Source organism: Ruegeria sp. AG1 (genome assembly GCF_056541705.1).
Genome location: NZ_JBQFYU010000004.1, coordinates 224364 through 279935, shown reverse-complemented (window position 1 = coordinate 279935; position 55572 = coordinate 224364). Strand labels below are relative to the sequence as shown.

57 protein-coding genes (2 of these 57 running past the window's edge) are annotated in these 55572 nt (G+C 59.4%); 28 read left to right on the top strand and 29 right to left on the bottom strand.

Annotated elements, in window-relative coordinates; translation table 11 throughout:
* The 5 genes from ACR0B5_RS07860 to ACR0B5_RS07840 form a co-directional block, all read left to right on the top strand.
* Positions 1–3 carry the 3' portion of a sodium:solute symporter family protein gene (locus tag ACR0B5_RS07860; RefSeq protein WP_170551306.1) on the top strand. Its footprint begins 1782 nt before the window's first position, so 3 of the gene's 1785 nt are visible here — the last part of the coding sequence; its start codon lies off the left edge, out of view; its stop codon occupies positions 1–3.
* A gap of 102 nt (positions 4–105) precedes the next feature.
* A complete protein-coding gene (locus ACR0B5_RS07855) occupies positions 106–1929 on the top strand; it encodes a DUF294 nucleotidyltransferase-like domain-containing protein (RefSeq protein ID WP_480539712.1) in 1824 nt (607 codons plus the stop codon).
* An 84-nt stretch (positions 1930–2013) separates the two neighbouring features.
* The gene (locus tag ACR0B5_RS07850) at positions 2014–2532 is read left to right on the top strand and encodes a hypothetical protein (protein ID WP_170376630.1); all 519 of its coding nucleotides are present in this window, start codon (positions 2014–2016) and stop codon (positions 2530–2532) included.
* A gap of 2 nt (positions 2533–2534) precedes the next feature.
* Entirely contained in the window at positions 2535–3947 is a 1413-nt protein-coding gene (locus ACR0B5_RS07845) for a 3'-5' exonuclease (protein ID WP_480539710.1), read from the top strand.
* An 89-nt stretch (positions 3948–4036) separates the two neighbouring features.
* Positions 4037–4537 carry a flavin reductase family protein gene (locus ACR0B5_RS07840; RefSeq protein ID WP_480539708.1) on the top strand — a complete coding sequence of 167 codons (501 nt, stop codon included), beginning with the start codon at positions 4037–4039 and terminating at the stop codon, positions 4535–4537.
* Between the two features lie 6 nt (positions 4538–4543).
* Here the strand turns inward: ACR0B5_RS07840 and ACR0B5_RS07835 are convergent, their stop codons facing one another.
* The 3 genes from ACR0B5_RS07835 to ACR0B5_RS07825 are packed head-to-tail and all read right to left on the bottom strand — an operon-like array spanning position 4544 to position 6776.
* On the bottom strand, positions 4544–5023 hold the full coding sequence (locus ACR0B5_RS07835) for a DUF6505 family protein (protein ID WP_480539706.1): 480 nt from the start codon (positions 5021–5023) through the stop codon (positions 4544–4546).
* Positions 5023–5718 (bottom strand): biotin/lipoate--protein ligase family protein, encoded by a 696-nt coding sequence (locus ACR0B5_RS07830; protein ID WP_480539704.1) that lies wholly within the window; start codon positions 5716–5718, stop codon positions 5023–5025. The genes ACR0B5_RS07835 and ACR0B5_RS07830 overlap by 1 nt, the downstream gene beginning before the upstream one ends.
* Positions 5715–6776, bottom strand: coding sequence for an Mrp/NBP35 family ATP-binding protein (locus tag ACR0B5_RS07825; protein WP_480539703.1), 1062 nt, complete (start codon positions 6774–6776; stop codon positions 5715–5717). Before ACR0B5_RS07825 ends, ACR0B5_RS07830 begins: the two co-directional genes overlap by 4 nt.
* 108 nt (positions 6777–6884) lie before the next feature.
* On the opposite strand from ACR0B5_RS07825, the gene ACR0B5_RS07820 reads away from it, so the two are divergent.
* Positions 6885–7613, top strand: coding sequence for a c-type cytochrome (locus ACR0B5_RS07820; protein ID WP_480539701.1), 729 nt, complete (start codon positions 6885–6887; stop codon positions 7611–7613).
* Here ACR0B5_RS07820 and ACR0B5_RS07815 read toward each other — a convergent pair.
* Entirely contained in the window at positions 7607–9562 is a 1956-nt protein-coding gene (locus ACR0B5_RS07815; RefSeq protein WP_480539699.1) for a 4Fe-4S binding protein, read from the bottom strand. The two genes, ACR0B5_RS07820 and ACR0B5_RS07815, sit on opposite strands and share 7 nt — an antisense overlap.
* 262 nt (positions 9563–9824) lie before the next feature.
* Between ACR0B5_RS07815 and ACR0B5_RS07810 the strand changes: the two genes are divergently transcribed.
* From ACR0B5_RS07810 to ACR0B5_RS07765, 10 genes are all read left to right on the top strand, one after another.
* A complete protein-coding gene (locus ACR0B5_RS07810; RefSeq protein ID WP_480539697.1) occupies positions 9825–10379 on the top strand; it encodes a DUF3305 domain-containing protein in 555 nt (184 codons plus the stop codon).
* A complete protein-coding gene (locus ACR0B5_RS07805) occupies positions 10376–10948 on the top strand; it encodes a DUF3306 domain-containing protein (RefSeq protein ID WP_480539695.1) in 573 nt (190 codons plus the stop codon). Before ACR0B5_RS07810 ends, ACR0B5_RS07805 begins: the two co-directional genes overlap by 4 nt.
* A 3-nt stretch (positions 10949–10951) precedes the next feature.
* Positions 10952–11563 (top strand): TorD/DmsD family molecular chaperone, encoded by a 612-nt coding sequence (locus ACR0B5_RS07800; protein WP_170551332.1) that lies wholly within the window; start codon positions 10952–10954, stop codon positions 11561–11563.
* Positions 11564–11621: 58 nt separating this feature from the next.
* A complete protein-coding gene (locus ACR0B5_RS07795; protein ID WP_170376587.1) occupies positions 11622–11810 on the top strand; it encodes a ubiquinol-cytochrome c reductase iron-sulfur subunit N-terminal domain-containing protein in 189 nt (62 codons plus the stop codon).
* A gap of 133 nt (positions 11811–11943) precedes the next feature.
* Positions 11944–14838, top strand: coding sequence for a formate dehydrogenase subunit alpha (locus ACR0B5_RS07790; RefSeq protein WP_480539693.1), 2895 nt, complete (start codon positions 11944–11946; stop codon positions 14836–14838).
* 16 nt (positions 14839–14854) lie between these two features.
* Positions 14855–15451 carry a formate dehydrogenase FDH3 subunit beta gene (fdh3B, locus tag ACR0B5_RS07785; RefSeq protein WP_170376582.1) on the top strand — a complete coding sequence of 199 codons (597 nt, stop codon included), beginning with the start codon at positions 14855–14857 and terminating at the stop codon, positions 15449–15451.
* A 71-nt stretch (positions 15452–15522) separates the two neighbouring features.
* Entirely contained in the window at positions 15523–16728 is a 1206-nt protein-coding gene (locus tag ACR0B5_RS07780; RefSeq protein ID WP_480539690.1) for a formate dehydrogenase subunit gamma, read from the top strand.
* Positions 16729–17991 carry a c-type cytochrome gene (locus tag ACR0B5_RS07775; protein WP_480539688.1) on the top strand — a complete coding sequence of 421 codons (1263 nt, stop codon included), beginning with the start codon at positions 16729–16731 and terminating at the stop codon, positions 17989–17991. It abuts the gene before it with no gap.
* 13 nt (positions 17992–18004) lie between these two features.
* Positions 18005–18130 (top strand): hypothetical protein, encoded by a 126-nt coding sequence (locus tag ACR0B5_RS07770; RefSeq protein ID WP_256439764.1) that lies wholly within the window; start codon positions 18005–18007, stop codon positions 18128–18130.
* Positions 18131–19003: a substrate-binding domain-containing protein gene (locus ACR0B5_RS07765; protein ID WP_480539686.1), complete on the top strand. Its 873-nt coding sequence runs from the start codon at positions 18131–18133 to the stop codon at positions 19001–19003.
* Positions 19004–19042: 39 nt separating this feature from the next.
* Here ACR0B5_RS07765 and ACR0B5_RS07760 read toward each other — a convergent pair whose 3' ends face one another.
* The 10 genes from ACR0B5_RS07760 to ACR0B5_RS07715 form a co-directional block, all read right to left on the bottom strand.
* Positions 19043–19858, bottom strand: a complete 816-nt coding sequence (locus ACR0B5_RS07760; RefSeq protein ID WP_480539684.1) for an ABC transporter substrate-binding protein — start codon at positions 19856–19858, stop codon at positions 19043–19045.
* 20 nt (positions 19859–19878) lie between these two features.
* Positions 19879–20613: an ATP-binding cassette domain-containing protein gene (locus ACR0B5_RS07755; protein ID WP_480539682.1), complete on the bottom strand. Its 735-nt coding sequence runs from the start codon at positions 20611–20613 to the stop codon at positions 19879–19881.
* Positions 20606–21319: an ABC transporter permease gene (locus ACR0B5_RS07750; protein WP_480539680.1), complete on the bottom strand. Its 714-nt coding sequence runs from the start codon at positions 21317–21319 to the stop codon at positions 20606–20608. The genes ACR0B5_RS07755 and ACR0B5_RS07750 overlap by 8 nt, the downstream gene beginning before the upstream one ends.
* A 160-nt stretch (positions 21320–21479) precedes the next feature.
* Positions 21480–22469 (bottom strand): ABC transporter substrate-binding protein, encoded by a 990-nt coding sequence (locus tag ACR0B5_RS07745; protein WP_480539678.1) that lies wholly within the window; start codon positions 22467–22469, stop codon positions 21480–21482.
* A 56-nt stretch (positions 22470–22525) separates the two neighbouring features.
* A complete protein-coding gene (locus tag ACR0B5_RS07740; protein WP_480539676.1) occupies positions 22526–23371 on the bottom strand; it encodes an ABC transporter permease in 846 nt (281 codons plus the stop codon).
* Complete coding sequence (locus ACR0B5_RS07735) at positions 23368–24300, bottom strand: ABC transporter permease (RefSeq protein ID WP_480539675.1); 933 nt, start codon at positions 24298–24300, stop codon at positions 23368–23370. Before ACR0B5_RS07735 ends, ACR0B5_RS07740 begins: the two co-directional genes overlap by 4 nt.
* Entirely contained in the window at positions 24297–24740 is a 444-nt protein-coding gene (locus ACR0B5_RS07730) for an N-acetyltransferase family protein (RefSeq protein WP_480539674.1), read from the bottom strand. The genes ACR0B5_RS07735 and ACR0B5_RS07730 overlap by 4 nt, the downstream gene beginning before the upstream one ends.
* Positions 24730–25527, bottom strand: a complete 798-nt coding sequence (locus ACR0B5_RS07725) for an ABC transporter ATP-binding protein (protein ID WP_170376555.1) — start codon at positions 25525–25527, stop codon at positions 24730–24732. Before ACR0B5_RS07725 ends, ACR0B5_RS07730 begins: the two co-directional genes overlap by 11 nt.
* Before the next feature lie 54 nt (positions 25528–25581).
* Positions 25582–27036, bottom strand: coding sequence for a dihydropyrimidinase (hydA, locus tag ACR0B5_RS07720; RefSeq protein WP_170665305.1), 1455 nt, complete (start codon positions 27034–27036; stop codon positions 25582–25584).
* Between the two features lie 92 nt (positions 27037–27128).
* Positions 27129–28379 (bottom strand): Zn-dependent hydrolase, encoded by a 1251-nt coding sequence (locus tag ACR0B5_RS07715; protein ID WP_480539671.1) that lies wholly within the window; start codon positions 28377–28379, stop codon positions 27129–27131.
* A gap of 170 nt (positions 28380–28549) precedes the next feature.
* On the opposite strand from ACR0B5_RS07715, the gene ACR0B5_RS07710 reads away from it, so the two are divergent.
* Positions 28550–29164 carry a TetR family transcriptional regulator C-terminal domain-containing protein gene (locus ACR0B5_RS07710; protein ID WP_480539669.1) on the top strand — a complete coding sequence of 205 codons (615 nt, stop codon included), beginning with the start codon at positions 28550–28552 and terminating at the stop codon, positions 29162–29164.
* A 3-nt stretch (positions 29165–29167) separates the two neighbouring features.
* Here the strand turns inward: ACR0B5_RS07710 and ACR0B5_RS07705 are convergent, their stop codons facing one another.
* The 5 genes from ACR0B5_RS07705 to ACR0B5_RS07685 all read right to left on the bottom strand — a co-directional run bounded on the left by ACR0B5_RS07705 (position 29168) and on the right by ACR0B5_RS07685 (position 34051).
* Entirely contained in the window at positions 29168–29647 is a 480-nt protein-coding gene (locus ACR0B5_RS07705) for a hypothetical protein (protein WP_419739789.1), read from the bottom strand.
* A 73-nt stretch (positions 29648–29720) separates the two neighbouring features.
* Positions 29721–31025, bottom strand: a complete 1305-nt coding sequence (gene preA / locus ACR0B5_RS07700) for an NAD-dependent dihydropyrimidine dehydrogenase subunit PreA (RefSeq protein WP_480539666.1) — start codon at positions 31023–31025, stop codon at positions 29721–29723.
* 18 nt (positions 31026–31043) lie between these two features.
* Positions 31044–31880: a class I SAM-dependent methyltransferase gene (locus ACR0B5_RS07695; RefSeq protein WP_480539665.1), complete on the bottom strand. Its 837-nt coding sequence runs from the start codon at positions 31878–31880 to the stop codon at positions 31044–31046.
* Positions 31881–31926: 46 nt separating this feature from the next.
* Complete coding sequence (locus tag ACR0B5_RS07690; RefSeq protein ID WP_480539663.1) at positions 31927–33261, bottom strand: NAD(P)-dependent oxidoreductase; 1335 nt, start codon at positions 33259–33261, stop codon at positions 31927–31929.
* Positions 33262–33418: 157 nt separating this feature from the next.
* Complete coding sequence (locus tag ACR0B5_RS07685) at positions 33419–34051, bottom strand: cupin domain-containing protein (RefSeq protein ID WP_480539661.1); 633 nt, start codon at positions 34049–34051, stop codon at positions 33419–33421.
* A gap of 127 nt (positions 34052–34178) precedes the next feature.
* Between ACR0B5_RS07685 and ACR0B5_RS07680 the strand changes: the two genes are divergently transcribed.
* The 3 genes from ACR0B5_RS07680 to ACR0B5_RS07670 all read left to right on the top strand — a co-directional run bounded on the left by ACR0B5_RS07680 (position 34179) and on the right by ACR0B5_RS07670 (position 37272).
* On the top strand, positions 34179–35168 hold the full coding sequence (locus ACR0B5_RS07680; protein ID WP_480539659.1) for a hypothetical protein: 990 nt from the start codon (positions 34179–34181) through the stop codon (positions 35166–35168).
* 96 nt (positions 35169–35264) lie between these two features.
* The gene (locus ACR0B5_RS07675) at positions 35265–36557 is read left to right on the top strand and encodes an O-acetylhomoserine aminocarboxypropyltransferase/cysteine synthase family protein (protein WP_480539657.1); all 1293 of its coding nucleotides are present in this window, start codon (positions 35265–35267) and stop codon (positions 36555–36557) included.
* A 4-nt stretch (positions 36558–36561) separates the two neighbouring features.
* The gene (locus tag ACR0B5_RS07670; protein WP_480539655.1) at positions 36562–37272 is read left to right on the top strand and encodes a GNAT family N-acetyltransferase; all 711 of its coding nucleotides are present in this window, start codon (positions 36562–36564) and stop codon (positions 37270–37272) included.
* A gap of 2 nt (positions 37273–37274) precedes the next feature.
* Here ACR0B5_RS07670 and ACR0B5_RS07665 read toward each other — a convergent pair whose 3' ends face one another.
* Positions 37275–37970, bottom strand: coding sequence for an SIMPL domain-containing protein (locus tag ACR0B5_RS07665; RefSeq protein WP_480539653.1), 696 nt, complete (start codon positions 37968–37970; stop codon positions 37275–37277).
* A gap of 164 nt (positions 37971–38134) precedes the next feature.
* Here ACR0B5_RS07665 and ACR0B5_RS07660 point away from each other — a divergent pair, with 164 nt between their 5' ends.
* Together ACR0B5_RS07660 and ACR0B5_RS07655 are read left to right on the top strand one after the other, a co-directional pair.
* Positions 38135–40024, top strand: a complete 1890-nt coding sequence (locus ACR0B5_RS07660) for a hypothetical protein (RefSeq protein ID WP_480539651.1) — start codon at positions 38135–38137, stop codon at positions 40022–40024.
* A complete protein-coding gene (locus ACR0B5_RS07655; protein WP_480539649.1) occupies positions 40017–40655 on the top strand; it encodes a class I SAM-dependent methyltransferase in 639 nt (212 codons plus the stop codon). Before ACR0B5_RS07660 ends, ACR0B5_RS07655 begins: the two co-directional genes overlap by 8 nt.
* 84 nt (positions 40656–40739) lie before the next feature.
* Here ACR0B5_RS07655 and hppD read toward each other — a convergent pair whose 3' ends face one another.
* Positions 40740–41837 carry a 4-hydroxyphenylpyruvate dioxygenase gene (hppD, locus tag ACR0B5_RS07650; RefSeq protein ID WP_480539647.1) on the bottom strand — a complete coding sequence of 366 codons (1098 nt, stop codon included), beginning with the start codon at positions 41835–41837 and terminating at the stop codon, positions 40740–40742.
* Between the two features lie 147 nt (positions 41838–41984).
* On the opposite strand from hppD, the gene ACR0B5_RS07645 reads away from it, so the two are divergent.
* Positions 41985–42440 carry an Lrp/AsnC family transcriptional regulator gene (locus tag ACR0B5_RS07645; RefSeq protein ID WP_170376867.1) on the top strand — a complete coding sequence of 152 codons (456 nt, stop codon included), beginning with the start codon at positions 41985–41987 and terminating at the stop codon, positions 42438–42440.
* A gap of 19 nt (positions 42441–42459) precedes the next feature.
* Complete coding sequence (locus tag ACR0B5_RS07640) at positions 42460–44340, top strand: monovalent cation:proton antiporter-2 (CPA2) family protein (protein ID WP_480539645.1); 1881 nt, start codon at positions 42460–42462, stop codon at positions 44338–44340.
* 30 nt (positions 44341–44370) lie between these two features.
* Here ACR0B5_RS07640 and cobT read toward each other — a convergent pair whose 3' ends face one another.
* Positions 44371–45381, bottom strand: coding sequence for a nicotinate-nucleotide--dimethylbenzimidazole phosphoribosyltransferase (cobT, locus tag ACR0B5_RS07635; RefSeq protein ID WP_480539643.1), 1011 nt, complete (start codon positions 45379–45381; stop codon positions 44371–44373).
* Between the two features lie 78 nt (positions 45382–45459).
* Between cobT and cobS the strand changes: the two genes are divergently transcribed.
* Entirely contained in the window at positions 45460–46224 is a 765-nt protein-coding gene (cobS, locus tag ACR0B5_RS07630) for an adenosylcobinamide-GDP ribazoletransferase (RefSeq protein ID WP_480539641.1), read from the top strand.
* Here cobS and ACR0B5_RS07625 read toward each other — a convergent pair.
* The 6 genes from ACR0B5_RS07625 to ACR0B5_RS07600 form a co-directional block, all read right to left on the bottom strand.
* Entirely contained in the window at positions 46221–46982 is a 762-nt protein-coding gene (locus ACR0B5_RS07625) for a potassium channel family protein (RefSeq protein WP_170469956.1), read from the bottom strand. The genes cobS and ACR0B5_RS07625 overlap by 4 nt on opposite strands.
* A gap of 118 nt (positions 46983–47100) precedes the next feature.
* The gene (locus ACR0B5_RS07620) at positions 47101–47616 is read right to left on the bottom strand and encodes a CarD family transcriptional regulator (protein WP_170376497.1); all 516 of its coding nucleotides are present in this window, start codon (positions 47614–47616) and stop codon (positions 47101–47103) included.
* A gap of 287 nt (positions 47617–47903) precedes the next feature.
* On the bottom strand, positions 47904–48242 hold the full coding sequence (gene fdxA, locus ACR0B5_RS07615; protein WP_170457949.1) for a ferredoxin FdxA: 339 nt from the start codon (positions 48240–48242) through the stop codon (positions 47904–47906).
* 53 nt (positions 48243–48295) lie between these two features.
* Complete coding sequence (locus tag ACR0B5_RS07610) at positions 48296–48670, bottom strand: RNA-binding S4 domain-containing protein (protein ID WP_480539639.1); 375 nt, start codon at positions 48668–48670, stop codon at positions 48296–48298.
* A 6-nt stretch (positions 48671–48676) separates the two neighbouring features.
* The gene (locus ACR0B5_RS07605; protein WP_480539637.1) at positions 48677–51487 is read right to left on the bottom strand and encodes a helicase-related protein; all 2811 of its coding nucleotides are present in this window, start codon (positions 51485–51487) and stop codon (positions 48677–48679) included.
* 23 nt (positions 51488–51510) lie between these two features.
* Positions 51511–52119 carry a tetratricopeptide repeat protein gene (locus tag ACR0B5_RS07600; RefSeq protein WP_480539635.1) on the bottom strand — a complete coding sequence of 203 codons (609 nt, stop codon included), beginning with the start codon at positions 52117–52119 and terminating at the stop codon, positions 51511–51513.
* A 30-nt stretch (positions 52120–52149) separates the two neighbouring features.
* Here ACR0B5_RS07600 and ACR0B5_RS07595 point away from each other — a divergent pair, with 30 nt between their 5' ends.
* The 3 genes from ACR0B5_RS07595 (at position 52150) to ACR0B5_RS07585 (ending at position 55300) form a co-directional block, all read left to right on the top strand.
* On the top strand, positions 52150–52440 hold the full coding sequence (locus tag ACR0B5_RS07595) for an SCP2 sterol-binding domain-containing protein (RefSeq protein WP_170457946.1): 291 nt from the start codon (positions 52150–52152) through the stop codon (positions 52438–52440).
* On the top strand, positions 52440–53387 hold the full coding sequence (locus tag ACR0B5_RS07590) for an alpha/beta fold hydrolase (protein ID WP_480539633.1): 948 nt from the start codon (positions 52440–52442) through the stop codon (positions 53385–53387). The genes ACR0B5_RS07595 and ACR0B5_RS07590 overlap by 1 nt, the downstream gene beginning before the upstream one ends.
* A 92-nt stretch (positions 53388–53479) precedes the next feature.
* A complete protein-coding gene (locus tag ACR0B5_RS07585) occupies positions 53480–55300 on the top strand; it encodes a M3 family oligoendopeptidase (protein WP_480539631.1) in 1821 nt (606 codons plus the stop codon).
* Here ACR0B5_RS07585 and ACR0B5_RS07580 read toward each other — a convergent pair whose 3' ends face one another.
* On the bottom strand, positions 55301–55572 hold the 3' portion of the coding sequence (locus ACR0B5_RS07580; RefSeq protein WP_475217778.1) for a DMT family transporter. 616 nt of this gene lie beyond the right edge of the window; 272 of the gene's 888 nt are visible here — the last part of the coding sequence; its start codon lies off the right edge, out of view; the stop codon is at positions 55301–55303.

Here is a 55572-nt window from a genome sequence, read left to right as displayed (position 1 = left end):
TGAGCCTGATGCGGCCTGAGGTTCTTGCCAATGGCCGCGTCTTTCGATCCACTACTCCCGTCCGGCACACCACCGGGCGGGATTTTTGTTCCACGGAGTATTTAGATGCCCCTGTCCCATGACCAGATCACCCGGTTTCTGGAATCCGTACATCCCTATGACGCCCTGCCCGCCGACGTGTTGGATGAGGTCGCAAAACAGATCGAGGTCTGGGAGGTTGACGAGGATTACCCACTTTACGATCTGGGCCACAAACTGCCCGGCGTATTCGTGATCTATGAAGGACAGGTTGAAATCACTGATGAGAACGATGAGGTCGTTTCGCATCTGGGTTTGCGCAATTCCTTTGGTGAACGCGGGCTGCTGAAAGACGGGAAAGCCGCGACCAAGGCACGCGCCCATACCCCATCTGTGCTGATCGTACTGCCACCTGAACTGGTGCGAGAGTTGATCGACAACCATGATGTGGTCTCGAAGTTCTTCGATCGCTCACGCGGGGGCCGCAGCGGTCCGCAGAGTTTGGCGACCAGCGCCATTGATGTCCTGATGGCACACAATCCGGCCACCTGCCCGCCTGCGACTCCGGTTCGCGACGCCGCGCGCCTGATGCGCGACAAAGGGATTTCATCGCTATGCGTGACAGAGGCCAACGATCTGGTAGGCATCACCACCTTGCGTGATATCTCGGGCAAGTTTGTGGCGGATGCGATGCCCACGGATACTCCGATCTCACAGATCATGACGCCGAACCCAACCACCCTATCGCCATCGGATATCGGCTCGGATGTGCTACACGTGATGATGGAGCGAGGGATCGGCCACATCCCGATTTGCGAGGGCGGCCGTCTAGTCGGGGTCGTTACGCAGACAGACCTGACCCACTATCAGGCCGTGAACTCGGCAGAGCTTGTTCGCCGAATTGCCCATGCCGACACTGCCGAGGAAATGGCCAAGGTTACGGCAGAAATACCTCAGCTGCTGGTGCAGCTGGTCGCCGGCGGCAACCGGCACGAGATCGTGACCCGCTTGATCACGGATATCGCCGATACGGCCACACGTCGGCTGCTGAGCCTCGCCGAAGCCAAACTGGGGCCCCCGCCGGTGCCATACCTGTGGCTGGCGTGCGGATCGCAAGGACGACAGGAGCAGACAGGTGTGTCCGATCAGGACAACTGCCTGATACTCGACGATGCGGTGACCGAAGATGACATGGCCTATTTCACGCAACTGGCCAAACATGTCTCGGACGGGCTGGATACCTGCGGCTATTTCTACTGCCCTGGTGACATGATGGCGACCAATCCGCGCTGGTGTCAGCCGCTGCATGTCTGGCGCGACTATTTCAAGGGGTGGATTGCCAAACCGAATCCCGAAGCGCAGATGTTGGCCTCGGTCATGTTTGACCTGCGTCCTATCGGCGGTTCGTTCGAGCTGTTCGCCGATCTTCAGGCCGACACGCTGAATGCCGCCAATGCGAATTCGATTTTTGTCGCGCATATGATTTCGAACTCGCTGAAACACACGCCGCCTTTGGGTCTGTTGCGGGGGTTTGCCACCATCCGCTCGGGCGAGCATCGCAATACGCTGGATCTTAAACACAACGGCGTAGTGCCAGTGGTCGATCTGGCGCGGATCTACAGCCTGCAGGGCAAACTGCCTGAGGCCAACACCCGCGCCCGCCTGAAAGCCGCCGAGGCCGCAGGTGTCCTCAGCCCATCCGGTGCGCGTGATTTGCTGGATGCCTATGATCTGATAGCGGAAACCCGGCTGGAACATCAGGTCGCACTGGTCAAATCCGGGGAAAAACCAGACAATTACCTGCCACCTACAAACCTGTCGGACTTTGAGCGCAGCCACCTGAGGGACGCGTTTGTGGTGGTGAAAACCATGCAATCCGCCGTCGGTCACGGCAAAGGAATGCTGGGTTAAAAACGAGAGATCAATATCGCCGTGGGCGACCGAAATTGAATTGAAAAGAATGGGCGAGCTACGCCCAAAGGCTGGAGAAGACCAATGTTCCTGGAATTGATCGGTACGATATTTGCGGGCTTTGCCTTTGCCGGGATCGTGCTGGTGCTGAACAAGCTGACCGGCGGAAGGTTGCCCCGGTGGGCCACGCCGGTCGCTGCGGGGCTGGGCATGATCGGAATGACGATCGCCAGCGAATACTCGTGGTACGACCGCACCCGCGAAACGCTGCCCGACAGTGTAAGCATTATCCAAGAGGTCGAAAGCCGCGCGATTTACCGTCCCTGGACCTATGCCGTGCCTTTCGTCGACAGGTTCGCCGCGATCGACACCGACTCGGTGCGCAAGAACGAACAGGTGCCGGATGAAAGGCTGGTCGAGCTCTATTTCTTTGGTCGCTGGGCACCGGTCTCGAAGGTTCCAGTTGTCGTAAACTGCGCCGAAAACTTGCGGGCCAATCTGGCCGACGGGGCCGAGTTTGGCGACGATGGCCGCGTTCTGAATGCCGACTGGATCAAAGCCGGGACCGGCGATCCGATCATCGAGGCCACCTGCGGAGTCTGATCATGCTGACCAAGTTGAGCCTTCGTCTGAGAATCTTTCTGTTCTTTTGCCTTTTAGCGGCGGGTGGGCTGGTGGTCAGCGCTCTGGCGCTTTGGTTCAGCTACGCCCGAGCGGGCGACCCTGCCCTGTTCGACCCGTTCCTTTTTGCCGGGATCGTGATTGCCTTTGGGCTGTTGGCCCTGACCGCGGGTGTCTGGTTGCTGTTTGACGATAACGTGGCAAAACCGATCGAGCGTCTGTCTGCCGAATTACGCGCGCGCGCCCATGCCGGGGTTAGCAGCAATATGGATGTGCAGACAGCAAAATACCTGGGCGACCTTGCCCCGGCCGCCGCTGGGCTAGCGGATCAGCTATCGCACAAGACGCTCAGCGTGGCCGAGGCTGTCGCATCCGAGACCGCCCAACTGGCCGCCGAAAAGAACAGGCTCACTGCCCTATTGACCGAAATCCCGGTTGCGATGCTGCTCGCCAGCCCGAACCACAAGATCGTCCTCTATGATGCGCAAGCGGCCGAGGTTCTGGCCCAGATCGCACATCCCCGTCTGAATGCCGCGCTTGAGGATTATCTACAGCCTGACGCGCTGTATGCCGCCTATTCGAAACTGGTCAAAACCGGTCAGGACGTCACCTGTACGTTAACCAGCATCGACGGAGCTCAGAGCTATTCCGCGCGCGTTAAACCTTTGGGAGATGCGCCCGGATACATGCTGATTTTCGACGACAGCGCGGCGCAGATCGCCCCGGACGCGTCGCGCCCGCTGGTCTATGATTTCGATCTGTTGAACGTGTCCGCTTCGGGTAGTTTCGAGGCCCAAACGATTGAAGATCTATGCTTTGTGGTATTCGACACCGAAACCACCGGACTGTTGCCGCACAAGGACGAGATCGTTCAGATCGGTGCGGTTCGGGTCGTGAAAGGACGCATTGTCGAAGGCGAGCGGATCGACATGCTGGTCGATCCCGGCATCCCCATCCCAGCTGCCTCGACCAAGGTTCACAAGGTCAGCGACCAGATGGTACAAGGCGCGCCCGACATTGGCGAGGCTGGCCGCATCTTTCATCAATTCGCACGGGACGCCGTGATTGTTGCCCATAATGCGCCATTCGACATGGCGTTCCTGCGCCGTCACGCCAAGCGGATAGGTGTTGAATGGGACCACCCAATTCTGGACACTGTGCTCCTGTCTGCTGTCCTGTTTGGCGCCAGCGAGACGCATACACTGGACGCGCTATGTGACCGTTTGGACGTGGAAATTCCCGAAGCGCTCCGCCACACGGCGCTGGGGGATGCGGTGGCCACGGCTGAGGCGCTTGTGCGGATGCTGCCCATGCTGAAAGCGCGGGATATCACCACATTCGGCGCAATCATCACCGAGACCCGCAAACATGGTCGCTTGTTGGAGGACCTGAACTGACCTAGTTTTTCAACGTGATGAACCAAAGTTACCATGGACAATACGGAACGGTCATGGCACCTGACGATCGGGCAGAGAACAGATGTGCAATGACCGAGAAGACTTTTATCCCGACCCCTGATCAAAGCACCGCGTTTCGTGAAGCGCTGGGGTGTTTCGGGACAGGCGTAACGGTCGTCACAACCCAGACGGCACTTGGGCCGCGCGCGATCACCGTGAACTCCTTCACCTCGGTTTCACTGGACCCTCCGCTGGTCCTGTGGTGTTTGGCCAAGGAATCCAACCGGTTCGGTGCGTTTTCGGACTGCCAGCACTATTCCATCCATGTCATGGCACAAGAGCAGCAGGACCAAAGCCTGCGGTTTGCGCGCGACGGAGAAGACTTCTCTCACACAGACTGGAGCGCAGATGATATGGGCCGGCCACAACTGGCCGATTGCCTCGCGCGGTTTGACTGCCATCTGCATGCCTGCCACGAAGCGGGCGACCACCTGATCATGGTTGGTCATGTGGATCAGGTCATGTACCGCACGGGCCAGGGCTTGATCTTCAAGCGGGGTCAGTTCGGCGGGTTTGTCGACCTGATCTGACGACCCTTAGTCTTCAAGTGAGCCATGAACCGCCAGCGCCTCGAGCTGGGTTTCTTGCGGAGTGATCACGCGGAAGGCTTCATGCACGCCGCTTTCGGTCAATTCACGCGCAACGGTGAGCAGAGTGTTGGCGGCGTGCTCGTCGCATAGCTCGGACATATGGTCTATCTCCGATTGCGCCACGCCCATCGCGGCCTCGACCGATGGTGCACCGTAGAATTTCACGAAATGCTCAGCCAGATATTCGACGATCTGCTCCTTTTCAGCCGGTTCGATCTGGGTGACAGCCACAAAGGTCACACGCCCGAAGGTCTCTAGCCCCAGCCAACCATTGGCGAAGGCCTGACGGGCTTTGCCCTCCAGATCACCCTGCCCCCAGTTCGAAAACTCAAACCCACCCGAGACGCACCATTCCCCCGTGCGCGCGGGCGAGTGGAACACGTTCATGTCGCTTTCGTCGAAATGTATCGCGCGGGCCAGTTTCATCAGGTCGCCTCCAATAGGTTTGTGAGCGGGCGCAGGTGAGTCTCATCCTTGTCGCGGATCAACATGCCGAACCGCTCGTCCGTGCCAAGGAACACGCCCTGCCCCTCAATCGGTTCTCCGACGCCGCGCAGAAGGCCAAGCCATTCGCCGTGTAGCGGTGCGTTGCCGTCTTCGGACCAGCGGTTGAGCCATGTCAGCATATGCCGCGACCAGCTTTCCACCAATTGGGTTGCCGAAACCTCGGCGCAGCCCTCATCATAGAGCGCGGTGACGTCCGGCGTCTGGCCGGGCGCGTCGCTGGTTTGCAGCAGTACCAATTCCCACCCGACGACCAGCCAGTCGGGTATCTGATCGGGATCGCTGGTCGACGCGGCAACATGGAACTGCCCGCATTTTGCACCGTTCACGCAGATCAGGCCATCCCAGCCCAGATGCACCGCTACTTCTGGCGGTGCCAAGGCGCCCAGCGCGTTCTGAAACCCGACAGCGCAGAGCGGCAGCATCGCCATGGCGTCCTGCAAGGCGACCTCGGGCGCGAAAACAATGGCCGCGCGCAGGCGATCGGCCTGAATATTGTACACGACCGAGCCGGAATCGCAGCCCAGCGCCGCCATGGCCTGGGCTTTTTCGAATGGGTCTTCCCCACCATTGGCGGGATGACCTGTCAACAGAGGGGGAAAGACCGGTTCGCTCATGCGTTGCCTTTGGCGATCAGGTCGCGCGCGATCTTGCGGAACGCGTCGGCCTGTGGGCTGTCGGGCTTGCTGACCACGATGGGCGCCCCCCCGTCCGCGGCCATCCGGATATCCAGATGTAGTGGGATTTCACCCAAGAGCGGCACGCCCAGCGCCTCCGCCTCGGAGGCGACACCGCCATGGCCAAAGATATGCTCCTCATGCCCGCAGTTGGAACAGATATGGGTCGACATGTTTTCGATCATACCGAAGATCGGTGTCTTGAGCTGGTTGAACATGTCGATCCCCTTGCGGGCGTCGATTAGCGCCACGTCCTGCGGGGTTGAGACAACGATGGCCCCATCCACCTGGAACTTCTGGCTGAGCGTCAGTTGCACGTCACCAGTACCGGGCGGCAGGTCAACGATAAGCACGTCCAGAGCGCCCCATTGAACCTGGTTCATCATCTGCTGCAGCGCACCCATCAGCATGGGACCGCGCCAAACGACCGCCTGCCCTTCGTTGGTCATCAGACCCATCGACATCATGGTGACGCCGTGATTGCGCAGCGGCAGGATCGTCTTGCCATCCGGGCTGGCCGGGCGTCCAGAGACACCGAGCATCCGGGGTTGCGACGGGCCATAGACATCCGCGTCAAGCAACCCGACACGTCGCCCCTCGGCCGCCAAGGCACAGGCGAGGTTCGCGGATACGGTCGATTTCCCGACACCGCCCTTGCCGGAGGCAACGGCGATAATACGATCGACACCAGACACAGCCTGCGGACCAGTCTGAGAGGGCTTTGGTTTCGGCTTCAGATCCGGCGGAGCCTTGTCGGAATGCGCGGTCATCATGGCCGACACTTTCGAAACCCCTTCCACCATCTGCGCGGCCTGCTCAGCGGCGGCGCGCACAGGCTCCATCCGCTCGGCCTGTTTGGGGTCGATCTCGAGCACGAAGCGCACGGTATCGCCTTCGACATTCAGGGCGCGCACAACGCCCGCGCTGACAATATCCTGACCGGAAACCGGGTCAGTGATCTTTTTCAAGTTCGCAAGAACCGCGTCACGGACACTCATGCCATCGTCCCCATAACCTGCACCATCGCATGGTTGCTTTTCATTGCATGTGTCTCCGTCTCTTTTCGTTCATTTGACGCATTTGCCTTTTGGCGATTAGGCTTGGGCATGCGCTTTTTCCTTTTGTGCCTCAGCCTGACGCTCTCCGCCACCCCTTCCGGGGCGCAAGACGCGATTGGCTTGGCCAGCCCGACCGAAGTTTCGAACTCAGGCCTTTTGCAACATATTCTTCCGCGCTTTTCACTCAAGACCGGGATACGGGTAATCAGCGATGCTGAGGGCGTTATGGCGTTGAATACCGGTGCCGAGGGCGATCCGGTCTTTGCACGTGGCGAGATCGTCTATCACCTGCGCATTCAGAACGATCCGAAACAGGAGCGGTTTCGTGACTGGCTGCTGTCGGATATCGGCAAGCGCACGATCGAAAGCTTTGCTCCGGATCAAGGCCCGCCCTTCAGCGCCAGTTTCGAGGTTGCCAGCGCCGAGGCCTCTGAAGTCATCGACGGCAATACCGCATTGGGTGAGGCGCTTTCGATGACCCATTGCGGCCGCTGCCATGTGATCGGCCCGCAGAACCGCATGAATGGGCTCGGTTCGACCCCCTCTTTCGCCGTTTTGCGCACGTTGCCAGATTGGGATGAGAGGTTTCAGGCCTTCTTCGCCCTGAACCCCCACCCGGCCTTTACACAGATCGAAGGTCTGACGCCCCCCTTCGATCCTTCGCGTCCGTCGCCGATACACCCTGTTGAGATGACGCTGGACGATCTGGACGCCATTCTGGCCTTTGTCTCGGTCATCAGCGCAGCGGATCTCGGCGCGCCGCTGCAGCATCAATGATCCTTCCGTTTTGAGAAATAGTCATCCGTCGTTACAACCTTGGGCCGCGGATTGGACTGGAACGGATTGTCCTGCATGTTGAACTGCGCGCCCACCCGGCAATTGTCGCACATCTGGATCATCCGCGCCTGCTCGGACGAGGCAAACATCGGGTGTATCCCCGACAGCTTCTCCATGACCCGCTCAACCGTAGACTTCACGCCAAACGGGGCACCGCATTCGACACATTCAAAGGGCTCTTCCTCGTTCAGCACCTGCTGAGACAACGCGGCATCGCTCAGGTCCAGTTGGGGAACCAGCGCAATGGCATCCTCGGGGCAGATGTTGCGACACAGACCGCATTGCAGACAAGCGTCCTGCTGGAAGTTAAGCTGAGGTTTATCCGGGTTGTCGATCAGGGCCCCCGATGGGCAGAGCGACACACAGCTTAGGCACAGCGTACACGCATCCGTATCCACCGCGACGGCCCCATAGGGTGCGCCTTGAGGCAAAGCCAGAGGCTCCTCGGCCTTAGGGTTCAGAGCCTGCGCTGCCAACCGGGCGATTTGTCGACGGTTGCCCAACGGCAGAACCGGATCGGTCAGTGCCGCCAGTACCTCTTGCGCATAGAGCAGATCGCTCATCGCATCCGGGTCGGCCTCATCAATCAGTCCAAGCCCCGCGTCCGGCGCGATCGCCTGTGCAAGCTCCAGCTCGCGGTCCAGCGCGTCCCGCTCGGTCGTGGGGGCCAGCAGGATGTCTACCCGCGCAAAGCCGTGGGCCAAAGCGGCCAGCATCTCGGCGTGGCCGAAGCCGGAAATGACACTCAACTCCATCGGGATAACATCGGCGGGAAGTCCACGTCCGAACCGCGCGACAAGACGGATCATCTCGGCCCCGTGGGCGTCATGCACCAGCAGACGCGGCGCGGAGCCTCCAGCCCGGCGATAAGTTCGAGCCAGGACATGCATCCGTGACAGCACCGCCGACACAGGCGGGTCTTCGTAAGTTATTGCGGTCGAGGGGCACAGTGCAGCGCAAGCCCCACAGCCCGCACAGATCATGGGATCTATGGCAACATGCTCTCCGGCGGGCGTGATGGCCCCGGTCGGGCAGATATCGAGGCAATTGGTACAGGCCACCTGCTCGGCCCGCGAATGGGCACACAGAGTTTCCTCAAGCCGTACATAGAGGGGTTTTTCGAACGTCCCAACCAGCTGCGCTGCATCAAACGCCAGTTTGGAGACGGCCAGTGGGTCGCGCGGGTCAGCCCGCAGATAACCCTCTCGCTTGGCCGGAGCTTGAACCAGTGGCGTGTCTCCGGTCACATCAATCAGGATGTCACAGGCCGACTGCGCCCCGTCACGCGGCTCGGTCCAGCCAAATGCGCCACGACCACCGGGCGCGATCTGCTGCAACCCGTCGATCCGCAGGGCAAACCCACCCAATGCGCCCGCGACCGATCGCACCTGCCCCCGCACCACATCAGAGCTGCGGCTGATGGGCGAGGTCTCATCACCCGTGACAACAGTCACCGCCAGCGTGGTCGACAAACGCTCGGCCAGATCAAAGGCGACCTCGGCCGGACCAACGATACAACAGGTCCCCTCGCTGATGACATCAACACTGGGCGAGATGGGCATGGGCACCAACGCCTCGGCCGCCAGGGCCCCCATCTTGGGGGCAGCGTCACCCGATTGGTCAGACCAGCCCGCGCGGTCCCTCAGATCAACAAAGGCGGGTGGCTCAACCTCAAGATCCTCGGCCAGATCGCGGAACACCTCCTGCTCCTGCCCGCAGGCGATCAGCAGTTGGTCATCCCCCTTCATAAACTCCGCAACGACACCCAGCTCTCGCGTGCAAAGGGCGGTGTGTGTTTTACTGCACTCCAGCTCGGTGGCCGCGCCGATACGGTCGGCATCCACCTGCTGCGAGCCTTCGCAGTTACATAGAATAAGTTTGGTGGCCATGTCCCTCCCCCGGACAGCTTCCTGACTTGTTACCTTAGATGGTATCGCTCGGCTGGCAATCCAGTCTTTGTCAAACACCACGGATCGCACATTAAATTCTTTGGGAGCGCCTGTTTTTCCTGACACAAACGCTCGGAATTTCACTTGTTAAACTTTAGTCGTACAAGAGGTTTTTCACGCGATTGAGACTTGGCAGAGCCGCCCTATGTGTACCATAGTAGACCTAGGGTAAGGCAGGGGAGAGCCTTACGGGGAGGAGCCAGTGGCCAAGGCCGCAAGCCGTATTGAAATGCCTGTTGGCGTCATCGTGCGCAAAACACCCGGCGTTACTCGCTGGGCGAAGTGGAACTGGCGCGCGGTTGCCGTGCTGCCCGGCGCTGGCCCTGCTGATTGGGTCGAGCTTCGGCGCGAAGGCGACGCGGTGGAGTATCACGCCGCCACCCTGCCCCTAACCCTCTGGGCCGATGAAACCGAAGCTTACATGGTCAACCTCTCCGATGGTCAGCCTTCCGTTTATCTGGTTCTTCGCAATGATTTGGACGGCAACCGCCCGATGGAAGCGGCGTTGATCACCGCCTCTCCGTTCGAGGGGCAGGATTACGCGGATACTGGCGAGGAGATCGTTGAGAAAATCCCAATGACCGAAGGCCTGATCGCCTGGGTTCGGGATTTCACCTTGGAACACCACCGGGATGAGGTTTTCATCAAGCGCCGCCGTGACAAGAAGCGGACGGACCTTGTGGAGGACGGCAAGGGGGATGCGCGTATTCGGCAAACCTCGGACGTCTACCGCGCACCGAGGAAGGTGCTGCAATGACCCAAGCCCGCGATTTCTGGTCCCGCCGCAAGGCAGCCGTTCAGGCCGAAACCGAGGCCGAAGCGATCGCGGCGGAACAACAAACAATTGCGGCGCAACAGGCCGAGCTGGAAGAAAAGAGCGATGCCGAAATTCTGGCCGAGTTAAACCTGCCCGACCCCGATCAGTTGCAAGCTGGCGATGATGTGTCGGGCTTCATGGCTAAGGCAGTCCCCGACCGCTTGCGCCGCCGCGCCCTGCGTCGGCTTTGGCGGCTTAATCCTGTATTGGCCAATGTGGACGGGCTGGTCGACTATGGTGAAGACTACACCGATGCCGCTTGTGTGATCGAAAACCTCCAAACCGCTTATCAGGTCGGCAAAGGGATGTTGGCGCATATTGAGGCTTTGGCAGCCGAAGAGGATGAGCCTGAAATCGACGCCCCCGAGCCTGTCGAGGAAGAAGAACCCGCCGCGCTCGCCGAACCTGAACCAGCCCCGGAACCGATGGCTCTGGCAGCAGCGGAAGAGCCTGAGGACGAGCCATATACCCCGGCCCCGCGCCGCATGAGATTTGAATTCGAAGGATAACGGATGACCGCAAGCAACGCGCAACACATGGATATCTCGGCCGAGGATCGGCTGCGCGCGGATTTCTACAACTTCCTGGGCCTACTGCTGGCTGGCCCGCCGGATCAATTGCTGTTGGATCAGATGGCTGGTCTAAGCGGCGATGACACTGATCTGGGCCAGGCCATTCAAGCCATGGCACGGGTGGCCAAGGTGACCAAACCCGCCGCAGCAGAACGCGAGTTCAACGCGCTGTTCATCGGATTGGGGCGTGGAGAGCTACTGCCCTATGCCAGCTTTTACCTAACCGGGTTCCTGAACGAAAAACCTCTGGCTCAGTTGCGCAATGACATGGCCGTGCGCGGCATCACGCGTGCCAAGAACGTGTTCGAGCCCGAAGATAACATCGCATCACTGATGGAGATTATGGCTGGCATGATCGTGGGCCGGTTTGGAACCGCTGCCCCGCTCGACGATCAAAAAGCGTTCTGGAACAAACATATCGGCCCTTGGGCCGCACATTTCTATTCGGATTTGGAAGCAGCCGAAGCTTCGGTTCTCTATGCCTCGGTCGGGACGGCCGGTCGGGTGTTCATGGAGATCGAGCGTGAGGCATTCCGAATGACGGCGGCATAACCCGCCACTCACCAGCGCCCAAGGCGGCGCTAGATCGCAAATGGGAGAGGAGACACCCATGAGCAAGACCAAGGAAGAAGGCGCAACCCGCCGCGACTTCCTCAAACTGGCCGGAACCGCAGCGCCCGCTGCTGTCGCCGCAGCCAGCCTGAGCGGTCAAGCCGAAGCAGCCGAGCTGCCGACGGACGAGACCCGCATGCAGGACACCGCGCATACCCGCGCGTATCTGGAAAGCGCGCGCTTCTAAGCCGCCTCGACCCCGCCCGGCCCAGCCGCCGGACGATGTCATCTACCCGACGGACGGTTGCGATTGGCCCTGATGTCGGTTCGCGAAGTACCAAGCCAGCCGTGGCTGACACGGCGCGCAAGGGAGGAAAACAATGCTTAGGAAAAAGACCAACGGGGTTGCGAGACGCCCCCAGCGGACAAGTATCCTGTCCCAGGTCGGCGAGAAAACCGTCGATCGCCGCGCATTCCTGCGTGGCTCGGGCCTGACGATCGGCGGCCTTGCCGCGATCAGCGCCACGGGTGGAACCGTGACGCCTGCCAGTGCCCAGACAGCGGCAAACCAAGCCGTTGAGAATATCAAATCCGTCTGCACTCACTGCTCGGTCGGCTGTACAGTCGTTGCCGAAGTGCAAAATGGTGTCTGGGTCGGGCAAGAACCCGGCTGGGACAGCCCGTTCAACCTGGGTGCGCACTGCGCCAAGGGCGCCGCGGTCCGCGAACACGCCCATGGCGAGCGCCGCCTGAAATATCCGATGAAAAAGGAAGGCGGCGAGTGGAAGCGCATCAGCTGGGACGAGGCGATCAACGAGATCGGCGACGGCATGATGAACATCCGTCAGGAATCCGGGCCGGACAGTGTGTACTGGCTGGGTTCTGCGAAGCACAATAACGAACAAGCCTATCTGTTCCGCAAGTTCGCCGCCTACTGGGGCACGAACAACGTGGACCATCAGGCCCGTATCTGCCACTCGACCACTGTTGCGGGCGTTGCAAATACATGGGGCTACGGCGCCATGACCAACTCGTATAACGACATGCACAACAGCCGGGCCATCTTTATCATCGGTGGCAACCCGGCCGAGGCGCACCCCGTCTCGCTGCTGCATATCCTGCGCGCGAAAGAGCAGAACAACGCGCCTCTGATCGTCTGCGATCCGCGCTTTACGCGCACCGCCGCGCATGCGGATGAATATGTCCGCTTCCGTCCCGGCACCGACGTCGCATTGGTCTGGGGTATTCTGTGGCACATCTTCGACAACGGATGGGAGGACAAAGAGTTCATCCGCACCCGTGTCTGGGGTATGGACCAGATCAAGGAAGAGGTTGCCAAGTGGACCCCGGATGAGGTCGAGCGCGTCACCGGTACACCCGGCTCGCAGCTGCGCCGCGTCGCCCGGACCATGGTGAACAACCGTCCCGGCACCGTTGTCTGGTGCATGGGTGGCACTCAGCACACCAACGGCAACAACAACACCCGCGCCTACTGTGTGCTTCAGCTTGCGCTCGGCAACATGGGCACCACGGGTGGTGGCACCAACATCTTCCGCGGCCATGACAACGTTCAGGGCGCGACAGACCTTGGTGTTCTGTCCCACACCTTGCCCGGCTACTATGGCCTGTCGAAAGGTGCATGGGGTCACTGGGCCCGTGTCTGGGGTGAAGATCCTGAATGGCTGGCCGGTCAGTTCGCCACAATCAAGGACAAGGAAGGCAAGGATAAACCGCTCCAAAACGAGCGCGGCATCCCGGTCTCCCGCTGGATTGACGGTGTTCTGGAAGACCCTGCCAACATGGATCAGGACAACAACGTCCGCGCCATGGTTCTTTGGGGCCACGCGCCCAACTCGCAGACCCGGATGACGGAAATGAAGACGGCGATGGAGAAGCTGGACATGCTGGTCGTGATTGACCCGTATCCCACCGTCTCGGCCGTTCTGCAGGACCGCACTGATGGCGTTTACCTGTTGCCAGCCTGTACCCAGTTCGAAACCCGTGGCTCGGTCACGGCCTCGAACCGCTCGCTGCAGTGGCGCGACAAGGTGGTGGATCCCCTGTTCGAAAGCCTACCGGACGAGGTCATCATGGCCAAGTTCGCCAATAAGTTCGGCTGGGCGGATCGTCTGTTCCGCAACATCGAGATGGACGACCCGGAAACCCCGAATGTTGAAAGCATCACGCGTGAGTTCAACTCGGGCCTCTGGACCATCGGCTATACCGGTCAGTCGCCAGAACGTCTGAAAAGCCACATGGCCAACCAGCACACGTTCGACAGAACCACGCTGCAAGCCATCGGTGGACCAAACGACGGTGAGTACTACGGTCTGCCCTGGCCTTGCTGGGGAACGGCTGAGATGGGTCATACGGGGACGCCAAACCTCTATGACATGTCCAAACCGGTGGCCGAAGGCGGCCTGACCTTCCGCGCCCGTTTCGGGGTGGAACGCGATGGTGACAACCTGCTGGCCGAGGGGGTCTATAGCGTTGGATCGGAAATTCAGGATGGCTATCCCGAATTCACGATGCAGATGCTGATGGATCTTGGCTGGGATGGCGATCTGACGGCTGAGGAACGCGCGGCGATTGACGCTGTTGCGGGGCCAGAAACCAACTGGAAAACCGACCTCAGCGGCGGTATCCAGCGGGTCGCGATCGCTCATGGCTGTGCGCCCTTCGGGAACGCAAAGGCACGCGCGGTCGTCTGGACCTTCCCGGATCCGATCCCACTGCACCGCGAGCCGCTTTACACGAACCGGCGCGATCTGGTGGAGGACTATCCAACCTACGAGGACCGTCAGGCCTATCGTCTGCCCACCCTTTATGCTTCGATCCAAAAGAACGACTTTTCTAAGGATTATCCGATAATCCTCACGTCGGGTCGTCTGGTCGAATATGAAGGCGGCGGCGATGAGACACGGTCCAACCCGTGGCTGGCCGAGCTTCAGCAGGACATGTTCGTCGAGATCAATCCGCGCGATGCCAACAACCTTGGTATTCGGGACGGATCGCAGGTCTGGGTCGAAGGTCCTGAGGGCGGCAAGGTCAAGGTGATGGCGATGCTGACCAACAGGGTCGGTGCCGGCGTGGCCTTCATGCCATTCCACTTTGGCGGCCATTTCCAGGGCGAGGACCTGAGGGAGAAATACCCCAAAGGTGCCGATCCCTATGTGCTGGGTGAAAGTACCAACACCGCCCAGACCTATGGCTATGATTCAGTGACCCAGATGCAGGAGACCAAAGCGACTCTCTGCAAGATCTGGTCAGCGTAAGGAGGAGAAGAAAAAAATGGCAGCAAGAGCAAAATTTCTCTGCGACGCTGAACGCTGTATCGAGTGCAACGCCTGTGTCACCGCGTGTAAGAACGAACACGAGGTGCCATGGGGCATCAACCGCCGCAGGGTGGTAACGATCAATGACGGCAACCCGGGCGAACGCTCGATCTCGGTGGCCTGTATGCATTGTTCTGATGCGCCTTGCATGGCGGTGTGCCCGGTCGACTGCTTCTATCAGAACGAAGAAGGCGTCGTCCTGCACTCCAAGGACCTGTGCATTGGCTGCGGCTATTGCTTCTACGCGTGCCCCTTCGGCGCGCCGCAATATCCGCAGGCGGGCAACTTCGGATCGCGCGGCAAGATGGACAAATGTACCTTCTGCGCCGGCGGCCCCGAAGAAACGCACTCGACCGCAGAGTTCGCCAAATATGGTCGCAACCGGATCGCCGAGGGCAAACTGCCCATCTGCGCCGAGATGTGCTCCACCAAGGCCCTGCTCGCCGGTGACGGCGACGTCGTCTCGGCCATCTACCGCGAGCGTGTCGTCGCACGCGGGTTTGGCTCGGGCGCGTGGGGTTGGGGCACCGCCTACGATCAGAAAGACGGCTAATTCGTCTACATAAGAAACAGGTGACCCGCCAAGGTGGGTCACCTGCATTTGGCATTTTGACCGAGGTTCAGATGTTCCGTCTACTCTTCGCCCTTCTGTTCACCCTTGGGCTGACTCAGTTCGCCCTTGCCCAAAGCACCGCGACCGAGGCCCTTGCCGAGGACGCGCGCGTCTCGACTGGCGGTGCCACGACGCTCGAAGATATTCTGGCGCGACAGCGGGGCGAGAAAGTGGACAACGCCTACCGCTCGGAAAACACCGGTCAGGGAAATGTCGAGGGGCTGCTGGGCCAATTCGGAACAAGCGGCGTTGCCTCGGATAGCGACGTGTATCGGGCTATTCGTTTCGGTTCGGCAGATACAACGGTGTCGTCTCAAGGGCCTGCAGCTGGTGTCCTGATTCAGGATGGCGGCATGTGGTGGTGGAACTTCCGAACGGGTCCACTGCGTGAATACGGCAGCTACATCATTGCTGGAATGGCAGCCGTCATTCTGCTGTTCTTCCTGATCCGCGGGAAAATCCGCATTGATGGCGAAAAGACGGGCCGCACGGTTCTACGCTTCAACAGTTTCGAACGGTTCGGGCACTGGCTGTTTGCCGGATCGTTCCTGATCCTTGGGATCACTGGTCTGCTGACGCTTTATGGCCGCGACTTCCTGATCCCGATCTTCGGCAAGGAAGGCTTCGCGACCATCGCGCAGGGCTGTAAATGGCTGCACAACAACCTCGCTTGGGCCTTCATGCTGGGCTTGATCATCGTCACCGTGAACTGGATCGCCCATAACATTCCCAACAAAACCGACCTGAAATGGCTGGCCGCCGGAGGGGGATTGTTCACCAAAGGCAGCCACCCGCCCGCCAAGAAATTCAACGCGGGCCAGAAAATCATCTTCTGGGCCTGTATCCTGCTGGGTATCTCAATCAGCCTGTCCGGCCTGTCGCTGCTGTTCCCGTTCGAGCTGCCGATGTTCGCCAAGACTTTCTCGATCGCCAATTCCACGGGCATTCCGCAGGCATTTGGCTTAAACCTTCCCGTCCAGATGTCCCCGCAGGAAGAGATGCAATACGCCCAAGTCTGGCACGTCATGGTGGCCTATGTCTTCATCGCCATCATCATCGCCCATATTTACCTCGGCTCGGTGGGCATGGAGGGCGCGTTCGACGCCATGGGCACCGGCGAGGTTGAAGAGCAGTGGGCGCGAGAGCATCACTCGCTCTGGCTGGAAGAGGTGCAGGAAAAAGAGGCGGGCAAAGCAGCGGCCTCTCCCGCTGAATAGATGCGCTGGCTTGCCGTCGCGCTGGCCCTGATCCCCCTGCCCGCATGGTCCGAGTTCTTTACGCTCAAAGGCCATGGCGGGCCAATCATGGGCATCGCAACCGCACCTGACGGGCGGATCGCCACGGCCAGTTTCGACAACTCGGTTGGCCTGTGGTCGGATCAAATGCCCGAATGGTTGGAGGGCCATGAAGCCGCCGTCAACTCCGTGGTTTTCAACGGAACCGCCATCTACTCCGCCGGAGACGACTTCACTCTGCGCCGCTGGCCGGGCGGAGAGGTCGTGGGCAAGCACAAGGGTAAAATCGTGGGCCTTGCAGCCTCAAAAACCCATTTGGCAACAGCCAGTTGGGACGGCACGATAGGGTTGTGGCCGGTGGACGGCTCAGCGCCACAAATGCTGGGCCCGACTGGTGGCGGTGTGAACGCGGTGGTGTTTTCACAGGATGGAACCCGGCTGTTCTCAGCGGGCATGGACGGCAGCTTACGCGAATGGGACGTGGCCAGCGGTCAGGAAACCCGGCGCGTGGTCGAACATGGCTTCGGTATCAATGAGCTAGCGTTGAACGAGCAAGACGGCTGGATCGCCTATGGCGCTGTGGACGGCGGGACCCGTATCCGCGACCTTAGCACGGATGAAGAAAGGGACTTCACGCTGGACCGACGCCCCATTCTGGCGCTGGCCCTCAGCCCCGATCGCAGCCTGCTGGCTGTTGGGGATGGTGAAGGCTACATCATGGTGATCGACACGGTGGACTGGCGTATTGCCCAAGATTTTCGCGCCACGCTGCGGGGGCCGGTCTGGGCGCTGGCGTTCTCGGCTGACGGTCAGAACATCCATGCGGGCGGAATTGATGAGGCCATGTATAGCTGGCCCGTCGCCGCACTGCGGGATCAGGAGCAGATGGCTGCGCCTGAGCCCAGCTTTTTGAAAGACCCCGACCAGATGAGCAACGGCGAACGGCAATTCGCCCGAAAATGCTCGATCTGTCACAGCCTGACACCTGACGGGCAACGCCGTGCAGGTCCGACGCTTTATGAAGTGTTCGGACGGCAAGCCGGAACTCTGCCCGGTTATTTCTACTCGGAAACGCTGCAAGACTCTGATATCATTTGGAATGACGAGACTATAAATGCCCTTTTCGATGAGGGGCCGGATCACTACATTCCAGGATCAAAGATGCCGATGCAGCGGATCACGCAAGAACAGGACCGGGACGACCTGATCGCATTTCTGCGCCGCGCAACGGTTGATCCGAACTGAATCGGAGGAAAAGATGAAAGCCTTTCTTGCCGCCGCAACTGCAATGGTCGTCATCACTGTTGCCGCCCCCTTTGCACTGAACCAAATCGGCTTCAGCGCGGAACAGGCGACCTCTGGCCCTGCTGTGCGCCTCGACTGAATGTCCGAATACCTGACGACGAAAGAGCTGGCCGACCTGTTGCGGATCGGCGAGCGGAAAGCCTATGATCTCGCTTCCTCGGGCGAGGTGCCTTGCGTCCGCGCCATGGGCAAGCTGCTGTTTCCCCGCTCCGAGGTGATTGCATGGCTCAACGCGTCCCGTTCTGGTCCGCAGGTGGCCGAACCGCTCCTGCCCCCAATCGTTGCCGGCAGCCATGACCCACTGCTGGACTGGGCACTGCGGGAGAGCGGATCTGGCCTCGCGACCTACTACGATGGCTCATTCGACGGGCTCAGTCGCCTTGGTAGTCGCAGCGCGCAGGCAGCGGCGCTGCATATCCATGAGGATGGCGGCTTCAACATCAAATCTCTGCGCGATACTTTGGGTGAGGCCCCTGTGGTTCTGATCGAGATTGCGCAGCGACAACGCGGGCTTTTGCTGTCTCCCGAGGCCTCGGACATTGCGGGTTTTGCCGACCTCAGAGGCCGCCGCGTCGTCCTGCGCCAAAACAGCGCCGCCAGCCAACGCTTGTTTGATACCGAACTCACAACCCATGGCCTGACCCGAGACGACTTGACCGCCCTGCCCACCTGCGCCCGAACTGAGGAAGAGCTGGCCATCACTCTGCACGACAACAAGGCCGAGGCCGGTTTTGGTCTGGGCGCATTGGCCAGCCTTTACAACCTGCGCTTCGTCCCGACCCACTCGGAACGGCTGGATCTGGCGATCTGGCGGCGGGCTTATTTCGACGAGCCGATGCAGAAACTATTGCGCTTCATACGCACGGATCAGTTCGGCACCCGTGCCTCTGAATTTGGCGGGTATGACCTGACCGGCTTGGGCCAGGTCCACCACAACGGCGCCAGCGGTTAACACGCCCTCTTTTCAAGAATACGCTCAACGCGGACCAACTTACTGCGCATTTGGGAAAAACACCTGCTGCCCTTCTAGCCTGAAGTCAGCAATCGCCGCCTGCCCGTCCGGCCCAGTCAGCCAATCAATGAACCTCTGCCCGGCATTGGCGCGCGTTTTCGGATGCCGCTCGGGATTCACCAGGATCACACCATATTGGTTGAACAATCGCGGATCGCCCTCGACCAAAATCTCCAGATCGCCTCGGTTGCCAAAGGACAGCCAAGTCGCCCGGTCGGTCAGCGCATAAGCCCCCATGCCGCTGGCGATGTTCAGCGTGGCCCCCATGCCGGAACCGGTCTCGCGATACCATTCACCCGATGCGGTGGTCGGGTCCAAACCGGCATCCGCCCAGTGGCTCATCTCGGCCTTATGCGTTCCACTGTCATCCCCGCGTGAGGCGAATACGGCCTCTGCCGCCTCGATCGCAGACAGCGCGGAGAGGATATCCGCCCCACCTTTGACGCCCGCCGGGTCCGATTTTGGCCCGACCAGAACAAAGTCATTATACATCAGATCCAAACGCTCAACGCCCCAACCATCCGCAACGAACTTCTCTTCCGCAGGTTTGGAGTGGACCAGCAGCACATCCCCGTCGCCATTCAACGCATTGCGAATGGCCTGACCGGTGCCAACGGCCACGACGCGGACATCAATGCCACTTTCCGCCTCAAAGCCCGGCAACAGATAGTCCAGCAACCCCGAATTCTGGGTCGAGGTGGTGGATTGCACCACGATAAATGGCTCTTCTGCTGTGGCTATGCCGGTCATCATCCCAAGCCCAAGCGCCGCTGCGCGCAAAATTGCCCGTCTCATCACATGCTCCAATGTTTTTGTTATGTAACCAATGCACCCGAGAGATAGCGACGTGATGCGTCGCTTTCTGGGGCATCCAGAACCTGTTTGGCCGGTCCGTGTTCCACCACACGCCCGCCCTGCATCATGACTATATCCGCAGCCAACCGTCGCGCCTGTCCGATATCATGTGTCACCATGACGATCCGCACACCACGCGCTGAGGCCCGCAGGATCATGCACTCAATCATCTGTACAGCGCTTGGGTCCAGTGCGCTGGTCGGCTCGTCCAGAAATAGGGTCTCGGGGGTCATGGCTAAGGCCCGTAGGATCGCCAGCCGTTGCGCCTCCCCACCCGACAAAGACCGCGCGGACTGGCGGGCTTTACACTCAAGGCCCCCTTCGGCCAACAGCTCGGCAATCCGAAGTTTGCGCGCGCGACGCGCGAGCCCCTGCCGTTTTAGCGCGAAATCCAGATTGGCGGACACCGATCGGCGCAGAAGAACGGGCTGCTGGAACACCATCGCCTGCCGCGCTGTATGAGAGGCATTCAGCGGAGTGCCATCCTGAACAACCCGCCCCTGATCTGGTGAGATCAACCCATGCAGACACCGCAAGAGCAGGCTTTTGCCCGCCCCGTTCGGACCCAGCAACAGTGTTGGACCAGGTCCGTCCAGCGTCAGATCGGCCACATCCAACAAGACCTGTCCGTTGCGTCGGATGACCAGATCGCGGACCTGCAGGGACTGTGTCATCTCGAAGGTCAGATCACGCATGGCGCAACCCATCTCGTTCGGCGCGGAGGCTGGCAGCGCTGACCATGGCGTTCACAGCCACCGCGATACCGATCAGGATCGCCCCCAGCGCCAGCGCCAAAGCCAGATTCCCTTTCGAGGTCTCGAGCGCAATTGTCGTCGTCATGACCCGCGTTACGTGATTGATGTTGCCGCCAACGATGATCACGGCGCCGACTTCGGCAATGGCACGTCCGAACCCGGCCAGAAGCGCGGTGATCAAAGCCAAGCGCGCATCCCACAACAACACCGGAACCGAGGCCAAACGCGACACTCCAAGTGAACGGAGTTGTTCTGAATATTCCTCAGCCAGCATCTCGACCACTTGCCGGGTCAGCGCGGCGACGATGGGCGTGACCAAAACCACCTGCGCGATGATCATGGCGGTGGGCGTATAGAGCAGTTCCAACACTCCCAAAGGTCCCGAACGGGACAGCATCAGATAAACCAGAAGGCCGACCACCACGGGCGGGAACCCCATCAGAGCATTCATCAGCACGATCAACGCTCGGCGACCGGGAAAGCGCGACACGGCAAGCGCCGCCCCAACGGGCATCCCAATCAGCGCCGAGATCAGCACCGCGAACACGGATACTTTCAGAGACAGGAAGACAATCGCCCATAGCTCTGCATCCCCATTGAGGATGAGAGAGAGGGCGCGATTGAATTCTTCTGCAAATTCTTGCATTTTATCCTTTTTGAACGCTACTAAGTGGATGATTTGCGTTAGTTTACAGGGAAATACTACTATAGATTCACCAAGAGTACATACACGAAACCGACAGTCAGAATAGAAAACGCGGCCCCGTTTTGGAACCGCGTCTTTGCGTCAGAAATGTCTGACTGGTTTAGTTCAGCGCCGCGTCGGTCACCTTATGGGTCCATGCCCCTTCCGGCTTCGCGGTGATGACCGGATCGGACCCACCTGCAAGCAGTGTACTCACCGTCCGCTCAAAATCAGCCGGGTCCAGCGCCCCGTTCGATCCTGCGGTCAGTTTAGCAATCTCGCCCATCATGCGTTTCTGATGCTCTTCGGTCTGCGCCCCGGTGGCGTCATTGTCGAGAACGATCAGAGCGGCCTCATCCGGGTTCTCTTCGGCATACTTCCAGCCCTTCATCGAGGCCCGCACAAAGCGCTGCATTTTCTCAACAAAGGCCTCATCGCTCAGATTTTCTTCCAGCACGTAAAGACCATCTTCCAGCGTCGCAACGCCCTGATCCTCGTACTTGAAGGTCACCAACTCATCCGGATTCACGCCTGCATCAATGACCTGCCAGTATTCATTGTAGGTCATAGTGCTGATGCAATCGGCTTGACGCTGCAGCAAAGGATCAACGTTGAAACCCTGCTTCAGCACTTCAACACCGTTTTCAGCCTTTCCACCTGTGTCGATGCCCAGCTGGCTCATCCAGCTCATAAACGGGAATTCGTTGCCGAAAAACCAAACGCCGAGGGTGCGGTTCTTCAGATCCTCGGGTGAAGAAATCCCTGCGTCTTTCCAGCAGGTCAGCATCATGCCAGAGCTTTTGAAGGGCTGAGCGATATTGACCAGTGGCAAGCCTTTTTCGCGCGCAGCCAATGCGGCCGGCATCCATTCGACGGTCACATCCGCACCGCCACCCGCGATCACCTGAGTGGGCGCGATATCGGGACCGCCCGGCAGGATGGTGACGTCCAGATCTTCTTCCTCGTAGAACCCCTTGTCTTTCGCGACGTAGTAGCCTGCAAACTGCGCCTGCGTGACCCATTTGAGCTGCAACGTCACCTCATCGGCGGCCAGTGATGCACTGGCGGCCAGGCTAAAGGCGGCAACCGCCCCGCTGAGTAGCTTTTTCATCTTCATCTTCTCCTTGTTACGAATTGTGCCCCGTTTTCGGGGTCTGGTTGGTCTTGTTATCTGCGTTGTGAGGGGTGCCAAAAGGTTACCATTTTTTCGAGCCCTGCCACCAAAGCATAGAACACTGTTCCAGCGACTGCCGCCACTGCGATTTCGGCCCAGACGAGGTCGATCGACAGGCTGCCCACCCCCGTTGAGATTCTAAAGCCCATGCCGCGTGTGGGGGAGCCGAAATACTCAGCCACAATCGCGCCGATCAGCGCCAATGTGGTGGCAATCTTGAGGCCATTGAATATGAACGGCATGGCCGCAGGCAGGCGCAGCTTGATCAGCGTTTGCGTGTAGCTGGCCGCATAGGTCCGCATCAGGTCGCGCTGCATCGCGTCCGCCTCACGCAGACCTTGCACTGTATTCACAAGGATCGGGAAGAACACCATCACCACAACTACGGCCGCCTTGGAGTGCCAGTCGAACCCGAACCAGCTGACCAGAATCGGCGCGATTCCGACGATCGGCAGCGCGGCCACGAAGTTGCCAATAGGCAGCAACCCTCGGGTCAGAAAGACGGACCGGTCGATCAGAACGGCCGTGAGAAACGCAGCAGAGGCACCGATTGCAGACCCGGTGAATGCCCCTTTGAACACGGTCTGTTTGAAGTCCTGCCACAGAATATCGGTTGAGTTCACAAAGGTCTGCGCCACCATCGAAGGCGGCGGCAGGATCACAGGCGAGACGCCCAGCCCTTGCACCAGCCCCTCCCACAGGATCAGCAGCGTGACACCAAAGAGCACGGGCACAAAGACGCGCACGCCCTTGGAGTCCCGGTAGATCGACCGTGCCAGCCACGCGTTCAGCCACCAGGCACCAGCCCAGAAGATGAGGGAAAAGATCAACCAGCTCATGCGCTCATCCCCATGCGTTTCAGGGTCACTCGCTGCAGAATATCCAGCAAAGTCACCAGAATACCCGCCAGAATGGCCGCCGCGAACAAGGCCGCCCAAATGGCCAAAGGCGTGCCGAATTGATCGCCGATCAAAATGCGCGCGCCGAGGCCCGAAATTGCTCCGGTCGGCAGCTCGCCCACAATTGTCCCAACCAAGGCCGCCGCGATTCCAACCTTCAGCGAGGTGAACAGGTAGGGCACCGAAGATGGCAGGCGCAGTTTCAGGAACGCCTGCAAACCGGTCGCGTTGTAGGTCTGAAGCAAATCCAGCTGCGAAACGGCCGGCGAGCGCAGCCCTTTAACCATCCCGACCAGCACAGGAAAATAGCATAGGTAAGCCGAGATAATCGCCTTGGGCACCCCACGCCCTTCGATCCCCAACTGAGAACTCAGGACGATGATCATCGGAGCCAGCGCCACGATCGGCACGGTTTGGCTGATGATAGCCCATGGCATCAGGCTCATATCCACAACACGGGAATAGACGATGGCCACGGCCCCCAGGATGCCAACCGCCGTACCCAGCACAAATCCCCAGAGCGTGGATTGCAGCGTGATCCACCCGTGATAGATCAACGAGCGTTTCGACATCGCCCGGCCCCTCATCACCATTTCGCCGGTGGTTTTCCAAAGCTCCTGCCCGACTTGAACGGGCGTCGGCAGGCGCGGCCGGTCCAGCTCATAGCCACCTGCGATATGCGACGGGTTCTGCACCATCAGAACCCAGACCGAGACCTGCTGACGATCCCTCGACGTATCGGGCGTCACGGTTTCCCCTGCCCGTTCCGCCTGATCGAGCGAGACACGAACATTCATTGGTGCAACGGCCAGATACCAAAGGACCGCAATGGCCAACAGCACGGTCAGGACCGATAAGACCTGCTTCATGCGTGCCACTCCATCCGGTAGACCGGCACGGTATCCGGGGGCACGGGCGGCTCTTTGCTTGTTACCTCGAACCCTTCGCGTTGATAGAACCGTTGCGCCGCCGTGTTCGGTGTGTGTGTCGTCAGCCAAAGAAACGCGCGACCCTCTTTGGCCTTGTCGACAAAGCGCTTGCCAATGCCTTGCCCGATCCGTCTGCAATAAAGCGCACCGATCTTCTGCTCATTCGGGTCCACGGACATGTAGCAATCGACCGGGTTGCCGGCGACCCAGATTTCACGATGATCGAACGCCTCTTCAATCAAGGCTGTCAGTTGTTCAACAGGCAGCTCTTCCAGCATCCACTCCGTCTGGAAGGCCCAATCATGGATCACTTGGGCACAGGCAGGCACGTCCTGCAACGTGGCGCGCCTGATCATATCCGAGGCCCCATCAGTCATCATAGGAATGCCCCGCCCGCAGGCCGTCCCGCACCCGGTGTGCAACCTCTATGAACTCAGGCGTGTCGCGGATATCCAAGGGCCGCTCCTTGGGTAGAGGGCTGTCAATCACATCCGTAATCCGCCCGGGCCGAGGGCTCATCACCACGATCTTGGTGCTGAGATACACGGCCTCAGGGATCGAGTGCGTCACGAAGCCAATCGTCTTCTCAGTGCGCGCCCAGAGCGCCAGAAGCTGCTCGTTTAGGTGATCGCGCACGATCTCGTCCAACGCGCCAAACGGCTCATCCATCAGCAGGATATCCGCGTCAAAAGCCAAAGCCCGCGCGATACTGGCCCGCTGCTGCATACCGCCCGACAGCTGCCAAGGGAATTTCCCACCAAATCCAGCAAGATCAACGAGTTCGAGAACTTTGTTCACGCGCTCTTCCTGCTCGGATGCGGAATAGCCCATGATCTCAAGCGGCAGCTTGATGTTCTTGGAGATGGTCCGCCACGGATACAGACCCGCCGCTTGAAACACATACCCATAGGCCCGCTTGCGCCGCGCCTCATCCGGGGTCATGCCGTTGACGGTCAGAGTGCCGCCAGTCGGGGTCTCCAAAGCCGCGATGCAGCGCAGAAAGGTGGTCTTGCCGCAGCCCGAAGGGCCGATAAAGCTGACAAAGTCGCCTTTGTCGATCGTCAGGTTCACATCTTTCAGCGCGTGAACCGGGCCGTCATTCGTCTGGAAGGTGAGATCCAGCTGCCTTGCCTCGATCACAGGCTGGGTCGTAGAGTCAGTGTTCATTCCATAGCCTTGAAAAATTTGATTGCGGGCCGCCCATAGAGCGGCCCGAATGCGTCAGACACCTGTCGCCGGAATACCCGTCCGCTCCACCGGGCGCGGGGCGGTCAGTTCTTTCCAGGTGCTCAGCGCCTTATTCACATGGGTGTTGGCCTCACGCGCCACGAATTTCCCGTGCCCTTCCTGTGTCTGGATCTCACCATCATGCACGGCAACTGCACCGCGGGTCAGTGTGAACCGCGGCAACCCGCGCACTTCTTTACCCTCGAACACGTTGTAGTCGATCGAAGACTGCTGTGTCTCAGCTGAAATCACCTTGGCCTTGTCCGGATCCCACACCACCAGATCAGCATCAGCGCCAACCAAAACTGCACCCTTTTTCGGGTAGCAATTCAATATTTTGGCGATGTTTGTTGAAGTAACGGCTACGAACTCATTCGGCGTCAAACGCCCTGTATTCACCCCATAGGTCCAGAGCATTGGCATCCGATCCTCTAACCCTCCGGTCCCGTTCGGGATCTTGGTGAAATCACCCACTCCATAGCGTTTCTGCTCGGTCGTAAAGGCGCAATGGTCCGTAGCAACCACGCTCAACGTGCCCGATTGCAGACCGTTCCATAGGCTATCCTGATGCTGCTTGTTCCGGAACGGAGGGCTCATGACCCGCCGCGCCGCATGTTCCCAATCGTGGTGGAAATACTCGCTCTCATCCAAGGTCAGGTGCTGGATCAAAGGTTCTCCCCACACCCGCTTGCCTTGCATCTTGGCGCGCCGAATGGCCTCATGTGCTTCTTCGCAGGAGGTGTGCACCACGTACAAAGGCACGCCCGCCATGTCCGCAATCATGATCGCGCGGTTCGTCGCTTCACCTTCGACCTGCGGCGGACGGGAATAGGCGTGTGCCTCAGGGCCGGTATTGCCCTCGGCCAGCAGCTTGGCGCTCAGTTCGGCCACAACGTCACCGTTCTCAGCATGAACCATCGCGGTGCCGCCCAACTCTGCCAGGCGCTTAAACGAGGCAAACAACTCATCGTCGTTCACCATCAAAGCGCCTTTATAGGCCATGAAATGCTTGAAAGTGTTGATGCCGCGCGTCTCGATGACAGTCTTGATGTCATCAAACACCTGTTCACCCCACCAGGTCACCGCCATGTGGAACGAGTAGTCACAATTCGCCCGCGTTGATTTGTTGTCCCAACGCTTGAGCGCGTCCAGCAAGCTCTCGCCCGGATTGGGCAGCGCGAAATCAACCACCATCGTGGTACCACCGGCCAAAGCTGCGCGTGTGCCGCTTTCGAAATCGTCGCTGGAATAGGTCCCCATAAACGGCATCTCGAGATGCGTGTGCGGGTCGATCCCACCGGGCATCACGTAGCACCCAGAGGCGTCCAACTCCTTGTCGCCGCGCAAGTCCGGCCCAATCTCGGTGATCACGCCGCCCTCAACTTTCACGTCCGCCTTATAGGTCAGATCAGCGGTTACGATGGTCCCGTTCTTGATGACAGTACTCATTTCAAACTCCCTGTTGCGGTCTGCGCCGCTTGCTTCACCTGGCTAAAAATATCCCGGGGCAGTCGCCCTTTGGGCGACGGGGGCAGCGCCCCCTATTCCACGATCTCCGCCGTCTCAACGACCGCATGCAGCAAAACATCCGCCCCGGCAACCGCCCAATCCTTGCTGATCTCTTCAGCCTCGTTGTGGCTCAGGCCATCTACGCAAGGGCACATCACCATCGCGGTCGGCGCGACCCGGTTGATCCAGCAGGCATCATGCCCGGCCCCCGAGATGATGTCCGTATGGGAATACCCCAGCCGCTCTGCCGCGTCGCGCACGGCGGCCACACAACCCTCATCGAATTTGACCGGATCGAATCCACCGACCTTTTCGAATTCAATCTGCAGGCCCATTTCGTTCACGATATCCTCAGCCGCCACACGCAGGCGGTTTTCCATATCAGTGATCACATCCAATTCGGGCGAGCGGAAATCGACCGTGAACACCACCTTGCCCGGAATCACATTGCGTGAGTTCGGATACACATCAATATGCCCCGCTGCCCCAACCGCATGCGGCGCATGTGACCACGCAATCTCATCCACTTTTTCAAGAATACGCGCCATCGCCAGACCCGCATTCTTGCGCATCGGCATCGGGGTCGAGCCGGTATGGGCATCCTTGCCGGTCACCGTAATCTGGGTCCAACTTAGCCCCTGACCGTGGGTGACGACGCCGATGTCCTTACTCTCGGCCTCCAGTATCGGCCCTTGTTCGATATGCAGCTCAAAGAAGGCATGCATTTTGCGCGCGCCGACCTCTTCCTCGCCGCGCCAGCCGATACGCTGCAATTCATCGCCGAATTTTTTGCCCTCGGCATCCTCGCGGTCATAGGCCCAATCCTGCGTGTGCATCCCGGCAAACACGCCCGAGGACAGCATCGCGGGGGCATAGCGTGTGCCCTCTTCATTGGTCCAGTTGGTCGCCACGATCGGATGTTTGGTCTTGATGCCCAGATCGTTCAGCGTGCGGATGATCTCCAAACCGCCAAGCACCCCTAGAACCCCGTCGTATTTCCCGCCGGTCGGCTGTGTATCCAGATGCGAGCCAACATAAACCGGCAGCGCCTCCGGGTCCGTGCCCTCTCGCCGCGCGAACATGTTGCCCATCTGATCCAAGCCCATGGAACAGCCTGCGTCCTCACACCAGCTTTGGAACAGCGCGCGCCCTTCGGCGTCTTCATCGGTCAGCGTCTGGCGGTTGTTGCCGCCCGCAACGCCGGGGCCGATCTTGGCCATCTCCATCAGGCTGTCCCACAACCTGTCGCCATTGATCCTGAGATTCTGCGCCGGAGCTGCCATAGTCTTCTTCCCTGTTGCTTGCGATTGGCTCGCTTTTGGTGTCTTGATTTGACCATCTGGTCAAACTCACGCTATCACGGGTTCGACATCAGTCAAGAAATTGCGCGCCATCGCTGGAGTTTTCAGCAAAATCCCCTATGAAATGGCGCGAAAACAGACACGTTGGACACATGCCGAAAGACCGCGCACCCACCAGAATACAAAAGAAAAATCGCGCTGCGATTCTGGAAGCCGCGCTCGAGGTCTTTTCGACCCACGGGTTTCGCGGGGCCACCGTGGATCAGATTGCGTCGGCTGCCGGGCTAAGCAAACCAAACCTACTCTATTACTACCGCAGCAAAGACGCGATTTATGCCGCCCTGCTCGAGCGTCTTCTGGACACGTGGCTGGACCCGATGCGCGCGATCGATCCCGATGGCGACCCCTTGTCCGAGCTGTTGGGATATATCCATCGCAAGCTGGAAATGAGCCGCGATTACCCGCGTGAAAGCCGTCTGTTTGCCAATGAAATCATTCGCGGCGCTCCGCATATCTATGACGTGCTGTCCACCGATCTGAAAGCGCTGGTCGATGAAACCTCGGCCCTGATCCGCCGCTGGATGGCCGAGGGGCATATCGCCGAAGTGAACCCCTATCACCTGATCTTCTCGATCTGGTCTTTGACCCAGCACTACGCGGATTTCGACGTCCAGATCCGCGCCGTTCTGGGTGAGGATGACGCCGATCCCTACCCCGACGCGAAAATCTATCTTGATCAGGTGTTCACGCGCCTTCTGACGCTGTAACCGTTATTTCGCGGGCTTTAACGCCAGAATTCGACGCAAAAGCACGATCACCATGGCGATCAGGATGGTAAGGTCGCCCATGGTTTTGACGGTGTTGATCTTGGGCACCTTTCCGGCATCCTTGACGATCGCGGTGTACATTTTCGGCTGCTGCACCCCAGCCATGTGATCCTTGGCCGAGGCCTTCACGAAGGCGTCAAAATTCTGCAGCGCCTTGACCTTTTTGGCCACCTGCCCAAGGAACCGTTGGTCCAGCTGACGCTCTTCCTTCAACTTCGCCATCATCTCTTCGAGAGAGCGTTTCAGCTTTTCAAGGCTGTCCACGTCACGTTTGATCTGCTTCTGATGCTGAAGAAAATACTTGGCGGCCATCGCGTCACGTTGCTTGGCCTTGGACAGGGCAACGTTCTTTTTGGACGTGTCACGGTCAAGCTTGGTGACCTTGTTGCCGCCCTTGTTCCGGCCCGGTGGTGCCGCTGGCATGACATTCTCCTTTGATCCTGTCTGTCAGCGGCAGTGTAGAACCGAACCGGTGTTTTAGGGATGAGTGTTTCCCTTACTCCGCAGCTTTCGCCATCGGATTGTTCGGATGCGAGGTCCAGTTGGCATAGTCCGGCTGCACGGTCTTGCCTGTACGCGGATCAACCTCACCTGCTGCCATCGGCTCCATCGTGATGCAACCTTCGATCGGACAGACATCGACGCAGAGGTTACAGGCAACACATTCATCATCCATCACCTCGAATACACGGTCATCAGACATTGAGATCGCCTGATGGCTGGTATCCTCACAAGCCGCATAGCACCGGCCGCATTTGATGCACTGGTCCTGATCAATCTTGGCCTTGGCAACATAGTTCAGGTTCAGATACTGCCAGTCGGTGACATTCGGCACCGCCCGACCAATGACCTGATCGACGCTGGTATAGCCTTTCTCGTCCATCCATTCGGACAGACCCGCCGTCAGTTCATCAATGATCTTGAAGCCGTAGGTCATCGCAGCGGTACACACTTGCACATTGCCGCAGCCAAGCGAGATAAATTCGGCCGCGTCACGCCAAGTGGTCACGCCCCCAATGCCGGAGATGGGCATACCATGCGTGGCCTCGGCCCGCGCGATTTCAGACACCATCGACAGGGCAATCGGCTTGACCGCCGGGCCACAATAGCCGCCATGGCTGCCTTTGCCATCAATCGAGGGCTCGGGGCTGAACGTATCCAGATTGACGCTGGTGATCGAGTTGATCGTGTTGATCAAGGACACCGCATCTGCACCACCATTCCGCGCCGCCGCCGCAGGTTTGCGGATATCGGTGATATTGGGCGTCAGCTTCACGATGACCGGGCGGTCATAGTATTTCTTGCACCAACGGGTCACCATCTCGATATATTCCGGCACCTGCCCCACGGCAGATCCCATGCCCCGCTCACTCATGCCATGCGGACAGCCGAAGTTCAGTTCGATCCCATCGGCGCCTGTCTCGGCGACGCGCGGCAGGATGGCTTTCCACGCGTCCTCCTCGCAGGGCACCATGATCGAGGCGATCAGCGCGCGATCCGGATAGTCCGCCTTGACCCGCGCCATTTCCTCAAGGTTCACCTCTAGCGGGCGGTCGGTGATCAACTCGATGTTGTTGAGACCCAGCAGCCGCCGATCAGCACCATAGATCGCGCCATAGCGCGGCCCGTTCACATTCACGACAGGAGGGCCCTCGGCCCCCAGTGTTTTCCACACAACACCACCCCATCCGGCCTCGAACGCGCGGCGGACGTTGTATTCCTTGTCCGTCGGCGGCGCAGAGGCCAGCCAATAGGGGTTGGGGCTGGAAATGCCCAGAAAGTTTGTCGTCAGATCGGCCATGGCTTCTCCCTTCCCGGCTCAGCCGGTTTTTTTGAATATCATTTCAGTCGGGCGAATGCGCCCGGCCTTTAGGTTCGTTACGTAGTTTTGGAACTTCTCGGGTGCCGTCTCGCCCATCATCAGGTGGATGCCCAACGCAGGCGGGCCGCTTTCGGCCATGCGTGCAAAGGCTTCCTCGAAGAACGCAAGTGCGAACTCGGTACGGTCCGTCTCAGTCTTCAGTTCCAGGCCCGCAGCACTTGCGGCATCGTGGTAGACATTGGGCGCGTGGACGAAGGACGTCTCGGCCACGGTGGACCATGGCAGAGGAAACGCAAGCGGCTCAGACGCCTCACCGCCCATCACGTCGAACAAGGCAAAAGTACCGCCCGTCGCCAAGGCCCGAGAGACCTCGGCGAACAATCCCGCTTTGTCTTCGATGTTCATGCCAACATGGAACATCACGGCCAAATCGAACCCAGCATCGGGAACCGGCATATCGAGGGCGCTGCCGACCAGAAACTCCGACTTGTCGGAATGTCCGACAAGATCGCTGAGCGTCTTGGCCGTTTCGACAAACTCAGGCGTCAGGTCGACCCCAGTGACCGTCGAGTCATACCGATCCACGATATAGCGCGATGTCCCGCCGATACCGCAGCCAACATCCAGCACACGCGTTGCGTGGGTCGGCGAGAGCTGCGCGAACAAGTTGTCGGTCGCCTTCACACCACCCGTATGAAACTCGTCCCCGGTCTTGAGGTCGGCAACGGTGGCTGCATCCGGGTCAATACCACTGGCCTCAAGCGCCGCACGGACGCGTTCGGTCAGGGCACCGGTTGTGTAGTGTTGGGCAACAGCTTGTTCGATCTGGGACATGACGATACCTCAGCAGCAATAAAAATGGGGTGAATACCCCATCTTATCACGAAACGAGCGTTGCGTGGATGTCCATCGCAGCGTCCCGGCCCTCGGCCACGGCCGTCACGGTCAGATCCTCGCCACCTGCGGCGCAGTCGCCACCCGCCCAGACACCGTCCAGAGAGGTTCGCCCTGCCCCGGTGACAGCGATCTTGTTACCGTCCAGCGCCAGACCTTCGGGCGCGCCTTCAAGCGTTTGACCGATGGCCTTGAGGACCTGATCAGCCGGAAGCCGGATCATCTCGCCCGTCCCTTCTAGCCTGCCGTCCCGAGTGGTGGTGTATTCCAGTTCGATATCGACCGCCGATCCATTGCCGTAAACGGCAACCGGCTGCACATTCGTCAGAATCCGCACCCCGTGCGAGGCGGCGAGGTCCTGTTCATACCGGCTAGCACCCATCGCATCGCGCCCTCGGCGATAGGCAATCGTAACATGCTCAGCGCCCAGCAGTTTTGACTTCACGGCAGCATCCACCGCCGTCATACCTCCACCGATCACGACCACATTCCGCCCGACCGGCAAGTGAGCCAGATCTTCGGCCTGACGCACATCCGAAATGAAATCCACAGCAGCCCGCACACCGTCCTTTTCGGTGCCTTGCGCACGCAGCGCATTTACACCCGCCAGACCGATCGACAGGAACACGGCATCATAGTTCTCGACCAACCCGTCCAGCGAAATCGTATCGCCCAGAACCGAGCCCGTCTCGATTGCAATGCCACCAATCTTCAGAAGCCAATCCACTTCGGCCTGAGCGAAGTCATTGGTCGATTTGTAGGCAGCGATCCCGTATTCGTTCAGACCGCCGGGTTTCGGCTTGCACTCGTGAATCACCACGTCATGCCCCAACATCGCCAGCCGATGCGCACAGGCAAGACCAGCAGGCCCTGCCCCAATCACGGCAACCGTTTTGCCGGTAGGCGCAGCGCGTTCGAAGGGGTGATCGCCCGCTACCATAACGGCGTCAGTCGAATAGCGCTGCAAGCGACCGATCTCGACCGGTTTGCCTTCGGCGGCTTCGCGAACGCAAGCTTCCTCGCACAAAGTCTCGGTCGGACAAACGCGGGCGCACATGCCACCCAGAATGTTTTGCTCGAGAATCGTGCGACCGGCTGCTTGCGGCTGACCGGCCTGGATCTGGCGAATGAACAACGGAATATCGATATCCGTCGGACAGGCCGTCACACACGGCGCGTCATAGCAAAAATAACAACGATCTGCCGCCACGGCGGCCTCATGCGGGGCCAAAGGCGGATGCAAATCGGTGAAATTCGAGGTCAGCTCATCGCTGGAAAGCCGCCCTGGGACAATCCCGGGTGCCATCTGGCCCTGTGCCATCACTCTACTCCCTGTAGATATGTTTGTTGTGAGGCTCAGCTTGCCACAATCTGATTTTTTATCAATTGGTAAATTTTATCATTCGGTCAAAAAATGAAAAAACCGGGCTTTTGACCCGGATTTCCGTGATTTTGCCCAAAATTGATGCGGGTTCAGGTCAGATCATGCCCGTCAAATGCCCGGATTTCATCCAAACCCGCGCACCATCCGGCCCCGCAACGGCCTTTGACTGCGATCCGGGCGGCAGGCGTAACCAGTCCCACGCGGCGAATGATTCACCGCCTTCATCAAAGTTGCCGGTGATGACAAACACCTCAAGCCCACCTTCTGCGCTCAGATCAATAGACTCTCCGGCGGCCCATTGCACGATGCGCACATCCTCATGCTCATCCTTGAACAGGCGCAGATCGCCCTGACCGTTGATCGAGCGTTTGACCTCCGTCCGGTCGGAGGGATCGAATTGATGCAGCTTGACCAGAATGGTGGCCCCGTCGGCCGCCGAAGGGGTATGGGACGAGGTCGGAGGGTTGCGAACATAGCTGCCCACCGGAAAATTCCCGGTTTCGTCCTGAAAAACGCCATCCAGAACCAGAAACTCTTCCCCACCATCATGGGTATGAGCCGCGAAGGCACTGCCAGGGGCAAATCGGACGATCGTGGTGGCGCGGGCGACTTCCTCACCGATCCGGTCCAGCATCTTGCGCTCGACCCCTGCCGCAGGCGATTGTACCCACTCGGTCTGAGCAAAATGCACCGCAGCGCGTTTGGTGAAATCCGCGTTGATCCTCATGGCGGCCTCCTGCTTTGAGTTTCCTGCATGAGATGGGATGGAGAACGCGAAAATCAATCCAACAGTTTTGACGCCCCCTGCGGCTTGCTGTAATCCCAAGGAAAACGGGCGACAGGAACAGGCACGAATGGCTTCGCAGAAATTCAACATCGTCGTCATCGGACAAAACAACCGCCTGCAATATGAGGCCCTTCTGTTCGCCGCCTCGCTGCGCCACTGTTCCCCCGGTTTTGACGGCAAGCTGTATGTCGCCACCCCAAACCCTGGCCCCCGTTGGAGCCAGAACCCAAGCCTCCAGAACGAGGATGTGCGCAAAGCGCTATCTCAGCTGGACGCCGAGGTCCTGCCCTTCGACAACCATGTCTTCGGCGAGAGCTATCCGCATGGCAACAAGATCGAGGCCCTGCAGGCCCTGCCCGAAGGGGAACCCTTTGTCTTCTTCGACAGCGATACGCTGATCACCGGCGATCTGACCTCGGTCCCGTTTGATTTCGACCGTCCGGGTGCCTCGCTCAAAGTCGACGGGACTTGGCCGAAACCCACCCTCTATGGGCCTGGGTTCGAGGGGATCTGGAGCGCCCTCTATCGCCGCTTTGGTCTGGATTTCGACAGCTCGATTGATGACAGCCAGCCCAAGGAACACTGGAAACGGTTTCTGTATTTCAACGCAGGCTATTTCTTCTACAACTGCCCGCGCCAATTCGGTGAGCGATTTCTGGACTATGCGAAAACCATCCGCGACGAGGAGATTCCCGAACTCACCGGCCAGAACCTTGATCCCTGGCTGGATCAGGCCGCCTTGCCGCTGGTGATCCACTCTTTCGGCGGCGGGCGCGATGCCTTGCCGGACGGGCTTCTCGATGGATCGGTCAGTTGTCATTACCGGCTCTTCCCTCTGCTCTACGCCCGTGAGAGTGACCGCGTGATCGAAGTGCTCGAGACGGTCTCGGCCCCCAACAAAGTCAAGAAAGTCCTCAAGGCCTATGACCCGATGAAGAGGCTGATTTTCCAAGGCAAAGGCAACAAAATCCGCGAGATGTTCGATCAGAACGCCCTGCCCGGGCGCGAACAGGCCATCCGCAAGGCGATCAAGGCCACAGGTCTCTGGCTACGCTGACAGGATCGCTCATAGGATCAACCAGAGGATCGTTGTGCAAGGGCCTGCAATAGCCTACAGATTCGCCAACGCACATTCCAACAGGAGATTTTCACGATGTCTGACGGCCCCACCTACGGTTTCGACACTCTGCAGATACACGCGGGCGCACGCCCCGATCCCGCAACCGGCGCGCGCCAGACTCCGATCTATCAATCGACGGCTTATGTCTTTCGCGATGCGGACCACGCGGCGGCTTTGTTTAACCTGCAGGAAGTGGGCTTTATCTATTCGCGCCTGACCAACCCGACCGTCGCGGTTCTGCAAGAACGTGTCGCGACGCTTGAGGGTGGCGTTGGCGCCGTGTGCTGTTCCTCGGGGCATGCGGCGCAGATCATGGCACTGTTCCCGCTGATGGGACCGGGTTGCAACGTGGTGGCCTCGACCCGTCTGTATGGCGGCACGGTCACGCAGTTCAGCCAGACGATCAAGCGCTTCGGCTGGTCGGCCAAGTTTGTCGACACCGATGATCTGGAAGCCGTAAAAGCCGCCATCGACGAAAACACCCGCGCGGTATTCTGTGAATCCATCGCCAACCCCGGCGGCTATGTCACCGATATCCGCTCTTTGGCCGATGTCGCGGACAGCGCAGGCATTCCGCTGATCGTCGACAACACCTCGGCCACGCCCTACCTGTGCCGCCCGATTGAACACGGCGCGACTCTGGTTGTGCATTCGACCACCAAATACCTGACCGGCAATGGCACCGTCACCGGTGGCTGCATCGTGGATTCGGGCAAGTTCGACTGGTCGGCGAATGACAAATTCCCTTCACTCAGCCAGCCCGAGCAGGCCTATCACGGGTTGAAGTTCCATGAGACCTTTGGCCCGCTGGCCTTCACCTTCCACGGCATTGCCATCGGCCTGCGCGATCTGGGCATGACCATGAACCCGCAAGCGGCACATTATACGCTGATGGGGATCGAGACGCTGTCGCTGCGGATGGAGCGCCATGTCGAAAACGCCCAGAAGATCGCCGCCTGGCTCGAGGCGGATGACCGGGTCGACTACGTGACCTATGCGGGCCTGCCTTCGTCGCCCTATCACGACCGGGTCAAGGCGCAGTATCCGCGTGGTGCCGGTGCGCTATTCACCTTTGCGGTCAAGGGTGGCTATGACGCATGCATCAAACTGGTGAACGCATTGGAGATCTTCAGCCACGTTGCCAACCTCGGCGACGCGCGCTCGCTAATCATCCATTCGGCCTCGACCACGCACCGTCAGTTGACCCCCGAACAGCAAGAGGCCGCAGGCGCGGGCCCCAACGTTGTGCGTGTGTCGATCGGGATCGAGGATGCCAACGACCTGATCGCCGATCTGGATCAAGCTCTGGCAAAAGCCAGCGCGTAAAGCCATGAGCGGGCACGACACCAACGCACTTGGTCAACCAATCGGAAGGCCGGTCACGGGCGAATTCCCGCGCCCGACGCCGCCTTATACCCCGATGGAGGGCCAGTATTGCTCGGTCGTGCCGCTTGATGTGAACAGGCATGCGCCCGGATTGTTCCGGGCGTTTGCCAATGATGCCGATCACCGCAATTGGACCTACTTGCCCTATGGGCCGTTCGGCTCTGAGCAGGAGTTTGAAACTTGGGCTCGCGCGAACTGCATGGACGCCGACCCGATGTTTCACACGGTTCTGGATGCAAACGATGTACCCGTTGGCATGGCGTCATACCTCAGGATCGAACCGGCTGCAGGCGTGATCGAGGTCGGGCACATCCACTTCTCGCCCCTGCTTCAGCGCAAGCCGCAATCGACCGAGGTCATGTATCTGATGATGCGCCGTGTGTTCGATGAGCTGGGCTATCGCCGTTATGAATGGAAATGCGACGCGCTGAATGCCCCCTCTGGCAGTGCGGCCCAAAGGTTGGGCTTCACCTATGAGGGCACGTTCCGCCAAGCGACCCACTACAAGGGCCGCAATCGCGATACGGCCTGGTATTCGATCCTCGACAGCGAATGGCCACGTATTCGAGATGCGTTTGAGGACTGGTTGTCCCCGGAAAATTTTGACCAAACGGGCCAGCAACGAAAGCCGCTGATGGCCCGCACGAGTGCGTGATCCTATTCTGAAATCTCGAACTCCATCGAGACACTGACGGAAACCGAGATCTCGCCGCCAGCCACAGGTACTCCGCCTGTATCGGCCATGGCCATCGTTCGCATCTCAGCCATCGGGCGCACACCGCCCCCACGCTCCGAGATCGTCTGAACCGGCCCCAATGTGACATTGGCGGCTTGGGCAAGTTGCTCAGCCTTTGCGGTTGCTTCGCTCACGGCTTTTGCACGGGCCTGAACCTCAATCGGTTCAGGGTCTTGCAAGCCAAAGCTCAACCCGCTGAAATCGTTGGCCCCGTCCTGAATGACCGCATCCATGACCTCACCCAGTTGCGTCAGATCGCGCACCCGCACGAACACCCGGTTCGAGGCGACAAATCCGGTGATCTCAGGTGGCTCTCCGTTTTGCTGATTCCGATTCGACCAGATGGGCGACAAAGACAGGTCACGGGTTTGCAAATCCCGCTCTTCAATGCCCATTTCACCCAACCGCGCAAGCACCTGCGCCACAGCGTCCGAGGTGGCTTTCATGGCTTCTGAGGCCTCGGGGTTTTGATGTGTCACACCCAGGGTGATCGTCGCCATATCGGGGGCAACCTGAACGGTTCCGGTGGCATCCACGTTGATGCGACGTTCTTCCGCATGTGCCAGCCCGGCGGTGGTTGCGGCCATCATCGCGGCCAGAAAAGCGAATGTCTTCAAGGTGATCCCTCCAACTTACTTTGTCTCAACATGGGTCCGAGGGGCCTACACGCACAAGGGGAAGTCCCGGCTTTTTCTTTCCCTCGGCGGGTTCCTGCTTTAGGATCACCCTGCGAATACAAAGGTATTTGCGTTGATATGGTTAACTGTGGTTCCTCCGGATTATGAAACCCGCTTTTGCGCTGACCTTTTCTGCGACCGGAATTTCCCTTCAACACCATTCGGATGGTGAATGGTACGATATTGGCGAAGTGCCTTTGTCGGCCCCGGATCTGAGTGACCAGATCAAAGCCCTGCACGACAAAGCGTTTGCACTGGAAAACGACCTGAGCTGCAAACTGGTGCTGCCCGCAGATCAGGTGCGGTATCTTGCCCTGCCCACGGAAGGCCAAAGCGATGATCAGATCGCGTCCGAGGTTCAAGCCGCAGTCGCCGAGGCAACGCCGTATGAATTGGTCGACCTGTCCTATGACAGCGCAACCGAGGGGCCGACCACCTTTGTTGCCGCCGTCGCACGCGAGACGCTGGATGAAGCGCAGGCGTTTGCGGCGCAGCACGGGTTCCTGCCAGTCACCTATAGTGCAGCCACGACTGAGGCCGAATTTCCGCGCGAGCCTGTATTTGACGTGACCAGCGAGCCGCAGGTCGCTGCGCCTTCGCCCGAGCCCGAGCTAGAAAGACCACCGGTTCACGCCATAGCGGATGACGCGGCGCCCACGGCGTTCCGCTCTCCTGAGCCTGCTCCGCCTGCAATCGCGTTACCTCCCACATCGAACAAAACGCAGCGTTGGGCGATTCCTGCGATTGCCGCGCTGCTATGTGTTGGGGTTGGTGTTTGGGGGTGGTCTCTGATCGGGGCAGACCCAGACAACGACACGTCTACCGAAAACGATACGGCCGAACTGTCTGCACCGCAGACTCATGACACTTCACCGCCTGAGACGGATCCAGAGCCTGAAACCGAAATCGCGGCGGCACCGGCAGCGGAAGAAACGCCAGAACCTGAAGCCCAGCCAGAACCTGAAGCCCAGCCAGAATTGTCCCCGACAGATGCGGCCATTCTCGAAGCGCTGAAAGTCGCGCCGACGCCTGTAGAACAGATTGCACAGGACCCCGAAGCACAAAGCGACATCGAAGAGGTCGCGGGCGCCCTAGTGGAGGCCCCCGAAGCGCCTATTACCCCGGCATTGATTTCCGAGGATGACCTCTACCTCGCATCCATTCACAACCCGGATCTGTCCAGCGACGCGATTGCCCTGCCCGATCAAGGCAGCTTCGACACGGATGCCGCCTTTGAACGCATCCCCGGCCCCGCAATCGCAGGCGCACAATACGAGTTGGACGAACGCGGCTTGGTCGTACCGAACCCAGAAGGCGCGCTGTCGCCCGAGGGGATCGTGGTCTATTTGGGTCGCCCATCCAAGGTCCCGCCTGAAGTACCGGTACGGTTCGAAGAAGAACCCGTGGTCGATGAGGTCAATCAAAGGCTGGCCGAACTCCGCCCCCGACCCCGCCCCGGCAATCTGGTCGAGAATTTCGAACGCACGCAATTGGGCGGGCGCAGTCTTGAAGAGCTTGCGGTCGTACGGCCCAAGTTGCGGCCCGAAAGCCTTCAGGTGCAACCCGAGATCGACGATACACCCACTGCTTTGGCCGTGGTCCGCGTTCCGCGACCCAAACCGCGGCCCGCTCGAGCCGTGGCCTCGGCCAGCGCGAGCGGATCAAATCTGGGATCAACCGCCGCAGTCGCGTCCAGCAATGACGAGGCCGGGTCCTTCCAGCCGAAATCCGTGGCCCCCAAAATCCCGACAACGGCCTCGGTCGCACGGCAGGCCACAATCGACAATGCTCTGAACCTGCGCAAGCTGAACCTGATCGGCGTCTATGGCACACCCGCAAATCGCCGTGCCCTCGTCCGGCTTCCGAGTGGTCGGTACAAAAAGCTCAAGATCGGAGACCGGATCGACGGCGGAAAGGTCATCGCCATCAGCGACAGTGAGTTGCGGTATCAAAAGAAGGGTCGCAACCTGACTTTGAAAATGCCGCGTGGTTGAAGACGACCTGCATTTTCAGACTGTAATAGCTGGGTACGAGCACGCCGCCCACCGGTTGATCCCGGCCTATGACGGCCTTTCTCCTACCGAAGTCCTGCGCCCCGTTTTGGATTACTTGCCGGATACCAGGGCGAGCGTTCTGGATGTGGGCGCTGGCACGGGAACAGTGGCGTATTGGCTGGCCAAACGAGGTTGCAGAGTTACGGCGATCGAGCCAGTCGATGCCTTTCGAAACCACGCGATGCGCGGTGACGGCGCGCAATCCGTTCGATGGCTTGATGCGTGTCTGCCCAGACTAAGCGCTCTGCCAGACAACGCCGCGTTCGACTCCATTCTGGTCATCGGCGTCCTGCACCACCTGCCGCCGCGCGATCAACACATGGCTATCCGCGTACTGTCTAAACGGCTGCGGCCGCAAGGGCGGATGATTTTGTCGCTTAGACATGGCCCTTGTCCGCCGGACCGACCCGGTTTTGTGATTTCGGACGACGCCATTGTTGATCAAGCGGTAAGTTCGGGCCTGCAGGTGTACCACAGGTCCCGAACCTCATCGATACAACCGGCCAACCAGCGCGCCGGTGTGATCTGGACGTGGCTGGTCTTTGGCGCAGCTTCTAGCGTTTCAGTTTAAACCTGCGACACGAATACACTGCCACGCTTTCAGCGTTCTCGGGACATTCGTGCCACCTGGCGCTTCAGGTAAAACCGAAACGCTTTAGGCCGCCGAAATCTCTCCGCTTTCGATCTGTTCGCGCTCAATGGATTCGAACAGAGCCTGGAAATTACCCTCACCGAATCCGTCATCCCCTTTGCGCTGGATGAACTCGAAAAAGATCGGGCCGATCACGGTTTTTGAGAAGATCTGCAGAAGAATCCGTGTCTCTCCCCCATCCACAACGCCTTCACCATCGATAAGAATGCCGTGCTTCATCATCCGATCAAGCGGCTCGTCATGGTCCGTCACGCGGTCTGTCGACATGTCATAGTAGGATTGGTTCGGACCCGGCATGAACTTCAACCCGTTCTCGGCAATGGCGTCGGTCGAGGCATAGATGTCCTCACTGCCCACCGCGATATGCTGAATGCCCTCGCCCTTGTACTTTTTCAGGTAAGAGACGATCTGACCCGTTTCGCCCCGATCCTCGTTGATCGGGATGCGGATGCGGCCACAGGGCGATGTCAGCGCGCGGCTATAAAGGCCGGTAAACTTGCCCTGAATGTCAAAGAACCGGATTTCACGGAAGTTGAACAGGTCGCCATAAAACTTGAACCACTTGTCCATATTGCCCCGGTAGACATTGTGGGTGAGGTGATCGAGATAGTAGAACCCCTCGCCGCGCGGTTTCGATTCTTTGATCCACGCGAATTCCTCATTGTAGGGCGAGGTATCGTAATACTGGTCAATGAAGTAGATCAGCGATCCGCCAATCCCCTTGATGGCCGGGACATTCATCGTCTTGTCCGCACCGTCATACGGCTCTGCCCCTTTTGAGACGGCATGTTCGTAGGCTTTCTGCGCGTCCACAACGCGCCAGCCCATCGACGGTGCGCAAGGCCCGTGTTCCGCGACGAACTTGTCGGCAAAGCTTTCGGGGTCCGCGTTCAGGATATAGGTGACATCGCCCTGCTGCCACAGCTCGACCAGAGGTTTGGATTTGTGGCGGGCCACCAGATCGAAGCCCATTTTGGAGAACAGATCACGCAGCTCCTGCGGTTCGGGATGAGCGAACTCGACAAACTCAAACCCGTCGGTACCTGCGGGGTTTTCGGGACTGATGACAGATTTCGGGGCGTTGTGCGGGAAAGGACCCATGGCGCGTCTCCTTCGAAAACAGGAATTTCTTTGCTGATTCCAAAATACGCCTTAAGCAATGCTGTTTCCGCGCATTGTTTTCATGTAAACTATTGAAGTGTGCGCAAACTGCGCATGAATGGCCTAAAATTTGAGATCTTACCGCATATGCTTGATGCAACCGATACACGCCTACTCTCAGCGCTTCAAAAGGACGCGCATCTGACCGCGCATCAATTGGGTGAGTTGCTGAACCTATCCCCCAGCCAGGCAGGTCGCCGCCGTCAACGCCTTGAGGCTGAGGGCTATATCACCGGCTACGCGGCCCGGCTGGATCCGTTGAAACTCGGCTTGCAGGTTCAGGGCTTCGTTCAGGTTCATCTGGGCACCCACGGCCCCGATCAATCCGCCAGCTTTGCCCGGATGGTTAACACCCAACCCGAGATCACAAGCGCCTGGACGATGACAGGCGAGGCAGACTACCTACTTCACGTCTATTGTGACGATCTTTCTGCGCTCAACAGCTTGCTTCACGAGGTGATCCTGCCGCATCCTGCAGTGGCACGGGTACAAAGTCAGATCGTGATGGACCAACTCAAACGCGACGCACCCCTGCCAACCTGAGCGGGCAATGAGGACATAGATGGACGATTTCCTATACCAGGCTTCTATTTATCTGGCTGCCGCCGTGATTGCCGTGCCGTTGTCAGCGCGGTTGGGCCTTGGCTCGGTTCTCGGATACTTGGCGGCTGGCCTGATCATCGGCCCTGTCCTCGGCCTTGTCGGCGCCGAGACTGAAGACCTGCAACATGTCGCCGAGTTCGGCGTGGTCATGATGCTGTTCCTCATCGGTCTCGAGCTGGAGCCGCGCGCCCTGTGGGATATGCGAGACAAGCTGTTGGGTCTTGGTGGGCTTCAGGTTCTGTTGTCCACCGCCGTTATTGCCGGTGTCGCGATGTACGCAAACCACCCGTGGTCCGTCGCTCTGGCGGTCGGGTTAACTCTGTGTTTGTCCTCGACCGCGATCGTGCTGCAAACCCTGTCTGAAAAGGGCTTGATGCAAACGAACGGAGGCCGCGCGACGTTCTCAGTTCTGCTGACGCAGGACATTGCCGTCATCCCGATTCTGGCCCTACTGCCGCTGCTCGCGCTGCCTGCCATGCCGCATATCGAGGCAGACGGCTCCATCGACCGCGGCGCGGAGCATCTGCATGAAGCCGGGCATCATAGCCTGTCTCTGGTCGAAGGACTGCCGGGCTGGGCCGTGACTCTGGTCACCATCGGCGCAATTGCCTTTGTCATTCTGGCGGGCGTCTACCTGACCCGGCCGCTGTTTCGGTTCATTCACGCAACCCGCCTGCGCGAGATGTACACCGCGCTGGCGCTGATGATCGTGGTCGGGATTTCATTCCTGATGACACTGGTGGGCCTGTCACCTGCTCTGGGCGCGTTTCTGGCGGGTGTGGTTTTGGCCAGCTCGGAATTCCGCCATGAAATGGAAAGCGACCTTGAGCCATTCAAGGGCCTGTTCCTTGGGCTGTTCTTCATTACGGTCGGAGCCGGGATCAACGTCGGCTATTTCTTCAACGACCCATTCGACTTGATCGGTCTGGCCCTGCTGGTCATCCTCGTTAAAGGCGTCATCCTCTATCTCGTGGGCAAGGCCTTCAAACTGAAGGGCCGAGATCACTGGCTGTTCACCCTTGGACTGGCCCAGGCGGGTGAGTTCGGCTTTGTCCTTCTGGCGTTTTCGACGCAGCAGAATGTAATCCCGCCGGACCTGTCGCAAAAGATGCTGATGATCATTGCGCTGACCATGTTGATCACCCCGCTTCTGTTCATCATCTACGACCTTCTGTCCCGCAAGATGGCTGACACTAGCGCCGCGCCTGAACCCGATGAAATCGACGAAAAAGGCCCCGTGATCATCGCTGGGATCGGTCGGTTTGGTCAGATCGTCAACCGGCTGGTTCGCGCCAGCGGCTTCAAGACCGTTGTTCTGGACCACGATATCGAGACGATCCAACTTATGCGTCGTTTTGGCGTCAAAGGCTTTCTAGGCGATCCGACCCGCCCGGAACTGCTGCGCGCTGCGGGGCTTGAGAAAGCCTCGGTGCTTGTCGCTGCGATGGATGATCGAAAGACGGTGACCCGCTTGGTTGGCTACGCTCGCCGGCAGCGCCCCGATCTGCACATCATCGCACGGGCGCATGATCGGACCCACGTGTATGAGCTATATCAGGCAGGGGCCAATGACATCGTGCGCGAAATGTTCGACAGCTCTCTGCGCGCGGGCCGCTATGTGCTCGAGAATATCGGGCTGAGCGAGTACGAGGCCGCGCAGGCCGAACAGACCTTCTATCACCATGACAGGACGTCCGTGCGCGATTTGGCCGAGCTTTGGATTCCCGGCATGCCCACGTCCGAGAATACGAAATACATTGAACGCGCACAAAAGCTTGAGAAGGATCTGGAAACCGCGTTGCTGGAACTGGCAGAACAGCACGCAAAGGACTCTGCCTGACCGAAGCAATTGCCCGGTCAGGCGCTTAGGTTAACCGTCCGAGACGCCCGCCTCGGCAAAGGTTGCCATGCCCGAGTGGCAGGCAACCGCGCTTTTGAGAATGTTGATCGCAAGCGCACCGCCGGATCCCTCACCCAGACGCAGACCGAGGCTCAGCAGCGGTTCCTTGCCCAGTTTTGACAGCATCGCTGCATGCGCGCCTTCTGCGCTTTGGTGCCCCGCAACGGTATGATCCAGGGCCGAGGGCGAGATGCGCGCCAAACAGGCCGCGGCTGAGGTACAGATGAAGCCATCCAGAATGACGGGAATGCGCAACATACGGGCCGCTGCGATCGCTCCGGCCATGGCCGCGATCTCGCGCCCGCCGAGGCAGCGCAGAACTTCCACCCCGTCTTCACTGCCATGCAGCGCAACGCCTTCTGCCACTACGCGGGTCTTGTTGGCGAGGCCTGCATCGTCCACACCCGTGCCGCGACCGGTCCAATCGGCGGCCTCGCCTCCGAAAAGGGCGCAGGCGATGGCAGCAGCGGGCGTAGTGTTGCCGATCCCCATCTCGCCCACCACCAGCAGGTCGGACTTCGGGTCCACAGCCTGCCAGCCGGTTTGCAGTGCACTCAGCAACTCGGCCTCACTCATGGCGGGACCTTGGGTGAAATCTGCCGTCGGCCGATCAAGATCCAGCGCATGGACGTCCATCTTTGCGCCCGCCGCCTTGGCCAACTGGTTGATCGCCGCGCCGCCATGTTCAAAATTCATCACCATCTGAACGGTCACTTCGGGCGGAAACGCTGAAACGCCCTGCGCCGTGACCCCGTGGTTACCAGCAAAGACAATGACCTGAGGGGCCGCAACCTGCGGGCGCGAATCCCCACGCCAGGCCGCATACCAGATCGCCAGATCCTCAAGCCGCCCCAGCGCGCCCGGAGGTTTGGTCAACTGACCGTTGCGTTCAGCCGCGCCATCCGCCGCCGCCATGTCCGGCCCTTGGGCGCTGGTCAACGCGTCGCGGAACGTATTCAAATCATTCAGTTCAGGCAGCATCAAAGCCTCATTGCATCAGAGTGGTCCTGTGTGTTTAACCGAAGCACTGAATCCAACAAGGCCCCGAAAGGCGCAGAAGTGCAAAAAAACGACACCAATCCGGTTTCCGCATGGGATATCCCGCTGGCTCTGGTCCTGTTGACGCGCCTGCCCCTGCCCCGTCTGCCCGAGAGGGTCTTTGCCCGGCAAGCGCAGGCGGTTTGGGCCTTTCCGGTGGTCGGCTTGGTGATTGGTATATTGGCTTGCGTCATCGGATGGCTTGCACTCACACTGTCGGTTCCGCCATTCGTCTGCGCCGTTTTGCTCGTGGCGACCCTGACCATGACGACGGGCGCAATGCATGAGGACGGGCTGGCCGATACGTTTGACGGCCTATGGGGCGGGTTCACGCCGGAACGCCGGTTGGAGATCATGAAGGACAGCCATATCGGCACATATGGCGTGCTGTCCCTGATTGCTTCGCAGCTGATACGGATTGCAGCGGTCGCCGCCCTTCTGTCAGCCGGTGCGTTTCTGGCGATCATTGCCGCCTGTATGGTGTCACGCGCGTTCATGCCCTTGCTGATGGCTGCATTGCCCAATGCGCGTAAATCCGGTCTCAGCCATTCTGTCGGTGCCCCGTCCGTGGGTCCTGTCGCGGTTTCGCTTGCTCTGGCGGGTTCGACGGGAGTGTTGCTGATCGGTGGGCTGGTCATTTTGCCCGCCCTATGCGCCGCGGTCGTTGTGGGTGTTCTGGCCCTCGTGGCAAAGGCCAAGATAGGCGGCCAGACCGGAGATATCCTCGGCGCTTCTCAGCAATTGGCCGAAATAACCATCCTGATAGCAATAGCGGCTCAGCTTTAAGACACCCCGCCCGTCTCAATCCGAAGGGTGCAGCCGCAATGCTTGCAATGCACCGCGTCCGGATCATGCCGGAACAGCCCGCAGCTGGGGCATTTGTGGCGTACTTTCTGAGGCATGAATATCGCCTGTGCCAGACGCACGAACAGGGCAACACCCACCACCATGATAAACACCGAAAACAGCTTTCCCCAAGGCGTTGACAGGGTGATGTCGCCAAATCCCGTCGTCGTCAGGGTCGCCATGGTGAAATACAGCGCGTCAATATAGGGGTTCTTAGCATCTTCTGGGATGAAGAAGACAAGAACGGCTGTCGAAGTTGCAAACACGAAGACCAGCAGATTGATTGCTGCAATGACCGCATCTTCATGCGTGCGGAAAAAGGTGCTGTCGCGCCGCAAGTCCCAGAGCAGATGGTACGAGTGGATCAGCCGAAGGGCGCGCAGGATACGCAGGAACGCGAGATTGCCGGTTAAAAACGGGTCGAGGATCAGCGACACGATCACCACGATATCCGCCAGCGTGTAAATCTTGCGCAGCAGCTTCCAGCGGTCCTTGGCGATCCACATTCTGGCCGAAAAATCCAGAAGGATAATAAAGCCAACCACCCAGCTGATCCCTGTCACCCATGGGCCGTGCGGAAAATGCGCAGTGGCAACAAAGAAGATGATCGTGACCACATCGAACAGGATCAACCCATAGCGGAACCAGACCGAAATCGGGGCCTTTCCGATGTATAGGAACTTGACCGTCTTCTTCATGCTGAACCGGTATCTGCTTGCATCTACAGAAAAACTAACCGGTTTTCACCAATCCACCAAGCAACGAAAAACGCCGCCCCGATGCCGGAGCGGCCTTGCTGTTTCAATCGTCGTGGACTTAGGCTGCGGCGGCGCGCGAGGTCAGAACATCATCGACCTGCTTGGCGGCAGAAATCTCTCCGTCCCCGGACACGGCGGCGACCTCGCGGGTCAGACGCTCCAGCGCGGCTTCATAAAGCTGACGCTCGGAATAGCTTTGCTCGCGCTGGTCATCGGTGCGGTGCAGGTCGCGGACCACTTCGGCGATCGAGATCAGATCGCCCGAGTTGATCTTCTGTTCGTATTCCTGCGCCCGGCGCGACCACATGGCCCGTTTGACCTTGGCCTTACCCTTCAGAGTCTTCATCGCCTGGCTGATCACATCCGGCGAGCTGAGCGAACGCAGACCGGATTCGGTCACCTTGTTTGTCGGCACGCGAAGGGTCATCTTGTCTTTCTCAAATGAGATGACGAACAATTCGAGCGAAAATCCAGCGACGTCCTGCTCTTCGATCGAGATGATCTGACCCACACCATGGGCGGGGTAGACAACATAGTCGTTCGGGCGGAACTCAAGCTTTTTCGACTTCGACATTCAATTCATTCCTTGGTTTTGGACCGGGATGCGAACAACAAAAAAAACCCACGCTCGGCGCCCATTGTGGCCCCGGCAGGCGGTCTGTTTGTCGCAAATTCAGAACTCCAAAGCGAGCATACTTACGGAGTACATCCCAATCTCAGTCATCATTGAGGACAGAGTATATCACAAAAATGAGACACTCAAAAGTTTCCCTAGGGGAATTTTTTTACTAACGGCCTGCAATCAAGGGATTAGACTTTGCAGACCGCTTTTTCTAGCCATCAAACGGGGCGGCGAATCACTTACCCGCCTTCACCCGGAGCTTCGGAGAAATACTTCTCCAACTTGCCTTCCTCGCCATCGCGTTCTTCCGCCTCTGGCAAAGGGTCTTTCTTGGTGACGATGACCGGCCACATTTCCGAGTATTTGCGGTTGAACTCAACCCAGGTTTCCATGCCTGGCTCGGTGTCGGGTCGGATTGCATCAGCCGGGCATTCGGGCTCACAGACGCCGCAGTCGATGCATTCGTCGGGATGGATGACCAGCGTGTTCTCACCTTCATAGAAGCAATCCACTGGGCACACCTCGACACAGTCGGTGTATTTGCAGCCAATGCAGTTATCGGTGACGACGTAGGTCATGTTCAGAATCCCATTCAGGTTTGGCGTCTAGCTAGTTCAGTCCGGGTTTGGCTTCAAGATGTGGGGCCGCTTGGCGTGCGAGAAAGATCAAGCGCGCGCCGATCTTTCTTGGTTGGACGACCTTTTCCCTCATATGACGGGTTTTTGGGCGGTATGTCCTTCTTTTCCGTCATATCGAAGTACAGTGTTTGCGCCTCAGGGGCCGGGCCGCGTCGTTCGCCAATTTTTTCAACGCGCACGACCCGGATGGTTTTACCCTGCGGAAAGGTCAGAACGTCCCCGGGAACCACCGTCTGGGCGGGTTTCAGGACCCGGTTGCCGTTCAGCCTGACATGGCCGCCGCTGACCTGTTTGGCCGACAGGCTGCGGGTCTTGAAGAACCGCGCCTGCCAGAGCCATTTGTCGATCCGCAGCTTGGCCTGATCCATGACGGATCAGTTGCCGCCCTTCAAACCCATCAGCGCTGCTGCAAACGGGTTGTCGGGGTCGATCGCCTTTTCCTTTTTCGGAGGTCGGGACGAGAAGGATTTTGCACCCTGCGGCTTGCCGCCCTTCTTGCCTTGCGGCTTGCGACCGTCCTGAGATTTTCCGCGCGGCTTGCCTTTGCCCTGCCCCTGCTCGCGGCGCGGGCCGCGATTTTGCTGACGCTGACGGCCCCATGTGAAGGTGTAGAACACCTCGACCTCGGGTTCGTCACTTGCGGGTTCCGCGGTCGGAGCCTCGGCTGCCGCCTCGGTGCTTTCGGTGGCCTCGGCTGGCGCCTCGGCGGGTGCAGCGACCTCGTCTGTCGAGGCCCCGACGGTCGGGGTTTCTTCGGCGGCGGGTTGTTCTGCCGCTTCAGTCGCAGGTGCCTCAGTCGGTGCAGCTTTGACCTTTTCACGCTCGCCGCGTTCGGCCTTGTAGCCCAGGCCCTGCATCAGGTCCGCGAACTGATCCAACGTCATGCCTGTGATCGAAAGCATGTCGGGTTTGGCTTCAAAGCCGCCCCGGCTGTCCTCAGAGCGCAGCATATCGGCCAGACGTTCCAGCATGTCGATGCGGATCGAGCGTTCGCCCGCGTCGCGGTAACCGCACATGGTATCATAGCCCTGCGGTGCATCCTTGGCGACCGGCACGGTGACCAGACCCGGAGGCGGTGCTTCAGGGAATTCCTGCAGACCACTGGACAGCGCCCACAGCACCAGACGCAAACGTGTCGGAGCGGGTTTCAGCAGCAGTGGCATGAAGATCGTGAACTGACCAAAACGGATGCCGTGCTTGCGCAGCGCGCCGCGAGCGTCCTGATCCAGATCCTTGACCTCTTGCGCGACCTGCGCGCGAGGCAGCACACCCAGCGCCTCGACCATGCGGAAGGCAAAACCTTTGGCCAGACCGGACAGTTCCTCATCTCTCGACAGGTTCAGCAGCGGTTCGAAAAGCGCGGCCACTTTGCGGTCGATGAAGTGCTGCAGGCGGCGCTGTACCTTCTGTTCGACGTCCGGCCCCGCGGCCTCATCCACAAAAACCTCGACCATCGGCTTGAGAGGCTCGGCCCCGGCAACCAGTTTGCCGACAGCGTATTCGCCCCACATCAGGCCGCCCTGATCAGTGAAATCAATTTCGGTATCGGGTGCATTGTAGAAGCGATCGGCACGCAGATGGAATTGCGGCGCGAGTGCTTGCAAAGAGGCCGACTTGAGTGCTTTCGCCTCAGCCCCTTGCGCGCTTTTGTCCGGTGTAAACCGGAACCCTTCCAGACGACCGACGAATTCGCCTTCGACGGTCACTTCACCCTTGTCATTTACTTCGGCCAAAAGGGCCTCCTTCTGTTTGAGCCGGCGCAGCAACACCGAGGTGCGCCGGTCCACAAATCTTTGAGTCAGACGATCATGCAGAGCGTCCGACAACCTGTCTTCTACAGTGCGCGTTTCCTCACGCCAATGCGATTCGTCACGGACCCAGCCGTTTCGTTGCGCAACATATGTCCAAGTGCGAATATAAGCCAACCTTTTGGACAGCGCATCAATATCTCCGTCCGTGCGGTCGATCCGGCGGATTTGCCGCGCCATGAAGTCGTCCGGGATCGCGCCGCGTTCGTGTAGATGGCCGTAGATCACCTCGAGCAGATTGGCATGTTCCGAATGGCTAATGCCCCGAAAATCAGGAATTCGGCACACATCCCATAGCAAACGGATCGACGGGCCATCGCTGGCGCGGGCTGCGACCTCGGTCACTTGCGACAGCGATTTCAACACGTTCAGGTCGTCTGCAGGGCGGGCCTTGGTCAGATGTTCATCATTGGGACTGACCTCAAGCGATGTGATCAGCGCGTCGACCGAGCCGAAGCGAAGGGCGGCATTCCGCCAGTTCAGCTTTTTCATCGGCGTAAAGCGGCTGTCCATGATGGCCTGCGCAACGCCTTCGTCCAATGGCGGGGCCTCGCCGGTCACGCCGAACGTGCCATCCGACATGCCCCGGCCTGCCCTGCCCGCGATCTGGGCCAGCTCATTCGGGGCCAAGGGGCGCATCCGGCGACCGTCGAATTTGGTCAGGGACGAAAACGCCACGTGGTTCACATCCAGGTTCAGGCCCATTCCGATGGCATCGGTGGCCACCAGATAGTCGACCTCTCCATTCTGATACAGGTCGACCTGCGCGTTCCGCGTTCGCGGGCTGAGCGCGCCCATCACCACGGCCGCCCCACCCTTTTGACGGCGCAGCAGCTCGGCGATGGCATAGACGTTTTCGACCGAGAACCCGACAATGGCGCTGCGCGGGGGCATTCGGCTGATCTTTTTCGACCCCGAATACACCAGCTGAGACATCCTCTCGCGCCGTACAAACTGCGCCTCGGGCACCAGTGCCGCAATTGGGCCGCGCATGGTGTCGGACCCCATGAACAGCGTCTCATTCGTTCCCCGCGACCGCAGCAACCGGTCGGTGAAGACGTGGCCACGCTCGGGATCCACGCAGAGCTGGATTTCATCAATCGCGACGAAATCGGCGCCCATGCTTTCGGGCATCGCCTCGACCGTGCAGACCCAATATTGCGTGCGCGGCGGTACGATCCGTTCCTCGCCTGTCACCAGCGCCACGACCGAGGGGCCGCGAATGGCGACGATCTTGTCGTAGACCTCCCGCGCGAGCAGCCGCAGAGGCAGGCCGATGACACCAGTCCGATACCCCAGCATGCGTTCGATCGCGTAGTGAGTTTTACCTGTGTTCGTTGGGCCAAGTACGGCCACTACTCGGGATGACCCGCTCACCTTTGCCCCCTGCGCCTTCCGACTTACAGCGCCTTGCCTTCAACCTGAGGCTTCAGCCGATTCACGGCATTGGTTACTTCTTCATGATGGGGATGTATAGCCAACGCGCGGGAATAGGCCTCAAGCGCCTGATCGGGTTTGCCGACGACCTCGAAGATCAGGCCCAGACCGTAAATAGCCTGATAGTTGTTCGGGTTGAGGGTCAGCGCGTGTTCCAGATCGGCGGCTGCCATTCCAAACCGGTCGATGCCGAAAAAGGCCGAGGCCCGCGCGTGCCAGCCTTCGGCAAAGTCGGGCGCGTGGTCGGTCAACGCGGTGAGATGTTCGATCGCGGCCTCGATATCGCCGTCATCCAGCGCTTCGCGCCCCCGCTCAAGCAACAGATCAGCCGAGGCTGAACCTGATTGCGACCAGAGCGCCTGCAACTGACGATCCAAACCGGTGGCTTGCTCTGGCGTTGCCTGCGCCAGTTGCCTCAACAGCGCTTCTTCGTCGCGGGAATCCGCTTGTTGCGCTCCACCACTGGTGGAAAACGTGACTAGAACGGCAAGTGCCGCAACGGTACCTTTGAGATTGGTGATTGCAATACCCATAACAATGGTCAGTGTAGCGTTGCGACCGAGGATGTCCATTCACGGCGCATAAACAAAATGAGGAAAAGCATGAGCGAGATTCTTGAAAAGGCTGCGGCCGCGCTGAACGAAAAGCTGGCCGGCGGTGGCTTTGATGCGTCCGCCAAGTTTGCAATCGCCGATCTGGGCGCAATTGTTCTGGACGGAGACGGTGCCCGCGTCAGTGATGACGACGCCGACGTGACACTCAGCGCGGATGCGGACACGTTCGAACAGATCCTCAGCGGCGATCTGAACCCGACCGGCGCGTTCATGTCCGGCAAGCTCAGCGTCGATGGCGACATGGGAATCGCAATGCAGCTTGCATCGGTTCTGGCCTGATGGAGTACTCGCCGGCCCCCTTTTATGATGATGTGGCCGGCGACCCCGCCGGTGGTACAGCCCATTGGCTCCACACCGCCGACGGCAAACGCATCCGTGTCGGGCATTGGCTGCCCGGGGATGCAAAGAACGGCACGGTCTTCCTGTTTCCAGGCCGCACCGAATATATCGAGAAATACGCAAGCACCGCAGGGGAATTCCTGAACCGGGGCTTTGCCGCCCTCGCCATCGACTGGCGCGGACAGGGCTTGGCCGACCGCATGCTTGACGAACCCCGCATCGGACATGTTGAAGAGTTCACCGACTATCAGCATGACGTCGCCGTGGTGCTGGAGCTAGCTGAGAAATTGGAGCTGCCGCGCCCTTGGTATGTGATCGGGCATTCGATGGGCGGTGCCATCGGCCTGCGCGCGGTCATCCAGAACGATTGCTTTGCAGCCTGTGCGTTTACCGGGCCGATGTGGGGCATTTTCTTTGTCCCGCTCATGAAACCCCTCAGCCGTCTGACCGCCTATTGGGGCACGGCGCTGGGATTGGGGGAACGCACCCCGCCGACCACTTCTTTGACCAGCTATGTCCTGGCGGAGCCGTTCGAGGGCAACTCGCTGACGCGCGACCCGGACATGTTCAAGATGATGCAAGATCAACTGAAGGCGCACCCCGAACTGGCGCTTGGTGCCCCGTCCAACCAGTGGTTGCGTGAGGCGCTCAGCGAATGTGAATGGCTGATGGAGCAACCGGCGCCGGACACCGCGTGCCTGACCTATCTGGGTAGCCACGAACAGATCGTTGACCGCAAGGCGATCCGGGCACGGATGGCGAACTGGCCCAACGGCCGTCTGGTCGAGATCCCCGATGGTGAGCATGAGGTGCTGATGGAGGCCCCCGAAGTTCGCAACCCGGTTCTGGACGAGCTGACCGCGCATTTTCTGGCAAATCGCCCCTAAGGCGTCCGCACGGCACTGATCTTGACTGGCGGCTTGTGATCCGGGCGCGCCAGCCCTAGATGTTTGGCAACAATGCTATTCAGAGGTGTTCCATGCGCGACCTGCCCTTTCCCGTCCGTGATGCAAATGCAGTCGGCGGTTCCGATAACCTTGGCAACCTGCCCGAATGGGACCTGACCGACCTATATGCCTCGGAAGAAGCGGCCGAGCTGGCGCGGGATCTGGACTGGCTTGAGGGCGAGTGCGCCTCATTCGCCTTGGACTACGAAGGCAAATTGGCCGATCTGGACGCCGCAGGCCTGCTGACCTGTGTGCATCGCAACGAAAAGATCAACGCCATCGCCGGGCGGATCATGTCCTTCGCCGGTCTGCGCTACTACCAACTTACGACCGACGCCGATCGCGCAAAATTCATGTCGGACATGCAGGAAAAGATCACCGTCTTCACCACCCCTCTGGTGTTCTTCACGCTCGAGATCAACCGCATCGAAGACGACGTTCTGCAGGCGCATTTCGCGGCCAACGCTGATCTTGCGCGTTATGAGCCTGTCTTCCGCCGCATCCGCGCGATGAAACCCTACCAACTGTCTGACGAATTGGAGAAATTCCTCCACGACCTCGGCGTTGTCGGTGACGCGTGGGAGCGTTTGTTCGACGAGACCATCGCAGGCCTGACCTTCACCGTCGACGGCGAAGAGCTGAACATCGAAGGCATCCTGAACCTGCTTACCGAACAGGACCGTAGCAAACGCGAGGCGGCCTCGCGCGAGCTGGCCTCAGTGTTTCAGGAAAACATCAAAACCTTCGCCCGCGTTCACAACACGCAGGCCAAGGAAAAGGAAATCGTCGACCGTTGGCGCAACATGCCAACCGCTCAGACCGGTCGCCACTTGTCGAACGACGTCGAGCCCGAAGTGGTCGAAGCCCTGCGCGAAGCCGTGGTCGCCGCCTACCCCAAGCTGAGCCACCGGTACTACGAACTCAAACGCAAATGGCTGGGGCTTGACGTGATGCAGGTCTGGGACCGCAACGCGCCACTGCCAATGGAAGACACCCGCATCGTCGGCTGGGACGAGGCCGAGAAGACGGTGATGGATGCCTATAACGCCTTTGATCCGCGCATGGGTGAGATTGCCTCGCCGTTCTTTTCTAAAGGTTGGATCGACGCGGCGGTGAAGCCGGGTAAAGCGCCCGGCGCCTTCGCCCATCCAACCGTGACCGATGTCCATCCTTACGTGATGCTCAACTATCTGGGTAAACCGCGCGACGTGATGACCCTGGCACATGAACTTGGCCACGGTGTCCATCAGGTACTGGCGGCAAACCAGGGCGAGATGCTGTCCTCGACCCCGCTGACACTGGCCGAAACCGCCAGCGTTTTTGGTGAAATGCTGACCTTCCGCAAAATGCTGGACAAGGCCGAAACCAAGGAACAGCGCAAAGTCCTACTGGCTGGCAAGGTCGAAGACATGATCAACACGGTCGTCCGCCAGATCGCCTTCTACGATTTCGAATGCAAGCTGCACGCTGCTCGCCGCGAGGGTGAGCTAACCCCGGATGACATCAACGCACTGTGGATGAGCGTTCAGGCGGAAAGCCTCGGGCCGTCATTCGAATTCATGGAAGGGTATGAAACGTTCTGGGCCTATATCCCCCATTTCGTGCATTCCCCCTTCTACGTCTACGCCTATGCGTTTGGAGACGGCCTCGTGAACGCGCTTTATTCGGTCTACGAAAGCGGTGCTGAGGGGTTCGAGGACAAGTATTTCGAGATGCTGCGCGCCGGTGGGTCGAAACACCACAAGGATCTGCTCGCTCCGTTTGGGCTGGACGCAAGCGATCCCAAGTTCTGGGACAAGGGCCTGTCGATGATCTCGGGATTCATTGACGAACTGGAAGCGATGGAGGGCTGATCACTCCTGTTTCTTTGTCGTCAGGAAGACTGCAGCCACAATCAAAATAGCTCCTAGGGCCGCAATCGGTGTGATCGCGGCCCCCAGGAACAGCGCCGAATTGATAAACGTGAAAACGACAGAAGCGGCAAACATCAACGTTGCCGTCAAGGTCGATACGCGCGCGGCGGCCTCGTACCAGAGGTAGTAGGCCATCGCCGTGGGAAGGACGCCCAGTAGGATCAGAAAAATCACATCCTTCGCCGTCGGGGTTTGCAGGGAAAACGCAGCCA

What these genes read in the sequence shown, in the direction of transcription:
- ACR0B5_RS07855 (WP_480539712.1), top strand. Translation starts at nt 106, where the DNA reads ATGCCCCTGTCCCATGACCAGATCACCCGGTTTCTGGAATCCGTACAT.
- ACR0B5_RS07850 (WP_170376630.1), top strand. Translation starts at nt 2,014, where the DNA reads ATGTTCCTGGAATTGATCGGTACGATATTTGCGGGCTTTGCCTTTGCC.
- ACR0B5_RS07845 (WP_480539710.1), top strand. Translation starts at nt 2,535, where the DNA reads ATGCTGACCAAGTTGAGCCTTCGTCTGAGAATCTTTCTGTTCTTTTGC.
- ACR0B5_RS07840 (WP_480539708.1), top strand. Translation starts at nt 4,037, where the DNA reads ATGACCGAGAAGACTTTTATCCCGACCCCTGATCAAAGCACCGCGTTT.
- ACR0B5_RS07835 (WP_480539706.1), bottom strand. Translation starts at nt 5,023, where the DNA reads ATGAAACTGGCCCGCGCGATACATTTCGACGAAAGCGACATGAACGTG.
- ACR0B5_RS07830 (WP_480539704.1), bottom strand. Translation starts at nt 5,718, where the DNA reads ATGAGCGAACCGGTCTTTCCCCCTCTGTTGACAGGTCATCCCGCCAAT.
- ACR0B5_RS07825 (WP_480539703.1), bottom strand. Translation starts at nt 6,776, where the DNA reads ATGAGTGTCCGTGACGCGGTTCTTGCGAACTTGAAAAAGATCACTGAC.
- ACR0B5_RS07820 (WP_480539701.1), top strand. Translation starts at nt 6,885, where the DNA reads ATGCGCTTTTTCCTTTTGTGCCTCAGCCTGACGCTCTCCGCCACCCCT.
- ACR0B5_RS07815 (WP_480539699.1), bottom strand. Translation starts at nt 9,562, where the DNA reads ATGGCCACCAAACTTATTCTATGTAACTGCGAAGGCTCGCAGCAGGTG.
- ACR0B5_RS07805 (WP_480539695.1), top strand. Translation starts at nt 10,376, where the DNA reads ATGACCCAAGCCCGCGATTTCTGGTCCCGCCGCAAGGCAGCCGTTCAG.
- ACR0B5_RS07800 (WP_170551332.1), top strand. Translation starts at nt 10,952, where the DNA reads ATGACCGCAAGCAACGCGCAACACATGGATATCTCGGCCGAGGATCGG.
- ACR0B5_RS07795 (WP_170376587.1), top strand. Translation starts at nt 11,622, where the DNA reads ATGAGCAAGACCAAGGAAGAAGGCGCAACCCGCCGCGACTTCCTCAAA.
- ACR0B5_RS07790 (WP_480539693.1), top strand. Translation starts at nt 11,944, where the DNA reads ATGCTTAGGAAAAAGACCAACGGGGTTGCGAGACGCCCCCAGCGGACA.
- fdh3B (WP_170376582.1), top strand. Translation starts at nt 14,855, where the DNA reads ATGGCAGCAAGAGCAAAATTTCTCTGCGACGCTGAACGCTGTATCGAG.
- ACR0B5_RS07780 (WP_480539690.1), top strand. Translation starts at nt 15,523, where the DNA reads ATGTTCCGTCTACTCTTCGCCCTTCTGTTCACCCTTGGGCTGACTCAG.
- ACR0B5_RS07775 (WP_480539688.1), top strand. Translation starts at nt 16,729, where the DNA reads ATGCGCTGGCTTGCCGTCGCGCTGGCCCTGATCCCCCTGCCCGCATGG.
- ACR0B5_RS07770 (WP_256439764.1), top strand. Translation starts at nt 18,005, where the DNA reads ATGAAAGCCTTTCTTGCCGCCGCAACTGCAATGGTCGTCATCACTGTT.
- ACR0B5_RS07765 (WP_480539686.1), top strand. Translation starts at nt 18,131, where the DNA reads ATGTCCGAATACCTGACGACGAAAGAGCTGGCCGACCTGTTGCGGATC.
- ACR0B5_RS07760 (WP_480539684.1), bottom strand. Translation starts at nt 19,858, where the DNA reads ATGAGACGGGCAATTTTGCGCGCAGCGGCGCTTGGGCTTGGGATGATG.
- ACR0B5_RS07755 (WP_480539682.1), bottom strand. Translation starts at nt 20,613, where the DNA reads ATGCGTGATCTGACCTTCGAGATGACACAGTCCCTGCAGGTCCGCGAT.
- ACR0B5_RS07750 (WP_480539680.1), bottom strand. Translation starts at nt 21,319, where the DNA reads ATGCAAGAATTTGCAGAAGAATTCAATCGCGCCCTCTCTCTCATCCTC.
- ACR0B5_RS07745 (WP_480539678.1), bottom strand. Translation starts at nt 22,469, where the DNA reads ATGAAAAAGCTACTCAGCGGGGCGGTTGCCGCCTTTAGCCTGGCCGCC.
- ACR0B5_RS07740 (WP_480539676.1), bottom strand. Translation starts at nt 23,371, where the DNA reads ATGAGCTGGTTGATCTTTTCCCTCATCTTCTGGGCTGGTGCCTGGTGG.
- ACR0B5_RS07735 (WP_480539675.1), bottom strand. Translation starts at nt 24,300, where the DNA reads ATGAAGCAGGTCTTATCGGTCCTGACCGTGCTGTTGGCCATTGCGGTC.
- ACR0B5_RS07730 (WP_480539674.1), bottom strand. Translation starts at nt 24,740, where the DNA reads ATGATGACTGATGGGGCCTCGGATATGATCAGGCGCGCCACGTTGCAG.
- ACR0B5_RS07725 (WP_170376555.1), bottom strand. Translation starts at nt 25,527, where the DNA reads ATGAACACTGACTCTACGACCCAGCCTGTGATCGAGGCAAGGCAGCTG.
- hydA (WP_170665305.1), bottom strand. Translation starts at nt 27,036, where the DNA reads ATGAGTACTGTCATCAAGAACGGGACCATCGTAACCGCTGATCTGACC.
- ACR0B5_RS07715 (WP_480539671.1), bottom strand. Translation starts at nt 28,379, where the DNA reads ATGGCAGCTCCGGCGCAGAATCTCAGGATCAATGGCGACAGGTTGTGG.
- ACR0B5_RS07710 (WP_480539669.1), top strand. Translation starts at nt 28,550, where the DNA reads ATGCCGAAAGACCGCGCACCCACCAGAATACAAAAGAAAAATCGCGCT.
- ACR0B5_RS07705 (WP_419739789.1), bottom strand. Translation starts at nt 29,647, where the DNA reads ATGCCAGCGGCACCACCGGGCCGGAACAAGGGCGGCAACAAGGTCACC.
- preA (WP_480539666.1), bottom strand. Translation starts at nt 31,025, where the DNA reads ATGGCCGATCTGACGACAAACTTTCTGGGCATTTCCAGCCCCAACCCC.
- ACR0B5_RS07695 (WP_480539665.1), bottom strand. Translation starts at nt 31,880, where the DNA reads ATGTCCCAGATCGAACAAGCTGTTGCCCAACACTACACAACCGGTGCC.
- ACR0B5_RS07690 (WP_480539663.1), bottom strand. Translation starts at nt 33,261, where the DNA reads ATGGCACAGGGCCAGATGGCACCCGGGATTGTCCCAGGGCGGCTTTCC.
- ACR0B5_RS07685 (WP_480539661.1), bottom strand. Translation starts at nt 34,051, where the DNA reads ATGAGGATCAACGCGGATTTCACCAAACGCGCTGCGGTGCATTTTGCT.
- ACR0B5_RS07680 (WP_480539659.1), top strand. Translation starts at nt 34,179, where the DNA reads ATGGCTTCGCAGAAATTCAACATCGTCGTCATCGGACAAAACAACCGC.
- ACR0B5_RS07675 (WP_480539657.1), top strand. Translation starts at nt 35,265, where the DNA reads ATGTCTGACGGCCCCACCTACGGTTTCGACACTCTGCAGATACACGCG.
- ACR0B5_RS07670 (WP_480539655.1), top strand. Translation starts at nt 36,562, where the DNA reads ATGAGCGGGCACGACACCAACGCACTTGGTCAACCAATCGGAAGGCCG.
- ACR0B5_RS07660 (WP_480539651.1), top strand. Translation starts at nt 38,135, where the DNA reads ATGAAACCCGCTTTTGCGCTGACCTTTTCTGCGACCGGAATTTCCCTT.
- hppD (WP_480539647.1), bottom strand. Translation starts at nt 41,837, where the DNA reads ATGGGTCCTTTCCCGCACAACGCCCCGAAATCTGTCATCAGTCCCGAA.
- ACR0B5_RS07645 (WP_170376867.1), top strand. Translation starts at nt 41,985, where the DNA reads ATGCTTGATGCAACCGATACACGCCTACTCTCAGCGCTTCAAAAGGAC.
- ACR0B5_RS07640 (WP_480539645.1), top strand. Translation starts at nt 42,460, where the DNA reads ATGGACGATTTCCTATACCAGGCTTCTATTTATCTGGCTGCCGCCGTG.
- cobT (WP_480539643.1), bottom strand. Translation starts at nt 45,381, where the DNA reads ATGCTGCCTGAACTGAATGATTTGAATACGTTCCGCGACGCGTTGACC.
- ACR0B5_RS07625 (WP_170469956.1), bottom strand. Translation starts at nt 46,982, where the DNA reads ATGAAGAAGACGGTCAAGTTCCTATACATCGGAAAGGCCCCGATTTCG.
- ACR0B5_RS07620 (WP_170376497.1), bottom strand. Translation starts at nt 47,616, where the DNA reads ATGTCGAAGTCGAAAAAGCTTGAGTTCCGCCCGAACGACTATGTTGTC.
- fdxA (WP_170457949.1), bottom strand. Translation starts at nt 48,242, where the DNA reads ATGACCTACGTCGTCACCGATAACTGCATTGGCTGCAAATACACCGAC.
- ACR0B5_RS07610 (WP_480539639.1), bottom strand. Translation starts at nt 48,670, where the DNA reads ATGGATCAGGCCAAGCTGCGGATCGACAAATGGCTCTGGCAGGCGCGG.
- ACR0B5_RS07600 (WP_480539635.1), bottom strand. Translation starts at nt 52,119, where the DNA reads ATGGACATCCTCGGTCGCAACGCTACACTGACCATTGTTATGGGTATT.
- ACR0B5_RS07595 (WP_170457946.1), top strand. Translation starts at nt 52,150, where the DNA reads ATGAGCGAGATTCTTGAAAAGGCTGCGGCCGCGCTGAACGAAAAGCTG.
- ACR0B5_RS07590 (WP_480539633.1), top strand. Translation starts at nt 52,440, where the DNA reads ATGGAGTACTCGCCGGCCCCCTTTTATGATGATGTGGCCGGCGACCCC.
- ACR0B5_RS07585 (WP_480539631.1), top strand. Translation starts at nt 53,480, where the DNA reads ATGCGCGACCTGCCCTTTCCCGTCCGTGATGCAAATGCAGTCGGCGGT.